Source organism: Nonomuraea sediminis, assembly GCF_018531495.1.
Lineage (GTDB): Bacteria > Actinomycetota > Actinomycetes > Streptosporangiales > Streptosporangiaceae > Nonomuraea > Nonomuraea sediminis.
Genome location: NZ_JAHDTI010000002.1, coordinates 956,824 through 1,012,140 on the forward strand (window position 1 = coordinate 956,824; position 55,317 = coordinate 1,012,140).

The 55,317-nt window shown below is 69.9% G+C and carries 55 protein-coding genes, 2 tRNA genes and 1 pseudogene (1 of these 58 only partly in view); 30 read left to right on the forward strand and 28 right to left on the reverse strand.

What is annotated here, in order from left to right:
- Positions 1-18: 18 nt before the first annotated feature.
- The 3 genes from KIK09_RS12610 (at position 19) to KIK09_RS12620 (ending at position 3,622) form a co-directional block, all read left to right on the forward strand.
- On the forward strand, positions 19-1,911 hold the full coding sequence (locus KIK09_RS12610) for a S9 family peptidase (protein ID WP_214319163.1): 1,893 nt from the start codon (positions 19-21) through the stop codon (positions 1,909-1,911).
- A gap of 122 nt (positions 1,912-2,033) precedes the next feature.
- Positions 2,034-3,047 (forward strand): lysylphosphatidylglycerol synthase domain-containing protein, encoded by a 1,014-nt coding sequence (locus KIK09_RS12615; protein ID WP_214319165.1) that lies wholly within the window; start codon positions 2,034-2,036, stop codon positions 3,045-3,047.
- Positions 3,044-3,622, forward strand: a complete 579-nt coding sequence (locus tag KIK09_RS12620) for a pentapeptide repeat-containing protein (RefSeq protein WP_214319170.1) — start codon at positions 3,044-3,046, stop codon at positions 3,620-3,622. Before KIK09_RS12615 ends, KIK09_RS12620 begins: the two co-directional genes overlap by 4 nt.
- 181 nt (positions 3,623-3,803) lie before the next feature.
- On the opposite strand, the gene KIK09_RS12625 is transcribed toward KIK09_RS12620, so the two are convergent.
- On the reverse strand, positions 3,804-5,207 hold the full coding sequence (locus KIK09_RS12625; RefSeq protein WP_214319172.1) for an MFS transporter: 1,404 nt from the start codon (positions 5,205-5,207) through the stop codon (positions 3,804-3,806).
- Positions 5,208-5,329: 122 nt separating this feature from the next.
- Between KIK09_RS12625 and KIK09_RS12630 the strand changes: the two genes are divergently transcribed.
- Complete coding sequence (locus tag KIK09_RS12630) at positions 5,330-6,028, forward strand: hypothetical protein (RefSeq protein ID WP_214319174.1); 699 nt, start codon at positions 5,330-5,332, stop codon at positions 6,026-6,028.
- On the opposite strand, the gene KIK09_RS12635 is transcribed toward KIK09_RS12630, so the two are convergent.
- Genes KIK09_RS12635 through KIK09_RS59985 form a run of 3 tightly spaced genes read right to left on the reverse strand, consistent with a single transcriptional unit; the run spans position 6,025 to position 12,066 of the window.
- Positions 6,025-8,619 carry a LuxR C-terminal-related transcriptional regulator gene (locus KIK09_RS12635; protein WP_214319176.1) on the reverse strand — a complete coding sequence of 865 codons (2,595 nt, stop codon included), beginning with the start codon at positions 8,617-8,619 and terminating at the stop codon, positions 6,025-6,027. The two genes, KIK09_RS12630 and KIK09_RS12635, sit on opposite strands and share 4 nt — an antisense overlap.
- Positions 8,620-8,668: 49 nt before the next feature.
- The gene (locus tag KIK09_RS12640) at positions 8,669-8,830 is read right to left on the reverse strand and encodes a hypothetical protein (RefSeq protein ID WP_214319179.1); all 162 of its coding nucleotides are present in this window, start codon (positions 8,828-8,830) and stop codon (positions 8,669-8,671) included.
- 35 nt (positions 8,831-8,865) lie between these two features.
- Positions 8,866-12,066 carry an AfsR/SARP family transcriptional regulator gene (locus KIK09_RS59985; RefSeq protein WP_214319186.1) on the reverse strand — a complete coding sequence of 1,067 codons (3,201 nt, stop codon included), beginning with the start codon at positions 12,064-12,066 and terminating at the stop codon, positions 8,866-8,868.
- A 112-nt stretch (positions 12,067-12,178) separates the two neighbouring features.
- Between KIK09_RS59985 and KIK09_RS12650 the strand changes: the two genes are divergently transcribed.
- Positions 12,179-12,688, forward strand: coding sequence for a universal stress protein (locus KIK09_RS12650; protein WP_214319188.1), 510 nt, complete (start codon positions 12,179-12,181; stop codon positions 12,686-12,688).
- On the opposite strand, the gene KIK09_RS59090 is transcribed toward KIK09_RS12650, so the two are convergent.
- Positions 12,689-12,811 (reverse strand): hypothetical protein, encoded by a 123-nt coding sequence (locus KIK09_RS59090; protein ID WP_275956086.1) that lies wholly within the window; start codon positions 12,809-12,811, stop codon positions 12,689-12,691.
- On the opposite strand from KIK09_RS59090, the gene KIK09_RS12655 reads away from it, so the two are divergent.
- From KIK09_RS12655 to KIK09_RS12665, 3 genes are all read left to right on the forward strand, one after another.
- On the forward strand, positions 12,812-13,609 hold the full coding sequence (locus KIK09_RS12655) for a hypothetical protein (protein WP_214319190.1): 798 nt from the start codon (positions 12,812-12,814) through the stop codon (positions 13,607-13,609). It abuts the gene before it with no gap.
- A complete protein-coding gene (locus tag KIK09_RS12660; RefSeq protein ID WP_214319192.1) occupies positions 13,599-14,852 on the forward strand; it encodes a tetratricopeptide repeat protein in 1,254 nt (417 codons plus the stop codon). Before KIK09_RS12655 ends, KIK09_RS12660 begins: the two co-directional genes overlap by 11 nt.
- Before the next feature lie 74 nt (positions 14,853-14,926).
- On the forward strand, positions 14,927-16,039 hold the full coding sequence (locus KIK09_RS12665) for a HEAT repeat domain-containing protein (protein ID WP_214319194.1): 1,113 nt from the start codon (positions 14,927-14,929) through the stop codon (positions 16,037-16,039).
- A gap of 114 nt (positions 16,040-16,153) precedes the next feature.
- Here the strand turns inward: KIK09_RS12665 and KIK09_RS12670 are convergent, their stop codons facing one another.
- The 3 genes from KIK09_RS12670 to KIK09_RS12680 all read right to left on the reverse strand — a co-directional run bounded on the left by KIK09_RS12670 (position 16,154) and on the right by KIK09_RS12680 (position 18,933).
- On the reverse strand, positions 16,154-17,098 hold the full coding sequence (locus KIK09_RS12670) for an alpha/beta hydrolase (RefSeq protein ID WP_214319196.1): 945 nt from the start codon (positions 17,096-17,098) through the stop codon (positions 16,154-16,156).
- Between the two features lie 95 nt (positions 17,099-17,193).
- Positions 17,194-17,862, reverse strand: coding sequence for a TetR/AcrR family transcriptional regulator (locus tag KIK09_RS12675; protein ID WP_214319198.1), 669 nt, complete (start codon positions 17,860-17,862; stop codon positions 17,194-17,196).
- A gap of 105 nt (positions 17,863-17,967) precedes the next feature.
- Positions 17,968-18,933, reverse strand: a complete 966-nt coding sequence (locus tag KIK09_RS12680; RefSeq protein WP_214319199.1) for an AraC family transcriptional regulator — start codon at positions 18,931-18,933, stop codon at positions 17,968-17,970.
- Between the two features lie 166 nt (positions 18,934-19,099).
- On the opposite strand from KIK09_RS12680, the gene KIK09_RS12685 reads away from it, so the two are divergent.
- Both KIK09_RS12685 and KIK09_RS12690 read left to right on the forward strand, forming a co-directional pair.
- The gene (locus tag KIK09_RS12685; RefSeq protein WP_214319201.1) at positions 19,100-19,933 is read left to right on the forward strand and encodes an SDR family oxidoreductase; all 834 of its coding nucleotides are present in this window, start codon (positions 19,100-19,102) and stop codon (positions 19,931-19,933) included.
- Positions 19,934-21,776: 1,843 nt separating this feature from the next.
- Positions 21,777-22,037: pseudogene (locus KIK09_RS12690) on the forward strand (tyrosine-type recombinase/integrase); the annotation flags it as partial.
- A 66-nt stretch (positions 22,038-22,103) separates the two neighbouring features.
- Here KIK09_RS12690 and KIK09_RS12695 read toward each other — a convergent pair.
- From KIK09_RS12695 to KIK09_RS12705, 3 genes are all read right to left on the reverse strand, one after another.
- Positions 22,104-22,176, reverse strand: a tRNA-Ala gene (locus KIK09_RS12695).
- A 17-nt stretch (positions 22,177-22,193) separates the two neighbouring features.
- The gene (locus tag KIK09_RS12700) at positions 22,194-22,925 is read right to left on the reverse strand and encodes an HAD family hydrolase (protein WP_214319203.1); all 732 of its coding nucleotides are present in this window, start codon (positions 22,923-22,925) and stop codon (positions 22,194-22,196) included.
- Positions 22,926-22,941: 16 nt separating this feature from the next.
- Entirely contained in the window at positions 22,942-23,061 is a 120-nt protein-coding gene (locus KIK09_RS12705; RefSeq protein ID WP_214319204.1) for a DLW-39 family protein, read from the reverse strand.
- A 218-nt stretch (positions 23,062-23,279) separates the two neighbouring features.
- Here KIK09_RS12705 and KIK09_RS12710 point away from each other — a divergent pair, with 218 nt between their 5' ends.
- From KIK09_RS12710 to KIK09_RS12725, 4 genes are all read left to right on the forward strand, one after another.
- Positions 23,280-24,617: an MFS transporter gene (locus KIK09_RS12710; protein ID WP_214319206.1), complete on the forward strand. Its 1,338-nt coding sequence runs from the start codon at positions 23,280-23,282 to the stop codon at positions 24,615-24,617.
- 65 nt (positions 24,618-24,682) lie between these two features.
- A complete protein-coding gene (locus KIK09_RS12715; RefSeq protein ID WP_214319208.1) occupies positions 24,683-24,895 on the forward strand; it encodes a heavy-metal-associated domain-containing protein in 213 nt (70 codons plus the stop codon).
- Entirely contained in the window at positions 24,892-25,794 is a 903-nt protein-coding gene (locus tag KIK09_RS12720; RefSeq protein WP_214319212.1) for a DUF8832 domain-containing protein, read from the forward strand. The genes KIK09_RS12715 and KIK09_RS12720 overlap by 4 nt, the downstream gene beginning before the upstream one ends.
- Positions 25,795-25,814: 20 nt before the next feature.
- Positions 25,815-28,013 carry a heavy metal translocating P-type ATPase gene (locus KIK09_RS12725; protein WP_214319213.1) on the forward strand — a complete coding sequence of 733 codons (2,199 nt, stop codon included), beginning with the start codon at positions 25,815-25,817 and terminating at the stop codon, positions 28,011-28,013.
- Here the strand turns inward: KIK09_RS12725 and KIK09_RS12730 are convergent.
- Positions 27,963-29,174, reverse strand: a complete 1,212-nt coding sequence (locus tag KIK09_RS12730) for an MFS transporter (RefSeq protein ID WP_214319214.1) — start codon at positions 29,172-29,174, stop codon at positions 27,963-27,965. The genes KIK09_RS12725 and KIK09_RS12730 overlap by 51 nt on opposite strands.
- Positions 29,171-29,617, reverse strand: coding sequence for a carboxymuconolactone decarboxylase family protein (locus KIK09_RS12735; protein ID WP_214319216.1), 447 nt, complete (start codon positions 29,615-29,617; stop codon positions 29,171-29,173). The genes KIK09_RS12730 and KIK09_RS12735 overlap by 4 nt, the downstream gene beginning before the upstream one ends.
- A gap of 67 nt (positions 29,618-29,684) precedes the next feature.
- Here KIK09_RS12735 and pdxR point away from each other — a divergent pair, with 67 nt between their 5' ends.
- A complete protein-coding gene (pdxR, locus tag KIK09_RS12740) occupies positions 29,685-31,055 on the forward strand; it encodes a MocR-like pyridoxine biosynthesis transcription factor PdxR (RefSeq protein WP_214319219.1) in 1,371 nt (456 codons plus the stop codon).
- Here pdxR and KIK09_RS12745 read toward each other — a convergent pair.
- Complete coding sequence (locus tag KIK09_RS12745) at positions 30,986-31,546, reverse strand: P-loop nucleotide/nucleoside kinase family protein (RefSeq protein WP_214319220.1); 561 nt, start codon at positions 31,544-31,546, stop codon at positions 30,986-30,988. The genes pdxR and KIK09_RS12745 overlap by 70 nt on opposite strands.
- Before the next feature lie 495 nt (positions 31,547-32,041).
- Here KIK09_RS12745 and KIK09_RS12750 point away from each other — a divergent pair, with 495 nt between their 5' ends.
- From KIK09_RS12750 to KIK09_RS12785, 8 genes are all read left to right on the forward strand, one after another.
- On the forward strand, positions 32,042-33,211 hold the full coding sequence (locus KIK09_RS12750) for an MFS transporter (protein WP_308164052.1): 1,170 nt from the start codon (positions 32,042-32,044) through the stop codon (positions 33,209-33,211).
- Positions 33,208-34,320, forward strand: coding sequence for a sensor histidine kinase (locus KIK09_RS12755; RefSeq protein ID WP_308164053.1), 1,113 nt, complete (start codon positions 33,208-33,210; stop codon positions 34,318-34,320). Before KIK09_RS12750 ends, KIK09_RS12755 begins: the two co-directional genes overlap by 4 nt.
- On the forward strand, positions 34,311-34,952 hold the full coding sequence (locus KIK09_RS12760; protein WP_214319224.1) for a response regulator transcription factor: 642 nt from the start codon (positions 34,311-34,313) through the stop codon (positions 34,950-34,952). Before KIK09_RS12755 ends, KIK09_RS12760 begins: the two co-directional genes overlap by 10 nt.
- Positions 34,953-34,959: 7 nt before the next feature.
- A complete protein-coding gene (locus tag KIK09_RS12765; RefSeq protein ID WP_214319225.1) occupies positions 34,960-35,739 on the forward strand; it encodes an MBL fold metallo-hydrolase in 780 nt (259 codons plus the stop codon).
- A gap of 38 nt (positions 35,740-35,777) precedes the next feature.
- Entirely contained in the window at positions 35,778-36,362 is a 585-nt protein-coding gene (locus tag KIK09_RS12770) for a PadR family transcriptional regulator (protein ID WP_214319226.1), read from the forward strand.
- Between the two features lie 114 nt (positions 36,363-36,476).
- Entirely contained in the window at positions 36,477-36,818 is a 342-nt protein-coding gene (locus KIK09_RS12775; protein ID WP_214319227.1) for an SgcJ/EcaC family oxidoreductase, read from the forward strand.
- Entirely contained in the window at positions 36,815-37,177 is a 363-nt protein-coding gene (locus KIK09_RS12780) for a hypothetical protein (RefSeq protein ID WP_214319228.1), read from the forward strand. Before KIK09_RS12775 ends, KIK09_RS12780 begins: the two co-directional genes overlap by 4 nt.
- An 11-nt stretch (positions 37,178-37,188) precedes the next feature.
- Positions 37,189-37,899, forward strand: coding sequence for a GNAT family N-acetyltransferase (locus KIK09_RS12785; RefSeq protein ID WP_214319229.1), 711 nt, complete (start codon positions 37,189-37,191; stop codon positions 37,897-37,899).
- Here KIK09_RS12785 and KIK09_RS12790 read toward each other — a convergent pair.
- Genes KIK09_RS12790 through KIK09_RS12800 form a run of 3 tightly spaced genes read right to left on the reverse strand, consistent with a single transcriptional unit; the run spans position 37,886 to position 40,219 of the window.
- On the reverse strand, positions 37,886-38,266 hold the full coding sequence (locus tag KIK09_RS12790; RefSeq protein WP_214319235.1) for a Rieske (2Fe-2S) protein: 381 nt from the start codon (positions 38,264-38,266) through the stop codon (positions 37,886-37,888). The genes KIK09_RS12785 and KIK09_RS12790 overlap by 14 nt on opposite strands.
- 46 nt (positions 38,267-38,312) lie before the next feature.
- Positions 38,313-39,551, reverse strand: coding sequence for an ATP-binding protein (locus KIK09_RS12795; protein WP_214319237.1), 1,239 nt, complete (start codon positions 39,549-39,551; stop codon positions 38,313-38,315).
- Positions 39,548-40,219, reverse strand: coding sequence for a response regulator transcription factor (locus KIK09_RS12800; protein WP_214319239.1), 672 nt, complete (start codon positions 40,217-40,219; stop codon positions 39,548-39,550). Before KIK09_RS12800 ends, KIK09_RS12795 begins: the two co-directional genes overlap by 4 nt.
- A gap of 121 nt (positions 40,220-40,340) precedes the next feature.
- On the opposite strand from KIK09_RS12800, the gene KIK09_RS12805 reads away from it, so the two are divergent.
- Positions 40,341-40,826, forward strand: a complete 486-nt coding sequence (locus KIK09_RS12805; RefSeq protein ID WP_214319241.1) for a hypothetical protein — start codon at positions 40,341-40,343, stop codon at positions 40,824-40,826.
- On the opposite strand, the gene KIK09_RS12810 is transcribed toward KIK09_RS12805, so the two are convergent.
- Both KIK09_RS12810 and KIK09_RS12815 read right to left on the reverse strand, forming a co-directional pair.
- Positions 40,813-41,883: an Rv3169 family protein gene (locus tag KIK09_RS12810; protein WP_214319243.1), complete on the reverse strand. Its 1,071-nt coding sequence runs from the start codon at positions 41,881-41,883 to the stop codon at positions 40,813-40,815. The two genes, KIK09_RS12805 and KIK09_RS12810, sit on opposite strands and share 14 nt — an antisense overlap.
- Positions 41,884-41,972: 89 nt before the next feature.
- A complete protein-coding gene (locus tag KIK09_RS12815; RefSeq protein ID WP_214319245.1) occupies positions 41,973-42,425 on the reverse strand; it encodes a hypothetical protein in 453 nt (150 codons plus the stop codon).
- A gap of 184 nt (positions 42,426-42,609) precedes the next feature.
- On the opposite strand from KIK09_RS12815, the gene KIK09_RS12820 reads away from it, so the two are divergent.
- Positions 42,610-43,149, forward strand: a complete 540-nt coding sequence (locus KIK09_RS12820; RefSeq protein ID WP_308164054.1) for a peptidylprolyl isomerase — start codon at positions 42,610-42,612, stop codon at positions 43,147-43,149.
- A gap of 59 nt (positions 43,150-43,208) precedes the next feature.
- Entirely contained in the window at positions 43,209-44,072 is an 864-nt protein-coding gene (locus KIK09_RS12825) for a rhomboid family intramembrane serine protease (RefSeq protein ID WP_214319247.1), read from the forward strand.
- A gap of 41 nt (positions 44,073-44,113) precedes the next feature.
- Here KIK09_RS12825 and KIK09_RS12830 read toward each other — a convergent pair whose 3' ends face one another.
- On the reverse strand, positions 44,114-44,359 hold the full coding sequence (locus tag KIK09_RS12830) for a cell division protein CrgA (RefSeq protein ID WP_214319637.1): 246 nt from the start codon (positions 44,357-44,359) through the stop codon (positions 44,114-44,116).
- A 94-nt stretch (positions 44,360-44,453) separates the two neighbouring features.
- Here KIK09_RS12830 and KIK09_RS12835 point away from each other — a divergent pair, with 94 nt between their 5' ends.
- Genes KIK09_RS12835 through KIK09_RS12845 form a run of 3 tightly spaced genes read left to right on the forward strand, consistent with a single transcriptional unit; the run spans position 44,454 to position 45,871 of the window.
- Positions 44,454-45,140 carry a class E sortase gene (locus KIK09_RS12835; protein WP_214319249.1) on the forward strand — a complete coding sequence of 229 codons (687 nt, stop codon included), beginning with the start codon at positions 44,454-44,456 and terminating at the stop codon, positions 45,138-45,140.
- A 3-nt stretch (positions 45,141-45,143) separates the two neighbouring features.
- On the forward strand, positions 45,144-45,302 hold the full coding sequence (locus KIK09_RS12840; RefSeq protein ID WP_214319251.1) for a hypothetical protein: 159 nt from the start codon (positions 45,144-45,146) through the stop codon (positions 45,300-45,302).
- On the forward strand, positions 45,299-45,871 hold the full coding sequence (locus KIK09_RS12845) for an anthranilate synthase component II (RefSeq protein ID WP_214319252.1): 573 nt from the start codon (positions 45,299-45,301) through the stop codon (positions 45,869-45,871). Before KIK09_RS12840 ends, KIK09_RS12845 begins: the two co-directional genes overlap by 4 nt.
- Positions 45,872-45,956: 85 nt before the next feature.
- Here the strand turns inward: KIK09_RS12845 and pknB are convergent, their stop codons facing one another.
- From pknB to KIK09_RS12880, 7 genes are all read right to left on the reverse strand, one after another.
- Complete coding sequence (pknB, locus tag KIK09_RS12850; RefSeq protein ID WP_214319260.1) at positions 45,957-47,789, reverse strand: Stk1 family PASTA domain-containing Ser/Thr kinase; 1,833 nt, start codon at positions 47,787-47,789, stop codon at positions 45,957-45,959.
- Positions 47,790-47,872: 83 nt separating this feature from the next.
- Positions 47,873-49,336: a protein kinase domain-containing protein gene (locus KIK09_RS12855; RefSeq protein ID WP_214319270.1), complete on the reverse strand. Its 1,464-nt coding sequence runs from the start codon at positions 49,334-49,336 to the stop codon at positions 47,873-47,875.
- A 9-nt stretch (positions 49,337-49,345) separates the two neighbouring features.
- The gene (locus tag KIK09_RS12860; RefSeq protein ID WP_214319272.1) at positions 49,346-50,806 is read right to left on the reverse strand and encodes a peptidoglycan D,D-transpeptidase FtsI family protein; all 1,461 of its coding nucleotides are present in this window, start codon (positions 50,804-50,806) and stop codon (positions 49,346-49,348) included.
- A complete protein-coding gene (locus KIK09_RS12865; protein ID WP_214319274.1) occupies positions 50,803-52,218 on the reverse strand; it encodes an FtsW/RodA/SpoVE family cell cycle protein in 1,416 nt (471 codons plus the stop codon). Before KIK09_RS12865 ends, KIK09_RS12860 begins: the two co-directional genes overlap by 4 nt.
- Positions 52,219-53,499, reverse strand: coding sequence for a Stp1/IreP family PP2C-type Ser/Thr phosphatase (locus KIK09_RS12870; RefSeq protein WP_214319276.1), 1,281 nt, complete (start codon positions 53,497-53,499; stop codon positions 52,219-52,221).
- Positions 53,496-53,966: an FHA domain-containing protein FhaB/FipA gene (locus KIK09_RS12875; protein ID WP_214319278.1), complete on the reverse strand. Its 471-nt coding sequence runs from the start codon at positions 53,964-53,966 to the stop codon at positions 53,496-53,498. The genes KIK09_RS12870 and KIK09_RS12875 overlap by 4 nt, the downstream gene beginning before the upstream one ends.
- Positions 53,967-53,983: 17 nt before the next feature.
- Positions 53,984-54,724, reverse strand: coding sequence for an FHA domain-containing protein (locus KIK09_RS12880; RefSeq protein ID WP_214319287.1), 741 nt, complete (start codon positions 54,722-54,724; stop codon positions 53,984-53,986).
- A gap of 160 nt (positions 54,725-54,884) precedes the next feature.
- Here KIK09_RS12880 and KIK09_RS12885 point away from each other — a divergent pair.
- A tRNA-Leu gene (locus KIK09_RS12885) sits at positions 54,885-54,967 on the forward strand.
- A 348-nt stretch (positions 54,968-55,315) separates the two neighbouring features.
- Here KIK09_RS12885 and KIK09_RS12890 read toward each other — a convergent pair.
- Positions 55,316-55,317, reverse strand: partial view of a hemolysin family protein gene (locus tag KIK09_RS12890; protein ID WP_214319289.1) — a 2-nt sliver only. Its footprint extends 1,015 nt past the window's final position; just 2 of its 1,017 coding nucleotides fall inside the window; the start codon falls outside the window, past its right edge; the stop codon is cut by the window's right edge — 2 of its three bases fall inside, at positions 55,316-55,317.

Below are 55,317 nucleotides of genomic sequence, written 5' to 3' on the forward strand. Positions count from 1 at the left end.
GCGGCCACGCTGCGTTTCATGACCATTCCCGCGCAGCTCGACAGGACGCGCCGCTTCACGCTCGGCGCCCCCAGCCAGATCACGATCTCCCCCGACGGCCGCACGCTCTTCTTCCTGCGATCCGGCCGCCTGTGGAGCATGACCGACGGCCGCGAACACCTCGTCGCCGACCGCGACGTCGACTCCTACGCCGCCGACGAGGCCTGCCAGGTGCTGGCCTGCACCGCCGGCGGCCGCCTGTGGACGGTCCGCCCCGCCGACGGCCTGGTCCGCGACATCCCCGCGGACGGCCCGGTGACCGACCCCCGGCCCGACCCCACCGGGCGGCGCATCGCCTACGTCCGTGACGGCGCGCTCCACGTCGACGGGCGACCGCTGGCCGTACCGGAAGGACCTGAGGTGACCTACGGGCTGCCGGAGGACGTGGCCGCGGGCTCCATCGGGCGCACGCGCGGCTACTGGTGGGCTCCCGACGGGCAGGCGCTGCTGGTCGCGCGGGTGGACAACACGCCCGTGCAGCGGTGGTACATCGCCGACCCCGCCGATCCCGCCCGCGAGCCGCGGGTCATCCGCTACCCGGTGGCCGGCACCCCCAACGCCGAGGTCAGCCTGTGGATAACCGATCTCGACGGCGGCCGCACACCTGTGGACATCCGCGGCATGGAGTACCTCACCGCCGCGGGCTGGGACGCGCACGGCCCCTACGCGGCCGTGCAGAGCCGCGACCAGCGCCACGTCCAGGTCCTGGCCGTCGATCCCGGCACCGGCGCCACCGAGGTACTCGCCGAGCAGCACGACGAGCACTGGGTGCGGCTGGTCCCCGGCCTGCCCGCCCGCAGTACGGCCGGCGTCCTGTACACCAGCGCCGACCTCGACGACACCCGCCGCCTGCTGGCCGACGGGAAGCCCGTCACCCCGCCAGGGCTCCAGCTCGGCGAGGTCGTAGCCGTCGACGGCGAGGCCGTGCTCTTCACCGCCTGCGACGACCCCACCGAAACCCACCTGTGGCTCTACGACGGCGAGCTGCGGCGGCTGAGCGACGAGCCGGGCGTGCACACCGGCACCCGGCGCGGCGGCACCACGGTCCTGGGCCGCCGCGTCCTCGGCACCGATGCGGAGATCGCCTCGCACGCCGAACTCCCGGCCCTCGACCTGCGCATGGAGCTGCGCTCGGTCGGCCCGCGCGAGCTGCGCACTGCGCTGTTCCTGCCCTCCTGGCACCGCCCGTCCGACGGCCCGCTGCCCGTCCTGATGGACCCGTACGGCGGGCCCGCGCTGCGCAAGGTCACCACCGAACCGGCGTGGTGGACCTACGTGTCGCAGTGGTTCGCCGAGCACGGCTTCGCGGTGCTGGCCGTGGACGGCAGGGGCACGCCGGGCCGCGGCCCCGCCTGGGAACGGGAGATCGTGGGCGACCTGGCGGGCCCCGTGCTGGCCGACCAGGTGGAGGCCCTGCACGCCTACGACCACCCTGCGCTCGACCTGACCAGGGTGGCCATCCGCGGCTGGTCGTTCGGCGGCTTCCTGGCCGCCATGGCGGTGCTGCGCAGGCCCGACGTCTTCCACGCCGCCATCGCCGGCGCGCCCGTCACCGACCAGCGCATGTACGACACCCACTTCCGCGAGCGGCACCTGGGCCACCCGGCGCGGAATCCGGAGGCCTACGACCGCAGCTCGCCCCTGCTGGAGGCCGCCGCGCTGACCAGGCCGCTGCTGCTGATCCACGGGCTCGCCGACGACAACGTGGTCGCCGCGCACACGCTGCGCTTCTCGGCCGCGCTGCTGGCCGCCGGACGGCCGCACGAGGTGCTCCCGCTGCCCGGGGCGGGGCACCGGGCCTCGCAGGAGCACCTGCTGGCGCACCAGCTCGACTTCCTGCGGCGCGCGCTGGGTCTCACTGGCCGACAATGAACCCATGGGTAAACACGACGGGACCATCGACCATCCCCGGGCATATGCCGCCCTCGGCCGCAGGAGGGACGGGGATGGGGTCCCGGACGTGGGATGCCTGACCCGGTCGGCCGGCTGACGGGATGGCCATCGAAGCCAAGGCAGGCCGCAAGATCGCCCTGTCGGTGATCTCGCTGGCGCTCGCGGCGTTATTGATCTCGTTCCTGCCGCGCATCGCCGGGATCACCTGGGGGCAACTGTACGGGCGGCTGGCCCAGGTGGGCTGGGGCACGATGACGGCGCTCGCCGCGCTGTGGGTGGCCGGGCTGGCGGCCTACACCTTCGTGCTGAGCGGGTCGCTGCCGGGGCTGAGCAAGCGGCGGGCGTTGCTGGTCAACTGCGTGGGCAGCGGGGTCAGCAACGTGCTGCCCTTCGGCGGGGCCGTGGGCGTGGCGATGACCTTCGCGATGACGACCTCCTGGGGTTTCAAGCGGCAGCCCGTCGTGGTCTCGACCGTGGTGACCGGCGTGTGGAACATGCTCACCCGGTTCCTGTTACCGGCGGTGGGGCTGGCCTGCCTGCTGGGCGCGGGACGCGTGCCCGACCACCGTCTCGCGGTGGCCGCGGGGACCGGGGGAACGCTGCTGGTCGCGATCGCGGCGGCGCTGTCGGCCGCGCTCTACAAGGAGTCCTTCGCCGACCTGCTCGGCCGCGGGCTGGACCGAGTCGCCGGGCTGCTGCCGCTCAAGCGCAGGCCGCAGCTGCGGCAGTCGCTGCTCGACCTGCGGCACTCCATCATCGACATCGCCCGCACCCGCTGGCCGCGGCTCACGCTCGGCATGCTGGCCTACATGGGGCTGCAGGGCGTGCTGTTCGTGGCGTGCCTGCACGCCACCGGCAGCCAGATCGCGATCCCGGAGGCGATCGCGGCCTTCGCCATCAACCGGGTCCTCACCACGGCGGTGATCACGCCCGGCGGTTCGGGCATCAGCGAGTCGGCCACCGTCCTCGCGCTGATCGGGTTCGGCGTGGCACCGGCCGCCGCCACCGCGTCCGTACTGCTGTTCTGGTTCTTCGCACACCTGATCGAAATCCCGGTAGGCTGGCTGGCCTGGACCACCTGGTCGCTCACCGCTCGCAGAACGGAGGCCGCATGACCGTCAGCTCCGCGGACTGGGACTCCCGCGACCTCACCGGCGAGCACCACGAGGGCGTGGTGTTCGTCGGCGTGGACATGACCGAGGCGCACGGCAGGGGCGCCGTGTTCACCGACTGCACCTTCCGCGACGTGCGCTTCAACGTCTCCGAGCACGTCGACGCCGCCTTCTCCAACTGCACGTTCGTCGGCTGCTCCTTCTTCGACGCCACGTTCACCAGCTGCAAGCTGGTCGGCAGCAGGTTCGACGGGTGTACCTACGACCTGATGAAGGTGGAGGGCGGCGACTGGTCCTTCACCGGGCTGGCGGGGGCCGACCTGCGCCGCGCCTCGTTCACCGGCGTCCGCATGCGCGAGGCCGACCTGGCGGGCGCGCGCTGCGCGGGGGCCACCATCCGCGACGTCGACCTGTCGGGCGCCGCGCTCGACCGGGCCGACCTGACGGGCTGCGACCTGCGCGGCAGCGACCTGTCGGCGCTCGACCCGCGCACCGCCGAGCTGAAGAACGCCGTCGTCGACCAGGCGCAGGCCGTCACCCTGGCCCGCGCGCTCGGTCTGGACGTGCGCGCCCGCTGACTCAGTGCAGGTAGGCCACGACGTCGGGCGCGCCGGGGCGCAGCAGCCTGATCTGCGCGATCCTGGCGATCGGCATCCGCACCGCGGTGCCCCATGAAGCCTGCCCGAAGGACCCCATGCACCTGGGCGGACGGCTGGACGCCATCGTCGCCTGGCGGCTGTGGCCGGGGCACAGCAGCGGTCAGGCCCTGCGCAGGACCAGCAACAGGAGCACCAGGGCGTAGCCGATCAGCACCGCCAGGCCCGCCCTGGCCGCACCGGCCCACCCCTCGCCCAGCGCGCCGAGGAACACCGTGCCGGCCAGCGTCCCGCCCAGCACCCCGCCCATCTCCTGCACCGTCCCCAGCACCCCGGCCGCCGCCCCGGCCAGCTCAGCCCGCACCCCCGACAGCGCCGCCGACACCAGCGGCGACATCAGCAACCCCATCCCCGCCCCCGTCACCAGCAGCGCCCCCACCAGCGGGTACGGCCCGGCCGCCGCGTCGACCGCCTGGTAGAGCAGCCCGAGCCCGCCGAGCAGCACCAGCGTCCCCGCCACCGGCAGCCACCGGCCGAGCCGGGCGGCCAGCCGCGCCGAGCGGGTGGAGGCGGCGAAGAAGCCCACGTTGAGAGCCACCGCCACCGCGCCCGCCCGCAGCGGCGACATGCCCAGCCCGTCCTGCAGATACAGCGCCAGCACGAACGACAACCCCGCCGACCCGCCGAACAGCAGGGCGATCGCCAGCAGCCCGCGCGCGAACCCCCGCTCGCCGAACACCCCGAGGTCCAGCAGCGGCGGCCGCCCCGCCGCCGCGAGCCGCCGCTGCCGCCGGGCGAAGGCCAGCAGCACCGGCCCGGCCAGACCGAGGCTCAGCCAGCTCCACCACGGCCACCCCTGCTCGCGCCCCAGCGCCAGCGGCAGCACCACCGCCACCAGCCCGCCCGCCACCATCAGCGCGCCACCGAAGTCCACCTCCCTCGCGGGAGCCTGGACGGTGGTGGCCACGCCCTTGCCCACGCCCTCGCCCACAAGGACCGGCTGCAGCCGCGGGACCAGCCGGGGGAGCAGCGCCAGCGCGGCCACGCCCACGGGCAGGTTGACCAGGAAGCAGGTACGCCAGCCGAGCCCCGCCGGGGACACCGCCACCAGGAACCCGCCGATCACCTGCCCGCTGACCCCGGCCAAGCCGACGGCCGTGCCGTACCAGCCGAAGGCCCTGGCCCGGTCGCGACCCGGGTACAGCTCGCCGATCAGGGTCAGCACCTGCGGCGCCAGCAGGGCCGCCGCCACCCCCTGCGCCACCCGGGCCAGCACCAGCGGACCCGGCGCGGGGGCCAGCCCGCAGGCGGCCGAGGCGGCGGTGAACAGCGCCAGCCCGGCGGCGAACACGCGGCGCGAGCCGTACAAGTCACCGAGCCTGCCCGAGATGATCAGGCCCGCGGCGTACGCGAGCCCGTAGCAGGCGATGACGAGCTGGCCCGTGGCGGCGCTCGTCCCCAGGTCGGCCCTGATCGACGGGATCGCCACGTTCGCCACGAAGAAGTCCAGCGTGGTCATGAAGACCGCGACCAGCACGATCGGCAGCGCCAGCCAACGCGATGACAAGGAAGCCTCCAGGGACGCGAGTGCACGAGCGGGTGAGAGAACACCGCCGCGCACCCAGAGGTTGACCCCGGGCGGTTATCGTTCACTGCGGATTCGCTGCGGATCGCGCATAATGACCCCCAATGCGGAAATATGCGGCAGAAATCGCCCCGGTGATCGACGCGGTCCACGTCAACGTGCACGCCGCGTCCCGCGCGGCGGGCGCCAAGCTCGCCAGGGCGCACGGCATCACCCCAGGACTCCTCGTCGACCTGCGCTTCGCGCTGCCCATGCGCCCGCTCACCCGCCAGACGCTGGCCGCCGTCTACCGCTACACCGAGCCCGCCGAGCTGGACGCCGAGCTCGCCGGCCACCTCGAGCAGGGCACGCTGGCCGAGGACGGCGGCGCGCTGCGGGCGACCGGCAGGACGATCGTGTTCATCGACGACCTCTACGACCTGCACGCCGCCGCCACCCAGCGGATCTGGGCAGGACAGGACGTGCGCCCGCTGGCCGACCTGGTGGACCGGGTGCTCGGCAGGTCACAGCGGCCCCGCGGCGGGGCGCTCGAGGCGATGGCCCCGCCGTACGAGCCGGACGGGGCGCCGCCGGGGCTGCTGCTGTTCAACCGGCTGGCGGCGCTGCGCTACCACCGGGCCGACGCTCACGCGCTGAGCTGGCAGGAGGCGGGGCTGACGGCGCGCGACATCGTCACGCTGCGCGGCGGCCCGCTGCGCGAGCGCGTCGAGGACGAGACCAACCGGCGCGCCGCCCAGCCCTACGAGACCTTCACGGAGCAGGAGCGCGAACTCCTGCTCGAGGGCCTGCTGAAGCTGGCCTAGAGGGAGGTCAGCAGGCGGCCCACCTCCGTGCGGTCGTTGACGCCGAGCTTGTCGTAGACCGCCTGCAGGTGGTTGGCGGCCGTCCTGGTGGAGACGGTGAGCCGGTCGGCGATCTGCCTGTTGGTCAGCCCGGCCGCCGCCAGCTGCACGATCTCCCGCTGGCGCGGCGTCAGCTCGGGCGTGGCCAGCTCGACCAGCGCGGGCGTGGTGACGCCCGGGCAGCTCCTGGCCAGCGCCCACGCCCTGGTCTGCGCCCCTCTGGCCAGCGCGCCCCGCCCGGTGGCCAGGTAGGCCGCCGCCTCCTGCGCGGTGGCCTCGGCCGCGTACAGCACCAGCCCGAGCCGCTCGAACTCCACCGCGGCCGCGCGCAGTCCCACCGGATCGGCCAGCTCCGCGGCGCGGGCGTGCGCGGCCATCGGCCGTACCAGCTGCCCGTCGAGCCGCCCGGCCAGCGCCTCCAGCCGGTCGGCCGCCAGCGGCGCCGAGCCCAGCCGCACCAGGTCGTGCAGCGCGAACATCGACCAGCCCAGGTGCTCGTGCTTCTCGGCCAGGTCGGCCGCGGCGATCGCCTCGCTGACCGCGGCGTCCAGGTCACCCAAGGCCGCCCGCAGCCACACCCTGGCCTGCAGCACCGGCTGGCAGGTGAACGACCACCTGGCCGCCAGCCGCTCGGCCTCCGCCAGCGTCGCCCGCGCCTCGTCGGTACGGCCGAGCAGCGCGCACGCGTGCGCCAGCTCGGCCAGGCACCTGCCCAGGTACGGCGTGCGGGCCGGCAGCCGCGCCGCGTCCTCCCTGGACCAGCGCCTCGCCTCGTCCGCCTGCCCGCGCAACCGGCTGACCATCGCCCGGTAGGCGCCGAACCCGGAGACCGACAGCTCGCCGGTGGCCAGCTCCATGCCCTCCTCGGCGGTGCGCGCCGCGTCCTCCAGCCTGCCCGCGAACACCTGCGCCGCGCACTGGGCGTCGAGCAGCGTGGGCAGCGCGTGCGGCGCCTCGTCGCGCCAGTCGTCCACGCCGGTCAGCACGTCCCTGGCGACCGCGAGGCTGCGGGCGGTCCTGCCCGCGTACGCGGCCATCCAGGCCTCGAGCCCGGCAGCGTGCGCCGCGCCCCTGGCAGTCATCGGGCCGCGGTCCCTGGCCCTGGCCAGCCAGCGCGCCGCACCGGTCAGCCGCCCGAAGAAGATGTCCACCACACCGCGGTAGATGAACACCTCCTGCTGCCAGGCAGGATCGGTCAGCGTCCCGGCCGCCAGCTCGAGCGCCCTGCACGCCTCGGCGTCCGACCCGGCCCAGGCCAGCGCCACGCCCACGCTCAGCGCGTGCTGGGCCACCTCGTCCTCGGTGACCGCGTTGCGCGCCGCCTGCCGTAACGCGGTGAGCGCCTCGTCGCCGTCGCCCAGCACCGTCAGCACCTCGCCGACCAGCGCCACCGCCGCCACGCCCGCCCCCGCCTCCTGCGCGGCCTTGCCCAGCCGCGCAGCCAGCCGCGGATCCTGCCTGGCCCAGGCCAGGTTCGCCGCCGACAGCAGCATCTCGGGCGCGGCCACCGAACCGCTGTCCAGCCGCCACACCGCCGCGCGCAGCACGTCCTCGCGCCTGCGCAGCCCGGTCGCCTCCAGCGCCTCGGCCAGCATCCGCAGCCGCCGCCGCGTGCGCAGCGTGCCGCACCCGTCCCGCACGACCTCCCCGTACAGCGGGTGCCCCAGCCGCACGTGCTCGCGCCCGTCGTCGGCCACGGTCACGATCAGCCCGCGATCCTCGACCCGCTCCACCGCGCCGCCCGAGGTGAGCGAGACCAGCAGGTCGGTGCCCACCGGCTCGCCGAAGGACACCAGCTCGAGCACCTCGCGCTCGTCCTGCTCCAGGTGGCCGATCCGGTCGCCGACCAGCTCGCGCAGGCGGGTGGTCACCGACAGCTCGCCCCGCCAGCACCAGCGCCCCTCCACCTGCCGCAGGCTCCCCGCGGTACGGCCGGCGTGCACGATCTCGCGCAGGTACAGCACGTTGCCCTCGCTGACCCTGGCCAGATGGCGGACGGTCTCGGCCGTCACCTCACCGCCCAGCGCCCCGGCCAGCACCAGCCCGACCTGGTCGCGGGTCAGCGGCGCCAGCTCGATCCGCTCGAGCAGCTCGTCCTTCCACAGCGCGGCGATCGGCGCCGGCAGCGGCTCGCCCGAGCGTACGGTCACCAGCACCTGAGCCGTGCCGCTGTCGGCCAGGTGATGCACCAGCGCCGCGGCGGCCGGGTCGAGCCGGTGCGCGTCGTCCACGCTGACCAGCAGCCTCCCGCGACCCGCCTGCCCCGCGATGCTGCGCGCCGCCCACCGCATCGGGTTCTCCCCGCTGTCCGGCGGGCCGGTCAGCACGTGCGCGAACGCGCCGAACGGGATCACCGCCGCGGTCTCCGTGCCGAGCGCCCGCACCAGCGTGCGGCCGCGCAGGCCCCTGACCGCCTCCGCCGCCAGCCTGCTCTTGCCGACCCCCGCCGCGCCCGCGATCATCACGCCTGGCCCGGACTCCAGCGCTCCCCTGACGGCCGCGAGCGGAACGTCACGGCCGGCGAACGGCCATCCACTCCCCTGATCGCTCATCGCGACCTCCCCTCGACACCGATGGTGCGGACGGAGGTTCGCGGGAGGTTCAGGTCGGTTCGCGCGTCAACCCGGCCGCCACGAGCAGCATGTCGAGCACCGCCTCGTTGCCGTTGAACGGCACAGGCTCGCCGCCGACCACTTCGAGCAGCCCGCGGAGCTGGCCGCCGGCCTGTTCCGGCTCGACCAGCCGAACGATGACGGTCCTCATGACCGCCACCTTCCCGCCGGCGGTTCAGGTCTGGTTCAGGTGGGGTACGGCGCGGGCTCGACGTCCAGCTCACGCATGCGCTCGGCGTACAGGTGGTAGCGCCTGCGCGCGTCGCCGCGCCGCCCCGCCAGGTCCAGCACCCGGATCAGCCCGAGATGGGCGCGCTCGTCGTACCGGTCACGCTCGAGCAGCCGCAGCCAGTACCGGGCCGCCTCGTCATGGCTCCCGCTCTCCTGCTGCGCCACCGCCAGCCGAGCGGTCGCCTGCACGTAGGCCAGCCTGGCCTGCTCGCGCAGCCCCACCGCCCAGTCCGCGTACGGGTCCTCCTCGCAGAACTCCCCGCCGTAGGAGGCCTCCGCCTCGGCCCACACCCGCAACGCCTCCACGGTACGGCCGGCCTGATCCGACCGGGTCGCCGCCCCCACCAGATCCAGGAAGCGCTCGACGTCGACGTCCACGTGGGACAGGTCCAGGCGCAGCGCGCCCTCGTCGGAGACCACGATGTCGTCGGCGGGACGCGTGTGCGCCGGATCGAGCACCGCGCGCAGCGTGGAGACCATCACGTTCAGCCGCTTGAGCCCGACCGGCTCGTCCTGCTGGTCCGGCCAGAGGATCTCGACCAGGCGCTCCCTGCTGACCGGCCTGCCCCTGCGGCTGACCAGGATCTTCAGCAGGTCGCGCGCCTTGCGCGACTGCCAGGCGGTGCGCGCCACCGGCGTCGAGCCCCGCAGGACGCGGAACGTCCCCATCGTCTCCACGCTCACCCTGACCGCCGAGGCCGGCACGGCCCTGCTGATCAGCAGGTCGATGCGGTCGTCCAGGGCGCGGCAGCCGATCGCGTGCATGCGCGCCCTGACGTCCTCGGCCACCGCCGCCCCGGCCGCGGGATCCGACAGCCCGGCCCTGACCAGCTCGGCCCTTGCCTGCCCGATCGGATCGCCGAGCGCCGTCCACCGGCGCACCGCCTCGTCGGCCCTGACCGGGTCGCCGTCCAGCTCGGCCCTGAGCTCGGCCACGGTCGCCAGGCCCGCGTGGTCGCGGCGCTGCTCGGCGATCGGCTCGACCTCGCCGAGCAGGGCGCCCGCCTCGTCGCGGCGGCCCGCGGCCAGCGCGAGCCTGGCGGCGACCAGGCGAGCGTTCACCCCGGCGATGCCCTCGGCGTGCTTGAGCGCCCGGGCCGCGACCCTGGACGCCTCGGCGGGATCCTCGGTCGCCAGCAGGCCCGCCAGCTCGTTGAGCGCGTTCGACAGCTCCTGGACCTCGCCGGACTCGGCCGCGTCCGCGATGATCCGCCGGTAGATCGCGATCGCCGCCAGCCGGTCGCCGCGCAGCGCGTGCACGTCGGCCAGCCGGATGAGGCCGTAGCCGACGAAGCGCGAACCCATCGCCTCCCACCTGGCCACCGCGTCGGCGGCGTCGATCGCCGCCTCCTCCAGCCTGCCGAGGCCGATCAGCGCCTTGGCCCTGTTGGACACCGTCAGCGCCGCGTACGGGGCGAAGGCCACCAGGTCGGCGAGCCGGTTGGCGATCTCCACCTCGGCCAGCGCCTCCTCGTAGGCGCCCTCGTCCAGGTGGCGTGAGGCCCGGTTGGCCCGGATCCTGATGAGCTGGACCACGTCACCGGCCCGCTCGGCGTACTCCAGCGCCCTGACGTAGTGGGCGTCGTTGGCGCGCCTGTCACCGTCAAGCGCGGCCAGCATCGCCAGCACGGTGTTGGCCGCCGCCAGCGCGCCCGGGTCGCCCAGGGCTCCGGCCCGCTCGAGTGCCCTGTCCGCCAGCTCCGCGCAGCCCGCCCGGTCACCTTTCAGCCAGAGCACGGAGGCCGCCGACGCCGCGCACGTGGCCGCGTCCGCGGGCGGCATGCCGTACTCCATGCCTCTGAGGTACAGGGACATGGCCGAGTCGAGGTCGCCGCGCAGGTGGTCGATGAGGGCCAGGCGGCGGGCGGCGAACGCGTCGAAGGCGGGGCCGTCGGCGACCTGGGCGAGCAGCTCGCGGGCGCGGTTCCAGTCGCCGCGGTTCTGCTCGGCGATGCCCTCGAGACGCAGCATCGCCGGCGACCGCCTGACCGCGTCCGGCAGCAGGTCCAGCGCGGCCACCAGGTCGTCGCCGCGCTCGGCCAGGCGCGGGCCGTGGCCCGCCAGCAGGGAGCCCACCAGGTCGGTGTGGGCGGTGGCGACCGCGGCCCGCAGCGCCAGCTCGGGCTGGTCGTGCTCGGCGTACCAGCGGGCGGCGACCGCGGCCACGTCGTGCGCCTCGTGCCGGTCCAGCGGGGCGTGCCTGGACAGCACGTGGCGGCTGGTGCTGGTGAGGCGGTGGCCGTCCTGGTCGGCCTCCAGGAACAGGCCGCGGGCGACCAGCGCGGACAGCGTGTCGGGCGGGGCGCCGAGCGTGGCGGCCAGCTCCTCGGTCAGGACGGGCAGCACCGTCGCGGCCCGCAGCAGGTCCCGCATCGCCGCGGGCAGGTCGCGGTAGGCCGACAGGGTCAGCTCCTCCAGCGTGGCGGAGGTGGCGGCCAGGCCTGCCGCCGTGGCGTTCCAGGCGGCGGGATCGGTCCTGCTGAGCGCGTCGACGGCGGCCTGGACCGCGGCGGGCCAGCCCGCGCAGGCCGTGTGCAGGGTGGCGGCGATCGCCGATCCTGCCTCGCCGAGCCGCTCGCGCGCCCAGGCGGCGGTCTCCTGCTCGGTCAGCGCCAGGTCCGTGGCGTCCAGGTCGAGGACCTCGTGATCCTGGCGCAGCCGCGCGGTGGGGAACGGCAGCGGCGCCCGCGAGGCGGTCACCAGGTGCAGGTGCCGCGGCGCGGCCCTGACCAGGGTCTCCACGTACCGCACCGACCCGGCCGCGCCGGTGATGGCGTCGATGCCGTCGAAGACCAGCACCAGCCCGCGCCGCAACCTCCCGGACAGCGCCTCGGCCAGCCCGCCCGCCAGCGCGGCCGCCCTGGCCAGCTCGTCGGTGTCGGGACCGAGCGGCGACTCGGCGGCCGCCACCAGCTCGTTCGGCAGCCCGGAGACCGCGTCCGACAGCGCGGCCGCCACCGCTCCCGCGAGCGTGGGCAGGTCGCGGTCAGCGGGTCCTAACCGGTGCAGCACGCCGCCGACGGCGCGGCTCCAGCCGTCCAGCGCTATCGACTTTCCGTAACCGGTCGTGGCGACGAGAGTAGTGAGCCTGTGCGTCAGTGCCCCGTCGAGCCGCCGGTCGAGGGCGGGACGGGGTTGCACCCACCCTCGTTCCACGCACGCATGCTACGCCGCGGTTCGCGGGCGACTCCAGAGTTCGCAAAGTGCCACCTCCCGGTAACCGAACCGTAGGAGCACTATGGTCGGGTACCTCTTCAAGGAGGGCGCCGTGGATGAAGACCTGCCCGGCGGAGCGAGGGTGGTCGTCGGTGTGGACGAGACCCCTGCCTCGCGCTGGGCCCTGGCTTGGGCCATCGGGACGGCGCGGCTGCGCCACATGCCCATCGTCGCCGTACACGTGAGCAGGGCGCCCATACATCCCTTCCCCGAGGCGCTGCCCGTGCAGCACGCCATCAGGCAGGGGGAGGAGGCGCGCTGCACCGAGGTGGTCACCGCGGCCTTCGAGGACGTGGCGGGCGGGGTGCCCTGGGACCTGACCACGGCCATCGTGGGCCGCGTGGGTGATCCCGGCTACCACCTGGTCGACCTGGCCAGGGAGGGCGATCTGCTGGTGCTGGGCAGGAGCCGGCGCGGCTTCCTCAGCCGGTTGCTGCTGCCCTCGACCAGCATGTACTGCGCCCGGTACGCCAAGACCACGGTCGTCATCGTCCAGCAGCCCTCCCCGCCGGACGACGCCCAGTTATCAGCCGAGTGGACCCGCCGGTTCTGGCATTTCTGATCATTCGAAGCCGGTGTGCGAGTGCCTGGCGACCTCGATGATCCGCGACCGGGTGTCGTCCCATGTAACGTGCTTGGATGCTCCATGGCTGCCGTTGACCTCCGGCGGGGAAGATCGTCCCATGTGAAGAGTCTCGTCATCGGCCTGGCGGCCACCGTCTTCTCCGCCACTCCCGCCTCCGACCCCACCGTGAACCTCCGTAAGCAGTTCGTGTCCGGGCAGGGTGTCTCCGTCAAGGAGTCCGCCCGTACCCGCGTCAAGGGCATCAAGGGCGACTTCTTCGTCAAAACCACCGGCGCCATCGGCTTCACCTCGAAGGGCGCCCCCAAGTACGACCTGGTCTCGAACTACACCTCGGCCTTCAAGAACGCCCAGACCGAACCCATCCACGCGATCAAGCTCGGCGGCGACACCTACGTGAACGGCTTCACGTGGCGCAAGCTGCACACCGACAAGCCCTGGATCCGGTTCCGCGCCCCGCGGTCATGGGGCGAGACCGGCCAGCGCGGCGAGCAGCTCATCGACGTACTGAACCCGAAGTTCCTGAGGATCGTGATCGATGAATCCACCAAGGTCGAACGGGGCGTCTACCGAGGTGTCCTGGACCGCCAGACCCTTCAGGAGGACCTGCAACTGAGCGCCTCCCCACCCAAGATCTCCGTCAAGCTCTACCTCGACAGCGGTCTGCCCACCCGCCTGATCACCGCCTACCGGGACCGTTCCAGCGGCCCGAACCGCAAAGGCAAAAGCGTCATCCGCACCAGCAGGATCAGAGTCGACACCCGCTACACCGACTGGGGCACCGACGTCACCGTCGACCCTCCACCCAAAGGCGACGTAGCCCACTTCAAGCTCCCGTCCAAGCCCAAGGAAACGTCGAAGAAACACCGCCGTGGGTTGCATGGCGGGCATGATTCTTGAGAACGATCTCGGCAGGCGCGCGTTCCTTCAGGCCGCGGCGGTACTTCCCGCGCTCGGTTACCTGAGTCCTGACTCCGGCGAGGATCCCGACCAGCTGTTCAAGGCGGGCAGGTTCACCGAGGCGGAGCGGGGCTATCGGCGCCTCCTGCACGAGGATCCGCAGCACGCGAACGCTCAGCTGGGCTACCTCGCGCTGCTGTCCAACCGGTTCGCCGAGGCCGAGAGATACCTGTCCAAAGCCGTCGCGCTGCAGCCGGGTGACGTCGTCTCGGCCCAGCGGCTCGCCGAGTGCTTCGTACGGCAGGACCGGCTCGACCGCGCGACACCCCTGCTCCGGAGCACGGACCGCCCTCGCGACAAGGCCTTCGCCGACCAGTATTCGCACATCAGCGGCACACCCTGGCAGGTGTACGGCGCGCAGAGCACCCGCGTGCCCTTCTTCACCCTCGACCCGGTACCCAGCGTCGAGGCCTCGGTGAACGGGGGAGAGGCAGGCAAGTTCCTACTCGACACCTACGCCACGCTCGACCTGTCGCAGGAGGTGGCGGATCAGGCCGGACTGCGCGCCGTGGCCACCCTGTCGGGCGTGGTCGACACGCACCCGGTCACGCTCTATCTGGGCGTCCTGGACTCCTTCAAGATCGGGAACATCGAGATCCGCAACCTCCCGGTGCAGTGGAACGACGCCCAGCGCCCGCCCCTCCCCGACGGCTCGCAACCGGCGGGCGCCTTCGGGACGACGCTCTTCTACCACTTCCTCACCACGATGGACTACGCCGGCAAGGCCCTCATCCTGCGGCGCAAGACCGCACCGCGCGCGCTCGCGAGATCCACCAGGCTCCCGCTGTGGCTGGCCGGAGACCACTTCCCGTGCACGATGGGCAGCCTCGGCGACTACGGCCCGCGAATGGTCACCGTCGACACCGGCGGCATAGGCAGCGCCCTGGACACCACCGTGGAGATCGCCGAACGGGTCGGCTTCACGGTGGACTACGACCATCCGAGCGAGCGCTTCGGAAACAAGATCTATCCGGTCACGGCCGACCGCATCAGCCTGGGCCGCGCGGTCAGACACAACCTGCTCGGCCACGCCGCAGAAAAGGTCTTCCCCGGCCTCCCGGGTCCCGGGCAGTCGGCACAGTTCGGCTTCGACCTGATCGCCAACTTCACCCACGAGTTCTTCAAGCCCTACGCCATCACCTTCGACTACACCACCATGCACCTCCACATCACCGGCGCCTAAGCACACTCCCGCGCACCGGAAGTGGGCTCGGCCGCCACCGCCCATCGCCAAAGCCCCTGACGTACTCTCGCTCCATGATCGACGCACGCTCCGTCATCGAAAGCACGGACTGGTCTGGCCTTCACCATGCGTACGGCGATGCTTCGGACGCGCCTGACGCGTTGCTGGCTCTCTTGAGCGAGGACCCGGAAAGCTGTGGTGAGGCTCTTGGCTATCTCGATGCGGCCGTGCTGCACCAAGGTTCGATCTACCCCGTCACCGCACCGGCGGCAAGGTTCATCGCCGGCATCCTCGGCGATGAGCGCACGCTGGTGCTCTGCGAGAGTGCCCTACCTTGGGACGACCGCGAACGACCGTTACGAGCCGCGCTGCTGGAGTGGCTGGGTTCCGTCGCCGAATCAGTCTCCTTTTGGGATGACGAAGACGACGAAGAGCCCGAAGAAGACGAGGACGAGGACGCGCACTCGGTCGCGGCGTGCAGGGCAATCCTGCGCGACCTATACTCCGCCGTCCTCCCTTTCCTGGACGACCAGGACAGCACCGTGCGCCAGGCAGCGGTCGGCGCGATGGGGCACCTCATGCTCGCGCCGGAACTCGCCGAGTTCCGAGGCGAACAAGCCGAACGGATGGAACGCCTGGCCCACCACTCCTCCGTCGCCGAGCGGGCCGCAGCTGCGCTGACCCTGGGAAATTGGGATCTTGCGCCCCAAGCATTTCTTAACGATCCGGACCCGTCGGTTCGTGCGGCGGCCGCACTCGCGCCCGCGCTGGATGAGGACCCGGCTGCGCTGGCTGAGATCCGCCATGCGTTGACCGATCCCGCCGCAGCGGACGACTGGTTTCATGAGCATGTTCCGCAGATGGAGGGGAAGTTCAGGTTCGCGCTGATCGCAGCGCTCTTGCGCCGTACCCGCGATATCGGCGAGATCCTGCCGGAGGCACTGGCCGTGGCTCGGATGACGAACGCGTACACGGTCGAGAGCGACTGGGGCCCGCTGTTGAAGCGCGCCTTCCCTGAGCCCTACATCTCGGGCACACCACTGACCACAGCACAGCGGCAGTTCCTGTCCGCGATCGTGGCCAACGACGAATGCTGGGGCAACATCGCAAACCCGATCCTCTGGTTCAGAGAAGCCGGTCTCCCCCACGAGCGTGCATCCTTGCGGGCACTGGTATCCAAGGCATAAGGGTGGAATCGCTGATGGTGTCGTCCCACAGTGGGGCGTCCATCATCAGCGAGGGAGGGGCTTGGCCGCCGGTGTCGAGGTAGTCGATGGTTCCGGCTGACAGTTCGATCTGCTTCATGCTCCGGTATCTCCGACCCGTCGGGAATCGGCCGGTGCAGGGTCGAGTAGATGCTTGCGCAGGAACGCCAGTTGAGCCTCGACGGCGTCCTGATGCCCGGCCAGGAACGGCTCGTAGTGCCCGCCGGGCAGCTGAACCAGCTCGCCGCGCGGTGCGCGACGGGCTGCGTCGATACCGGGCTGGGCCAGGACCGACTGGTCCTGCTCGCAGACCATCACCAGCAGCGGGCACGACACGCGCGAGGCATCGAGGCCGGGCCGGTAGAGCCCCATCCCGAACACGGAGCGAGCAGCGATCTCCTGCAGCCACTCCGGATAGGCGTTGCCCGGGTTGAGGGCGCTGTCACCCTGGAGCCCATCGGGCGTGGACAACAGCGCCACGGTGCCCGGCTCGCCGGCCAGCGGTATCAGAAGTGGCGGTCGGCCGAACAGACCTCCGACAGCGTCGGCGGCCGCCCGGCCGAACAGACGCATCAACGTGCCAGGCTTCTGATGGCTCATTGCTTTGGGCCCGGCCTGGCGCGCGTCGGCGTTCGGAGTTTGCGCGATCGCGGCCGCCACCTGCGAGTTACGTGCCGCGACCCGCAGCACGTGACCACCTGACAGAGAAAAACCCCAGATCGCCAGCCGCGCCGGATCCACATCCGGCAGCGTTTCGGCGTACGCGATCGCGGCCTGCCAGTCGGCAACCTGGTCCTTGATCCGTACAACCTGGCGCGGCAGTCCGCCGCTCTCCCCCAGCCGCCGGTAATCGAATGCCAAGACGGTGAACCCGGCGGCGTGGAACGGGGCCGCGAACGGGTCGGTGCCCGGCTCCTTGGTCACCCCGCCACCCCCGGCCATGATCACGCACGCGCCGTTGGTCCCCGGGTAGTGCCAGGCGGCACACTCGGCGTCGCCGCTGACGAAGCGGACCTTCTCCCGTGTCGCGGATACCTGCATGTCGGCCTCCTGGAGTTGAGGATCATTCCACTCCAAGAAGTGAACCACGTGGTTCGCAAATGTGTCCAGAGGGTCCTTCGCGCGACGGTGCACGCCTACCGGTCGGCGGCCTCTTCGCGCTCCACTGCCCGCACCAGCGCCTCCAGCCCGGCGGTGACGCCTGCGGCGTCCCCGGTGATCAGCCGCTCCAGCAGGAAACCGCGTAGTGTCGCCAGGATCATCTCGGCGACCTCGAGCCTGCGCCGCTGCGACCACTCCGGCGGGCACTGCGTCTGCAGGAAGGGCAGATACTGCTGCGACGCCTCGCGGCCGAGCCCGGCATAACGCTCCGGGTGATACATCGCCAATCCCATGGCCTGGTCCAGCGCCCGGGACAGACCCGACTCCTCCTCCACCAGAATGCGCCACATCACACGCACCCCGCCCGCCAGACCAGAACCCGCACTTCCCTCGGCGATCGCGGCCAACGCATGGCCGACGCGCCGTTCCCGCAGCTTGAACACCGCCTGCGTCAGCAGATCCTCAACACTCTCGAAGTGATAGAGCAGTACCTTGTGCGTGGTGCCGGCGGCCCGCGCGGCACGCCGCAGCGAGAAATCCGCCAACCCGTTGACCGCCAGATCCTCAGCGACCCGATCAAGCAGCTCCCGGCGCCTGACCTCACCACGCGGAGACCCAGCCGATCGCCGATACCCTGCCCGTTCCGAGGCTTCGGCGCTGTCAGCAGAGGCATTCACATCAACAACCCGCTTCTCGGTAGACACCCCCATAGTGAACCGAGCGGTTCGCAGAGTGTCCACTCATGACCCCATAGCCCCTCAGCGCGCTCCTTCAAGGTTCCCCGCGGGGGTCGAGCGGTTGGTGTGTGGTCAGGCCGGGCGCTGTTCTTCGTTTCGTGTTCTTGCTTGGCCGTGTCGGCGGTAGCGGCCGGGCGCGGTTCCATACTCCCGTTTGAAGGCGTTGGCGAAGGCGAACTCGGAGGTGTAGCCGGTCTGGGCGGCTACCTGGCCGAGTGGGGTGTCGGATGCGTGCAGCAGTCGTGCGGCGGTCGTCATACGCCACCAGGTCAGGTAGGTCAGGGGTGGTTGGCCGATCATGGTGGTGAAGCGTTTGGAGAATGCGGCGCGTGACAGCCCTGCTTCTGCGGCCAGGGTCGCGACGGTCCAGTGGTGAGCCGGGTCGCGATGGATGGCGTGAAGCGCGGCGCTGATCGCCGAATCGGCCAGCGCCGCCGCCCATCCGGTATCGATACTGCGCTTTGGGTGCTCGTCGAACCAGGCTCGCAGGATGTAGTGGACCAGCGTGTCGAGCAGGGCCGGCACGATCGTGTCGGTGCCGAGCCGAGGGTGGTCGAGCTCGCCGGCGAGCAGGTCAACGGCGGCACGCAGTTCGGCGCGGTTTCCGAGGCGGGCGGGCATGTGGACCATGTCGGGCAGGTCGTGAAGGAGCGGGTGGGCCCGGGTGGGGTCGAGTTGGTATCCGCCGCAGAGTGTCACCGTGGGGGTGCCGTGCAGGGGCTGGCCGATGGACGCTGAGGCGTGGAGGTCGGCGTCGTCGAGCGGGTCGCAGTCGGGTTCGGCCAGTGGGGTGGTCGGGCTATCGGCCAGGCCGTATCCGTGCCCGTGGGGGAAGAAGACCACGTCGCCGACGCCCAGCGCGATGGGCACGCCGCCGTCTGGCGGGGTCAGCCAGCACGAGCCCTGGAGGATCATCTGAAATCCCGCCGAGCCGAGGGCGGAGGGGAAGCGCTGGCCCCAGGGGGCATGCCATTGAACGCGCGCTGAACGGGGTCGGCCGGTACGCATGATGGCGATCACATCGCTGAGCACGTCCATGTTGAGAGTCTATCTACGGGGACGGATGAAGACGATTGCATATAAAACAACGACTTTGACGCATAGGAAATCTGTCCTCGCGTTCCTACGGTTCATCACAGGGACAAAATGATCGAACCGGTGGCCACGAAGTCAGGCCGCCGCATCTTGGGAAGAGGAACTGCTGATGAATAGGCGGGGCAGGATCTTGGTCACGGGCGCGACCGGCAGAGTGGGCCGGCAGGTCGTGGCTCAACTGATGGATGCGGGAGCCGAGGTTCGGGCATTGGCCCGTGATCCCCACGCGGCGAGGCTGCGGGCCGACATCGAGGTCATGCGCGGCGACCTCACCCAACCGCACACTCTGCACGCCCCTTTGGACGGGGTCGACGCGGTGTTCCTGGTATGGCCCTTCGCTACGGCCGAGGGGATGTCCGCTGTGCTGGACGTGGTCGCCGAACACGCTCGCCGAGTGGTCTACCTGTCCTCGGCGGCGGTACGCGACCATGAACAGCGAGCCGAGCAGTTGATCGAGCAGACCGGGGTTGAGTGGACGTTCCTGCGGCCACACGTCTTCGCGGCCAACGCTTTGCGGTGGGCGGCGCAGGTCCGCGCCGCAGGCGCGGTGCACGGCCCCTACGGAGCGGCCGCCATGGCCCCGATCCACCAGCACGACATCGCCGCCGTCGCGGTGCAGGCGCTCACCGGCAACGGACACGGTGGCGCGATCTATGAGCTGACCGGCCCCCAGACCTTGTCCCAGTCCGACCAGGTACGCATCATCGGTGAAGTGATCGACCGCCCGGTGCACTGGATCGAGACACCTGCGGAGGTCGAAAGACAGCAGATGCTCGAACTCGGCTGGCCAGGCGCTGCCGTGGACGGCATTCTCCACGCCCAGGCCGAGCTGGTGACCAAGCCCGGGCCAATCACCTCCACGGTAGAGCAGGCCACCGGGACGCCCGCCCGCACGTTCCGCGAGTGGGTGATCGACCACTCCAGCGCTTTCCGCGACACCTGAGAGCCGCACGCATCCACGAGTACGGCGGCACCGACGTCATCCGCTACGAAGAGGTACCGCTACCCGTGCCCTACCTGGACCAGACCGAAGCCTCGGACGCTCGTCGCCCTGGCCCTGGCTGCCCTTCGCGACCTCGGCGCGGGCGAGGGGCTAGTGTTCGCCACCAGCTCGGGTCGCCCGATCGAACCCCGGAACTTCAACCGGAGCTTCACCCGAGCCTGCCAAAGGGCGGAGGTCCGCCGCTCCACGCAACCCGAAGGACCTGCGCCTCGCTGCTGGTCGCCCTCGACGTCCATCCCCGCGTGGCTATGCAGATCCTCCGCCACAGCCAGATCGCCGTGACCATGAACGTCTACAGCGAGGTCACCACGGAGGAGACCCGTAAGGCGCTCAAGAAGCTCGGGTAAGGGGCGGTTGCTGTAAAAAGCAGCTGTACAAAGATCGAAAAGCCCACTTCCTGATCAAGGAAGTGGGCTTTTACCTGTGGTGGAGCCTAGGAGATTCGAACTCCTGACCCCCTGCATGCAAGAACCGCGGGAGGTGTCGGATCATGGCCATGGCCTGGCGAGGCGGCGATCGTTCGTCCGCTGCTGTCGTCTTGTGTCGGTCCCCATTGTGGTCAGGTCTGGTGGTCAACAGTCCGGCGCTTGGGACAACTGGAACCGGGAGCCTACGACCAGGGAATGATCTCTGACCCCATGATGGGCCCGAATCTTGGCCCCTTGCGTCTCCAGCGTTTACTGGCTTGGTCTATCGCCTGGGCTGAATGATCTAATAGTATCCAGCCATACTCGTCCTCTTGAGTTTCCTTTTGTCGCATCCGAAGGTGAGTAATTGAAGCGCATAAAAAACAAGTTACTCATCGGCTCGCTCATATTTTCGATTGCATCATTGGGCCTTGCCGCATTTGCGACATATCGAGTAGCGCACCCATTACTTCCGGCTGTCTATAGCGAGTGTGAGTCGCCGGTCGATCGAGGAAGTTGCGCCAAGGCGATGAGTGATTTCGAGAAATGCGAATCACGAACCTCGGGGCAGTGGGGAGAATTCAATTGCAAGGTCGCTGTAGATATTCGTGATTCCTGTAGATTTCGGCTCTCAACAGCTAATGAGTCCGCCTGTCGGATGGTTGCGGCTGATCACTTGCGTTGTCTAGGCGATGGTCACGGGGGGCTAGCATGCTACAAGATTGAGATCGGCTTCATTGAATGCTTAGCGAAGCCGGGTTCGGAGGTTTCTGCATGCAAGGCGCAAAGGATCGTTGCCTTCGATTGCCTCAAGCCCGGTAAATATGATCATCCTGAATGCAAGGAAGCCCTCAAGCCAGATTTTTGGGATGACGATGAGTGGCCCATGCATCTCCTGCGAAGTGGCGCGTGAGGTCAGTCCGTGGAGGGTGTACCGTTTTGACGAATCGTTGCGGTGGCGCAGGATCTGATGGGGAAGATCGGTCAGGGGAACAATAGACTTGATCATCGGTGAGGCCCGTGGGCCTCACCGCGCGTGGCGTGGCCGTGTCCCCCTGTGTGATCTTCGTGGGTCCCATCTGATCCGGCTCCGCAACGATTCGGTAAGGCGGTGCGCCCGGAGCGGGATGGCCTCCGACGTGCGGTGCTCGGCCACCGGCGGGCGTTACGACGCGCGTTCGTGCGGACCGATGCGCGGGTGCGGCCTTGCGCGGTGCCGGTGTGCGTCGCCCCCAAGGCGTAAGCGCGGCCGGCGACCGCGCCCACGCGGCCAGAACTGCCGCGCGCCCGGTCATCCGCGCGCCTCGCGTGCGCTTCGATGCCCTCGGCGGAGACTGGCCGGACCATGATCTGATCTTCACGACCAGGACGGGCGTCCGATCGAACCCCGAAACCTGCACCGCTCGTTCAAGCGGATCTGCCAGGACAACCACCTACGGACGATCACCGTCCATCACCTGCGGCACACGGTGGCCTCGCTGCTGAAGGAGCTCGGCGTCCCGGCCCGTGACACTCAAATGATCCTCGGCCACAGTCGGATCACGGTCCCTCAAGAGATCTACACGCACGTAGACGAAGAGGCACGACGTGAAGCGCTGGGCAAGATGAACGACCTGTTCAAACTGCCGGAAGACTGACTCGTTGTGGTCAACGTTGGTGGTCGAACGCCCCGAACCAAGATCGGTCCGGGGCGTTCATTGAGGTGGAGCCTAGGAGATTCGAACTCCTGACCCCCTGCATGCAAGGCAGGTGCTCTGCCAACTGAGCTAAGGCCCCAATCACCGCACCACAGCTTACCGGGCCGTGGCGGGTATCTGGTGCGTGCCCAGCTCCTCTCCCATGATCAGATCAGGGAACTCGGTGATCGAGTTGATGAGGTGGGTGGCACCGCCCTTCAGTAGGCGCTCGCGGCTGTGGGCGCCGGTGAGGACGCCGGCCACGATGGACGCGCCCGCCCGTCGGCCCGTGAGCATGTCGCTCTCGGCGTCGCCGATGACCGCGACCTGGCGCACGTCCTCGATCTGGAGCCGGAGCACCGAGTGGAGGACCATGTCGGGCCAGGGACGGCCACGTCCGGCGGCGTCTTCGGGGCACAGGGCGAGGTCGATCTTCTCGTCCCAGCCGAGCACGCTGAGCACCCGGCTCAAGGTCGCACGGCTGAAACCGGTGATCACCGAGAGCTTGATCCCCGAGCCGCGCAGTTTGTCGAGGACTTCCACGACCCCGGGCACGGGTACGAGACCCGCCCGCTCAAGCGCCCCCTCGTAAGCACGCTCGAACGTCAGGTTGGCCGCCTGGGCCTGGGCCTCGTTGCCGGGGAAGATCCCGCGGAAGACCTCGATCTTGGGGCAGCCCCGGGACCGGTGCACGTGAACCATGGCACGCGCATAGGCCCCGGTGCCCGGGACTATGCCCTGAGTGGCGATCGCCTCGGCGAACGCGCGTTCGACCGTGGCGATGTCACCGATCGTTGTGCCGGCGAGGTCCAGGCACGCCAGCTTGATGGGGACGACAACGTCACTCATCGCCTCGCCAGGTCGGCTAGTTCTCGCTGCCGGTGGCCTCGGTCCAGAGGTCGAGCTCGGCGCGGTCGGCCTGCACCTTACGCCAGATCAGCAGCCCCCCAAGGGCGATCAGCGCCAGAACGATCAGCTTCTTCATCGTGTGACCCCACTTCTTCGACGGTCTCACCCGCCGGGGTGAGACCCAACGGTTGACAAGCAGCCTAGCAAGGGTTGGCCGTGGTCCCCCTGTTGCGCGCTATCCGGATATGTCGAATCTGCGGATAAGGCACGCGTGAGACTCATGAGTTTGACAAACCCCCTAGGGGTATGACACGTTCTGCGCCGTCCGCAGATACCTCTAGGGGGTATAGAGAGATGGAAACGTCAAGAAGGTGGTGGGCACTGCTCGTGCTCGCCGCCGCGCAGTTCATGGTGATCATGGACACCTCGATCATCGGGGTGGCGCTCCCCGACATGCAGCGCGAGCTCGGGTTCACCCAGAGCGGCCTGCAGTGGGTCTTCAACGCCTACGTGATCGCTTTCGGCGGCCTGCTGCTGCTCGGCGGCCGGCTGTCCGACCTGATCGGCGCCCGCAAGGTGTTCACCTCGGGATGGGTGATCCTCATCGCGGGCTCGGTGGTGGCCGCCGCCGCGAGCACGGCCTGGGTCGAGGTGCTCGGCCGCGCCGTACAGGGCGTGGGCGGGGCGCTCATCGCGCCCGCGGCGATGACGCTGCTCATGATGCTCTTCGGCGACAAGCCGCAGGAACTGGGCAAGGCGATGTCGCTGTACGGCGCGGCCGCCCCGGCAGGCGGCACGGCGGGAGTCTTTCTCGGCGGCGTGATCACCGAATATCTGAGCTGGCCGTGGGTGTTCATCGTGTACATCCCCATCGGCGTGGCGACCTTGGCGGCCACCCGGCTGCTGCCCGCGGTGAAGGGCAGGCGCGGCTCGGTCGACGTGGTCGGCGCGATCTCCGTCACGGCGGGCCTGGCCCTTGCGGTGTACGCGATCGTGGCGGCGAACTGGATCGCCGGGATCGCCGGCGTGGCGCTGCTGGCGCTCTTCCTGATCGTGCAGCGCGTCGTCAAGCAGCCGCTGATGCCGCTGTCGATCTGGCGCACCCCGGGCCTGGCCACCGCGAACCTGGCGATGGGCCTGCTCGGCGCGGCCTGGATCCCCATGTGGTACTTCCTGAACCTTTACCTCCAGCAGTCGCTCGGCTTCGGCGCGTTCGCCAGTGGGGCGGCACTGCTACCGATGACGGTCGCCGTTATGGTGTTCATGGTCGGCATCACGGCACGGCTGCTGGCCAGGTTCGGGGCCAAGCCGCTCATCGTGATCGGGCTGGCCGTGCTGGCGGCGGGCGTGCTGGGGCTGTCGTTCGCCAGGCCGGACGGCGCGTTCGCCAGTGACGTGCTGCCCGCCAGCCTGGTGGCCGCGGTCGGGATGTCGCTGGCCTACATCCCGGCGATGATGTCGGCCATGTCCGGCGCAAAGCCGGAGGAGGCAGGACTGGCCTCCGGCATCGTCAACACGACCTATCAGGTGGGCTCCGCGCTCGGCCTGGCCGTGATGACGGCGCTCGCCGTGGCCCAGCAGCAGAGCGTGGCCTTCGTGGGCGCGGCGATCGTGGCCGCGGTGGGCGCGGTGGCGTCCCTGGCGCTGCTCAGGCGGCCCGCCGTACAGGAAAAAGAAGCACTGAACGTGTAGCACCGAAATACCCTAGGGGGGTACGGTGTTAGTATCGTCAGGTAGAGCGAACCGAGGAGATGGACATGAGCACCGCCACCTACACCGTCAAGGGCATGACCTGCGGACACTGCGTCAGCTCGGTGAAGGAAGAGGTCAGCGAGGTCGAGGGCGTCACCTCCGTCGAGGTGGACCTGGCCAGCGGCAAGCTGACGGTTGGCAGTGACAGCCCGATCGACCAGGCGGAGATCAGCGCCGCGGTCGAGGAGGCCGGATACGAACTGGTGGCCACGGCATGAACACCGCGGCCAGGCTCGGGCTCTACGTGGCAGGTCTGGCCGTGGTCTTCGGTGGAGCGTTGGGGGTCGGCAGCGCAGTCGGCGACGTCGCCCCCGCGCCCACCACGAGCATGGCCGACCACCAGTCGATGAACACGAACACAGCGAAGAGCGATACCCCCGGGGGGCTCCAAGTGTCGCAGAGCGGCTACACCCTCAACCCGCTGACCGCCATCGAGGCGGGTCAGCCCACAGATTTCAAGTTCACCGTGACGGGCCCCGACGGCAGGCCGGTGACCGCCTACGAGGTCGAACACGACAAGAAGCTCCACTTCATCGTGGCCTCGCGTGACCTGACCCTATTCCAGCACGTGCACCCCGAGATGACCCCCGACGGCGTCTGGTCGGTCAAGCTGACGCTGCCCGAGGCGGGCGCCTACCGCGCCTTCGCCGACTTCACCCCCACCGGCGGCAGCGGGCTGACGCTCGGCGCCGACCTGCAGGTCGCCGGCGACTTCCAGCCCAAGCCGCTGCCCCAGGCCGGCCGTACGGCAAGCGTCGACGGCTACACCGTCACCCTCGACGGGGACCTGGTTCCCGGCAAGGCCAGTAAGCTCACGCTGAGCGTCAGCAAGGACGGCAAGCCGGTCACGGACCTGCAGCCCTACCTGGGCGCCTACGGCCACCTGGTGGCGCTGCGCGCAGGCGACCTGGCCTACCTGCACGTCCACCCCGAGGAGAGCAAGACCGCCGGCCCCGGCATCACGTTCTACGCCGAGGTCCCCAGCCGCGGCGACTACCGGCTGTTCCTCGACTTCAAGCACGGCGACACGGTCCGCACCGCCGCCTTCACCGCACACGCCGACGGCACCGCCCCCGCGGCGCCCGAGACCGACAGCGCCGCCCCGCACGGCCACTGACCCGAGAAAGGAGAGGTGAGATGTCTTCCCTCACCGATGTCGAACTCTCGATCGGTGGCATGACGTGCGCATCCTGCGCCAACCGGATCGAGCGCAAGCTCAACAAGCTCGAGGGCGTGACGGCGACCGTCAACTACGCCACGGAGAAGGCGAAGGTCACCTTTCCCGAGGGCATCGACCCGCAGGAGCTGATCGCCACGGTGGAGTCGGCCGGATACACCGCCGCTCTGCCGCGGCCTCCGGCCGCGGACAACGCTCCCGCCGAGGAAGAGGACGAGCTCCGCCCGCTGCGCAACCGGCTGATCACCGCGGTGGTCCTGGCCGTGCCCGTGATCGCGATGGCGATGATCCCGCCGTTGCAGTTCACGAACTGGCAGTGGCTGTCGCTGACGCTGGCCGCCCCCGTGGTGGTCTACGCCGGCTGGCCGTTCCACCGGGCCGCCTGGACCAACCTGCGGCACGGCGCGGCGACCATGGACACGCTGATCTCCATCGGCACGCTGGCCGCCCTGGGCTGGTCGCTGTGGGCGCTGTTCTTCGGTACGGCAGGCACCCCCGGCATGACCCACCCCTTCGAGCTGTCGATCTCCCGCACCGACGGCTCGGGCAACATCTACCTGGAGGCCGCCGCGGGCGTGACGGCGTTCATCCTGGCCGGGCGGTACTTCGAGTCCCGCTCCAAGCGCCGGGCCGGCGCCGCCCTGCGGGCGCTGCTCGAGCTGGGCGCCAAGGACGTCGAGCTGGCCGACGGCCGCCGGGTCCCGACCGACCAGCTGAAGGTGGGCGACAGGTTCGTCGTCCGCCCTGGCGAGAAGATCGCCACGGACGGCGTGATCGAGGAGGGCACCTCGGCGGTTGACGCCTCGATGCTCACCGGCGAGTCCGTGCCCGTCGAGGTCGGACCGGGCGACGGCGTGACCGGCGCGACGGTCAACGCGGGCGGCCGGCTCATCATCCGGGCCACCCGGGTGGGCGCCGATACGCAGCTGGCCCAGATGGCCAAGCTGGTGGAGGAGGCCCAGACCGGCAAGGCGCAGGTGCAGCGGCTGGCCGACCGGATCTCCGGGGTGTTCGTGCCGATCGTGATCGCCCTGGCCGTGGGCACGCTGGGCTTCTGGCTCGGCACCGGCGGCGGCGCGGGGGCGGCCTTCACGGCGGCGGTAGCCGTACTGATCATCGCCTGCCCGTGCGCGCTGGGGCTGGCGACGCCGACGGCGCTGCTGGTGGGCACCGGCAGGGGCGCCCAGCTGGGCATCCTGATCAAGGGGCCCGAGGTGCTTGAGTCCACCCGCAAGGTCGACACGATCGTGCTGGACAAGACCGGCACGGTCACCGAGGGCAGGATGACGCTCATCGACGTGCACCTGGCCGAGGGGGAGTCCAAGGAGGAGGTCCTGCGGCTGGCGGGGGCGCTCGAGCACGCCTCCGAGCACCCGATCGCGCAGGCCGTCGCCAAGGCGGCGCGGTCCGAGGCCAAGGTCGAGGACTTCGCCAACGTCGAGGGACTGGGCGTGCAGGGCATCGTCGACGGCCACGCCGTCCTGGTCGGGCGGCCGCGGCTGCTGGAGGAGTGGTCGCAGCACCTGCCGGAAGACCTGCGGGATGCTCTCGAGAGCGAGCAGAACAAGGGCCGTACCGCGGTCGCGGTCGGCTGGGACGGCAAGGCCCGCGCGGTCCTCGTGGTCGCCGACGTGGTCAAGCCGACCAGCAAGGAGGCCATCCAGCAGCTGCGCGCCCTGGGCCTGACCCCGGTGCTGCTGACGGGCGACAACGAGGCCGTGGCCAGGACCGTGGCCGCCGAGGTCGGGATCGATGAGGTGATCGCCGAGGTGCTGCCCGCCGACAAGGTGGAGGCGGTCAAGAAGCTGCAGGCGGAGGGCAAGGTCGTCGCGATGGTCGGCGACGGCGTCAACGACGCGGCCGCGCTCGCCCAGGCCGACCTGGGGCTGGCCATGGGTACGGGCACCGACGCGGCCATCGAGGCCTCCGACCTCACGCTGGTCCGCGGCGACCTGCGGGTCGCGGCCGACGCGCTGCGGCTGTCGCGCAGGACGCTGAAGACGATCAAGGGCAACCTGTTCTGGGCCTTCGCCTACAACGTGGCCGCCCTGCCGCTGGCCGCGCTCGGCCTGCTCAACCCGATGATCGCGGGTGCGGCGATGGCGTTCTCAAGCGTTTTCGTGGTCAGCAACAGCCTGCGGCTGCGGGCCTTCAAGTAGCCGGGTCCGCTCCGCCCATCTGACGGCCGGCGCCATGACGGCGCCGGCCGTCACGAATATCACGCCCACGATCAGCCAGCCGGCCGCTCCCCAGCCGATGATCAGAGTGGTCAGTACGGCGGGGCCGAGCATCCTGGCCATGGCCGGTGCGATCCCGAAGAACCCCTGGTACTGGCCCTGCTTGTCGGCCGGGGCGAGCCCGAACCCGATCTCCCACGAGCCGGACGACAGCAGCATCTCGCCCGCCACCTGGAGCCCGCCCGCCACCAGCAGGAAGAGCCAGGCCCACGCGCCGAACCCGGACAGGGCGAACACCGCGCACGCGGCCAGCATGATCAATCCCGCCAGCCGTACGGACCTGGTCGCGTCGGCCAGCCCCTTCACCCGCCGCGCGACGCGCACCTGCAGGAGCAGGACACTGACGGTGTTGAGCACGAGCAGCGCGGAGACCAGCCAGGTCGGCGCGGTGGTGCGCTGCGCGATCCAGAGCGGCACGACCAGGCTCAGCAGCGGCATGTAGAGCAGCATCACGGTGTTGATCAGCGTCACCACCGCGTACGGCCTGTCCCTGAGTACGGCCAGCCGCGGGCCGTGGGTCCGCGTGACCGCCGCGACGGCCGGCAGCCGGGACAGGACCAGGGCGGCGGCCAGGAAGCTGACGGCGTCCACCGCGAACACCGCGAGGTAGGCCTCCCTGGTGCCCAGGTGCAGGGCGAGACCACCGAGGGCGGCGCCGATCGCCAGCCCGCCGTTGCGGGTGGACTGGAGCACCGCCCGGACGCCGGTGCGTTCCTCGGGTGCCACGAGTCCGGCCAGCAGTGCCTGGCGGGCCGCCGACTGGCCGGTCTGGGCCGTGCCGTACAGGCAGGCGGCCAGGACGAACAGTGCGAAGGACCTGACGAACAGGAACGAGGCAACGCCGACGGCGGTCGCGGCCGCCAGGGTGATCGCGACGCCGCGCGGGCCGCGACGGTCGGCCAGGTGGCCGAGCGGAACCCCCGCGACCGCTCCGACGGCCCAGCCGAGCGTCAGCCCGAACCCGATCTCGGGGGCCGACAGGCCCACGATCCTGGCGAAGTACAGCGCGGAGGTGACCAGGAAGGCACCGTCACCGATCGAGTTGGCCAGCTCCGCGGCCGTCAGGTTCCTTCGCGTGGTCATTTGTACGACTCGGGGGTCATCCGGGTGGGCACGGCGATCCTGTTCCAGGCGTTGATCGTGGCGATGGCCACGACCAGCGTGGCGAGCTCCTGCTCGGAGAAGTGTTCGGAGGCCTGGGCCCACACCTCGTCGGTCACGTCGTCGGTGGTCAGCTTGGTGGCCGCTTCCGTCAAAGCAAGCGCGGACCGCTCCTTGTCGGTGAAGAAGGGGGCCTCCTGCCACACCGTCAGCGCGTGCAGCCTGTTGTCGGCCTCACCGGCCTCCTTCAGGTCGGCGCTGTGCATGTCCACGCAGTACACGCAGCCGTTGAGCTGGCTGGCGCGCAGGCGGACCAGGTCGAGCAGGCCCTTGGGCAGGGTGCTCTGGGTGGCGAAGCGGTCCAGGGCGGCCATCGCGCGGTATGCCTCGGGGACGAGCTTTCCGATTTCCATTCGCTGAGTCATGACGCCAGGCTATGGGTGGATTTGTCATATTGTAAGCGCCAATTCCTGACAATATGATTGGGCCAAGATGGACGTCCACGTGAGCCTCGAAGGGCGCGGCGACCTGGCGGCGCAAATCTATCGGCAGCTGCTCGACGCGATCCTGGACGGGCGGCTGCGCTCCGGCGATCGGCTGCCGCCGACCAGGGAACTGGCCGCGCGGCTCGACGTCTCGCGCAACACCGTCGGGGTGGCCTACGACCGGCTGGTGGCCGACGGGTTCCTGGTCGGGCGGGCCGGGGCGGGGACCTTCGTGGCGGCCTCGGCGGTGCGGGGGCGCTCGGCGCCGCGGGGCGTGGTGGAGCCGCGGGCGGTCTGGCGGTCGATCCCGGAGATGACGGGGCCGGATTCCGCTGTCTACGACTTCCGGGTGGGGACGCCTGATCCCGCGCTGTTTCCTGTCGCCGCCTGGCGGCGGCTGGTGGCCCGGGAGCTGCGGGTGGGGACGGTCGGGTACGCGGATCCCTCCGGATTTTTGGCGCTACGAGAGGCTATTGCGCGACATATCGGGATCAGTCGGTCGGTGCGCGCGGGGGCCGATGACGTGATCATCACGCACGGGGCACAGCAGGCACTGGACCTGATCGGCCGGGTCCTGATCGAGCCCGGCGCCACCGTCGCGGTCGAGGAGCCCGGCTACCCGCCCGCCCGCCGCCTGTTCCAGTCGCTCGGCGCCCGCGTGGCCGGGGTACCCGTCGACGCCGAGGGCATCGACGTGTCGGCCATCCCGCGTTCCGCCCGGCTGGTCTACGTCACGCCGTCGCACCAGTTCCCGCTCGGCACGCCCATGTCGCTGGCCCGTCGCGCGGCGCTGCTGGCCTGGGCGGAGCGGCGGCGGGCGGCGGTGATCGAGGACGACTACGACTCCGAGTTCCGCTTCGCCGACCGGCCCCTGGAGCCCCTGCAGAGCCTCGACCGGGCCGGGCGCGTCATCTACGTGGGCTCCTTCTCCAAGACGCTGCTGCCCATGCTGCGGCTCGGCTTCCTGATCGCGCCCGCCTCCCTGCGCCCTGCCTTGCGCGTGGCCAAACAGGTCACCGACTGGCACGGCGACGTCCCCACGCAGGCCGCACTCGCGCGCTTCATCGACGAGGGCCTGCTAGCCCGCCACATCAGGAAGGCCGGCCGCGAGTACGCCGCCCGCCACGCCCTCATCGCCGACACCCTCGCCCGCGACCCCCGCTTCCAGCTCGTCCCCTCGGCCGCCGGCCTGCACCTCTGCGCCCGCCTGCCGTCCGGCTTCCAGGTACGGCCGGCCGCCGGCTTGGCCGTCGAGCGCCTCGAGTCCTACTCCAGCGAGCCCCCACCCCAACACGGCGTGGTCATCGGCTACGGCGCCATCCCCCTCTCCCACATCCCCGCCGGGCTCTCCCTCCTCGCGGAGTCCCTCGTCAGGTGATCCACGGCCCGCTGGACGTTCGCGTCGATCGGCGCCAGGGAATCGAGCATCAGCCGCTCCCCGTCCCACGCGTCGAAGTTCGCCCGCCTTGCTTCCACCGACGCCCACGTCGGCTCGGGGAACCCGTCGATACCCCGCTCCCGTGACTCGAGCCTGCGCCGATGCAGGCCGGGATCCGGGCACACCACCTGGACGAACCGCAACGCCACCCCGCGGCGACCGGCCAGGTCGTGCCACATCTCCCGCGCCTGCGCCACGTCGTTGACGGCGTCCACGATGACCGCCTGCCCGAGTGCCAGGATCTCGGCCGCCAGCGTCTCCACGACGACGTAGGCGGCCAGCCCGGTCGGCTGGTCGCGTGCCACGCCTGCCCGCCACATCGCCGCCTCGACGGGATCGACCGACAGAACGGGCGCGCCCAGCCGCCGCCCCAGCCCCGCGGCGATCGAGCTCTTCCCCACGCCGGGCAGCCCACTCATCACCACCAACATGACCCGAATCCTCACACGAGCCTGTGACATCCCCGTCCCCTGGTGGCTCACCTGGCTGCCCGCCTAGCCTTGGCCCCACAGCGTTCATGATCGCTCGACGAAGGAGGTCGGGGTCATCAAGAGACGGAGAAGTCCGCAGGAGAAGAAGCTGCTCAGCTACACCAAGGATCGGCGCAACTGTTACGGCGAGAACGACAAGAGCTCGCGCAAGAGCATCCGGCGCAACAAGAGGTTCCCCAACCGCGCCAACAGGCGGCAGGCCACGCAGATCCTCGAAGGGATCACTGGGCCGGTCGACCCCGTGGCGGAGGAGGCGGCCGAGCGGCGGCTCGGGCTCAAGCGCCCCAAGCGGTGGCAGAAGTGGCCCGACATCCCCCTGGGCGAGATGGTCCAGGGGGCTCTGGAGCGCAGAGCGAGCCCCGCAGAGCCGACGAAGGACGCGCGGCGGATGCGGCGAGTTCGGAGGAGGCTGCGGTTGCCTGGGATGCGAGGGCTGTGACCCGACTTGACCTGGCGGCACTGCGGAATCGGGGGTTCCGGGTGCTGGGGGTGAGTCAGATCGTGTCCGTCTTCGGGGATCAGGTGTTGACCGTCGCCGTGACGATCGCCGTGCTCGATTCCGGGGGCGACGCGACGGCGCTGGGGGTGGTGCTGGCCTGCCGGGGCGTGGGGCTGGTGCTGTTCCTGCTCGTCGGAGGCGTGTGGGGCGATCGGATGCCGCGGCGCCGGGTGCTGGTCGTCGCGTACCTGGTTCAGGCCGCGGCCGTGGGGGCGCTGGTGGTGGCGCCGCGGGTGTGGGTGCTGGGGGCCGTGATCTTCCTGGCTGGGGTGCTGGAGGCGTTCATCAGGCCCGCGTTCAACGCCGTGCTGGGGGCGGTGCTGCGCGAGGACGAGCGGGTTTCCGGGCGGGCCCTGGTCAGCATCGCGATCAGGACCGCGATCATCGCGGGGCCGGGGTTGTCGGTGGTGATCGCGTCCGTGGTGGGGACCAGGGTGGCGTTCTGCGTGGCCATCGCGGCGTTCGCGGGGACGGCCCTGCTGCTCCGCGGGCTGGACGAGCCGGAACTACCCAAGAGCGACGGGAGGCTGGGGCGTGACATCGTCGCGGGGCTTGCCGCCGTCCGCGAGCGGCGCTGGGTGCTGGTGATGATGGTCTTCACGGCGGTGGAGCTGATGTTCACGGTGGCGCCGTCACAGGTGCTGCTGCCGGTCATCAGCCGCCAGGTCACCGGCGGCGACGGGGTGTACGGCACGGCCCTGGTGTGCTTCGGCGTCGGCGGGCTCGCCGGAGGGCTGGCCACCATGCTCTGGCGGCCCAGGGTCCCGTTGCTGGCGTTGATGGCCTACGGGCTGATCCCGCTGTCGTTGCTGTTCTTCCCGGCTGATTGGGTGGTGTTCGGGGCTTTTCTGCTGGCGGGGGTGGGGATCGAGGTGTTCGCGATCCGGTGGGACGTGGCGTTGCAGCGGGCTGTTCCCGGAGAGTTGCTGGGGCGGGTGAGTTCGGTGGCGTGGCTGTGCAGCTTCGGCCTGATGCCGTTCGGGCTGGCGCTGACCGGCCCGCTGGTCGGGCTGGTGGGCACGTCGGCGGTGCTGGCGGTGGCGGCCGCGCTGGTGCTCGCCGTCCCGCCGATGCTGGTGCGGATCGAGGGGATGAAGCGGTGGTGAGCCAGGGGACGGCGCTTGAGGCGATCGCGCGGCGGCCCGCGGATTTCCTGCGGTCCGGTTGGCCGTGGCGGTCGTTGGTGTACCTGCTTGCCAGCGTGGTGCCGGGCGTGTGCGCCGTGGCGGCGGGGATGCTGGGGGCGGCGACCCTCGTGGTGGTCGGGGTCGTGGTGGCGGTGCTGGCCGTACCGCTGGCCGGGCGGTTCGAGCGGTGGCGGCTGCGGCTGGTGGACGACCGGGCGGTCGTCGCGTCCGGCGGCAGGGAGCTGGGGCTGGGAGCGCTGGCGCTGCTGGTGCTGTGGTGGATCGATCTGGTGGTGGTGGGCTTCACGATCGGCGGGCCCGTGGTGCTGGTGCTGTCGCCGGTCGTGCAGCCTGATCCCGGGCCGGGAGCGGCCGGGTCGGTGATAGGGATCCTGCTGCTGCCGGTGGCGGTGTACACGATCACGGCGTGGGCGGGCGCGCGCGGCGTGGTGACCAGGTCGATCCTGGCGCCGCGCGACTCGGAGCTGGAGGAGGTGCTGCGCTCGCGGGCGCGCCTGGTGGACGCCTACGAGCTGGAGCGGCGCAGGATCGAGCGGGACCTGCACGACGGGGCGCAGCAGCGGCTGGTCGCGCTGAGCATGAAGCTCGGCATGGCCAGGCTCGATCTGCCCGGCCAGGAGCTCGTCGCCGAGGCGCACGAGGAGGCCAAGCTGGCGCTCACCGAGCTGCGCGAGCTCATCAGGGGCGTCCACTCGCGGGTGCTGACCGACCGCGGGCTGCCGGCCGCGATCAGGGATCTGGCCGGACGCTCGCCGGTGCCGATCGACGTCGAGGTCGACATCCCCGACAGGCTCGGGCAGGACGTGGAGGTGGCCGCCTACTACGTGGTGAGCGAGGCGCTGACCAACGTGGCCAAACACAGCGGGGCAACAAAGGCCGAAATAATGGGACATGTTGAGAAGCGGCGGCTGGTGCTGGAGATCCGTGACGACGGCAACGGTGGGGCCACCCCGGCAGGGGGATTGACCGGGTTGGCCGATCGCGTGTCAGTGGTGGACGGCAGACTGTCACTGTCCAGCCCGACGGGCGGCCCGACCCTGGTGCGAGTGGAGATCCCGTGCGCGTAGTGATCGCCGAGGACGCGGTCCTGCTGAGAGAGGGCCTGGCGGGACTCCTGGAGCGCTTCGGTCACACCGTGGTCGCCGCGGTGGGTGACGCGCAGGACCTGGTCGCGGCCGTGGCCGAGCACCGGCCCGACGTGGTGGTGACCGACGTGCGGATGCCGCCCGCCTTCACCGACGAGGGCCTGCGGGCGGCCGTCGAGCTGCGCAAGGGCCGGCCGGAGCTGGCGGTGCTCGTGCTCAGCCAGTACGTCGAGCAGACCTACGCCGCCGAGCTCATCGAGTCAGGCACGGGCGCCGGAGTCGGATACCTGCTCAAGGACCGGGTCGGCGACGTCAAGGAGTTCGTGGACGCCCTCGAACGGGTGGCGGCGGGCGGCACGGTGGTCGACCCCGAGGTGGTCCGCCAGCTCCTGCGCCGCCGCCGCGCCCCGCTGCAGCGGCTCTCCCCGCGGGAGCTCGAGGTGCTCGGGCTCATCGCCGAAGGGCTGTCCAACGGCTCGATCGCCCGCCGGCTCGTCGTCACCGAGGCGGCCGTGGCCAAGCACATCGCGAGCATCTTCACCAAGCTCGACCTGCCCCCCACCGCCGGCGGCCACCGCAGGGTGCTCGCCGTGCTGACCTATCTCGAGGAGTGACACCCGGATGAACGAGCCCTGGCAGGAGATCGGCGACGGCGTCTACGTCAGGCGCCACGAGTCCCTGGACATGAACGTCGGCCTGGTCGTGGGGGAGGGGCACTGCCTGGTCCTCGACACACGCATGTCCCACAGGGAGGCCGAGGACCTGATCGCGGCGATCAGGCGGATCACCCAGAGTCCCTGGACGGTCGTCAACAGCCACTCCCACTTCGACCACTACTTCGGCAACGCGCTGTTCCGCGGCGCGGAGATCTGGGGCCACATCCGCTGCGCCGAGGACATCGAGGAGACCGGCGAGGAGCAGCGCGCCAAGCTGGTCGGCGAGTATCCCGAGGTGGCCGAGGTGGAGATCGTGCCGCCCGACCAGACCTTCGCCGACCGGGCCACGCTGGACATCGGCGGCCGCGCCGTACACCTGCGCCATCTGGGGCTCGGCCACAGCAGCAACGACATCGTGGTGGAGGTGCCCGACGCGGGCGTGCTGTTCGCCGGCGACCTGGTCGAGGAGGGGGCGCCGCCGGCCTTCGGCGACTCCTACCCGCTCGACTGGCCGGGCACGATCGCCACGATGCTCGCCGAGCACCCCGACCCGGTCATCGTGCCCGGGCACGGCGCCGTGGTCGACCGCGCCTTCGTGGCCGCGCAGCAGCAGGAGCTGGCCCTGGTGGCGGAGCTGGCCAGGCGCGCGCACGTCGAGGGCCTGCGCGACGTCATGGGTTCCTTCCCCTATCCGGAAGAGGTCGTACGGCAGGCCCTGGAGCGGGCCTTCCGCCAGCTCGACTGACGACGTATAGTGCATAATGCAATATGGGAGGTGGCAACATGGCACGACGCCACGACTTGGTCGGCCTGACGGTGCTGGCCCTGCTCACGGTGCGCGCCGGCCACCCCTACGAGCTGCACCGGTTCATCGTCGACACGCACAAGGACTACATCACCGGCCTGCCGCGCAGCCTGTACCACGCGGTCGAGCGGCTGGCCAGGGACGAGCTGATCGTCCCCGTCGAGACGCACCGGGAAGGCAGAAGGCCGGAACGGACCGTCTACGAGATCACCGAGGAGGGCCGAGCGCAGCTGGAGACCCAGCTGAGAAGGCTGCTCGAGGAGCCCGATCCCGACCGGCGTGCGTTCGTCGCGGCGGTCTCGCTGATCGGGTGCCTGCCTCCGTCCGAGGCGGCGCGCGCGCTGCGGGCCAGGGCGGCCACCCTCGAGGGCGCGCTGGTGGGCATCGACGCGCACATCCGCGCCGTGGTCGACAGCGGGCTCCCCGAGATCCTTATGCTCGAGATCGAGTACGAACGCCGCCTGCACCAGGCCGACCTGGACTGGGCGCGCGAGGTGATCGAGCGGATCGAGAAAGGTGAGCTCGACTGGTCCGGCACCGTCAAGGCCGACCTGCTCGGCTGAGCAAGGGCCGCCGGGGTGCGCCAACACCCCGGCGGCCGGAAATCCGAACAAGGCGCCTGCCCTGTCCAGGACTCGCAGTCTCAGGATAGGCGCCGCGACAACAGGAGCTGTGCCATGTCCGAAGAGATCGTCAAACTGCTCGTACGGCTGGGCGAGACGTGGAACGCGGGTGACGCCGCGGGCTACGCCGACCTGTTCACCGCCGACGCCGACTACGTCACCTGGTTCGGCCTGCACATGCGGGGCCGCCAGGCCATCGAGGACTCCCACAGGGAGCTGTTCGCGACCACCTCGATCAAGCTCCCCGAGGGGGCGCAGCCACAGATCCGCTTCCTGTCCGACGACGTCGCCCTGGTCATCTCCGACGGCGCCTCGGTCGTGTCGTTCACCGCGGTACGCACGCCGGAGGGCTGGCGCTTCGCCTCCTTCCAGAACACCAGGGTGACCACGCTGTGAAGAAGCTGCTGGCCGAGGTGTCGGGCGTGATCGAGGCACCCGTCGACAAGGTGTGGCCCGAAGTGCTGGCCGACCTGGGCAGGGCCTGGGCGGCGCACCCGTCGCCCAAGCGGGAGAACGGCGACCACGCCGTCGCCTTCCAGGGCGGCTGGTGGTACCGCGGCGAGTGGTCGGCGACCCCCCACCCGCGCGGCACGCTGGTCGTCCACCGGGTCTACAACGTCGCCGAGCACCTGCGCTGGGGAGTCCCGCTGGCCAACCGGTTCTTCGTGGGCCTGGAGGACAAGACCCGGGATGGGTTCATGGCGGGGATCACCCGCATCGGTGCGAAGTTGGGGTGTTCCGCGAGGCTCGCCTAGGCTGGCGAGCCGTGAGCCTGCAGTGGGGACCACTGACCAAGGACGATGCCGTACCGCTGGCCGAGCTCTGGGCCGCCATGGAGGCCGAGGACGACACAGGCGAGCGGTACGGCGTCGAGGACGTCGCGCAGCAACTCGCCAACCCGCTGCTCGACCTGCCTGGCGGCACGCTGGCCGCCAGGCGGGGCCGCAGCCTGGTGGCCTTCGCGATGCTGCCGGCCAGGCCCGCGTACCTGCGCATGTGGGGAGGCGTCCACCCCGCACACCGTGGTCAGGGGTACGGCACGCGCCTGCTGGACTGGGGCTACCGTACGGCCCGCGCGATGCGGGTGCGCAACGAGTCCTTCCAGGACCACTGGCGCAGCGTGCCGTACACCAGGGAGAGCTGGCTGCAGTACATGATCGGCAACCTGCACTTCCTGCCCGGCTCGTCCTTCCTGGCGCTGGCCGACGGCCGCCCGGTGAGTGCCGTGATCACCCACGAGCGCGAGGGCCAGGCCTGGATCCAGATCGTCGGCACGCTGGCCGGCTGGCGCGGCAGAGGCGTGGCGAGCGGCCTGCTCGCACACGCCCTGTCCGCCTTCAAGGCCCAGGGGTACGGCACAGCGGGGCTGGGCGTGGACACGCACAACCCCACCGGAGCCCTGAGCGTCTACCGCCGAGCCGGCTTCGAGGTCGTCAGGCGGTCCGCGACCTACGCGCGGGCACTCACGCCAGAGTGATCTTCCCCTTGGAGATCTTGATCCGCCGGGGAGCCAGCGCCCGAGGAGCAGGCCCACGGACCACATGACCCGTCAGCGCGCTGTACTGGCTGCCATGACACGGACAGGTGATCGTGTTGTGGCTGATGGTGGCGACGGTGCAGCCCTGATGGGTGCACTTGGAACTGAAGCACTTGAACACACCCTTCTTCGGGTGTGTGATCACGACGCTGCCGACGACCTTTCCGCCACCAACGCGGATGTCCTTGGTCCTGGCGAGCACCGGCTTGGCGGATTCCTCCTCCGCCTCGGCCGGCTTGGGCCACAGGAACACGGCTCCTGCGCCCAGTAATCCGCCTCGGGTGATCAGTGCACGGCGTGTGAGCATGGTTGCCTCCTTCAACCATCGAGACGGATCGCACACGTCCCTTGGTTCACGGAAATTTCGCGATAAATCCGCCGTCCTGGGCCACCAGAGTGCCGCCGTGGAGCACCGCGATGTCCCGCGCGATGGCCAACCCGAGCCCCGCGCCGCCTCCGTCCCTGGCCCGCGCCTCGTCGAGCCTGGTGAACCGGTCGAAGACCGCCTCCCTGTGCTCCGGCGGGATCCCCGGGCCGTCGTCCAGCACCTCCAGGATCGCCTCGCCGCCCTCGCGCGCGACGCGGACCACGACGGTCCCGGCGGCATGCCGTACGGCGTTGTCCACGAGGTTGATCACCAGCCTGGCCAGGTGGCCGCGCGAGCCCTGGATGACCACGTCCGGCTGGACGTCGAGCTCGAGCCGCACCTCGGAGGTGGTGTGGCGCAGCGACTCCTCGGCGGCCACCTGGCCCACGTCCAGCTCGCCGGTCAGCAGCGGCTCCCCGGCGTCCAGCCGGGCCAGCATCAGCAGATCGGCGGCCAGCGCCTGCAGGCGCTCGATGTCGCGCAGCGCCTCGCGCGTCAGCTCGCTCGGGTCGGCCAGCTCCAGCCTGGCCCGCAGCGTGGCGATCGGGGAGCGCAGCTCGTGGGCGGCGTCGGCGACGAAGCGCTTGTGCGTCTCGACGGCCGTCTCCAGCCGGTCCAGGGTGCCGTTGACGGTCCCCGCCAGCGCGGCGACCTCGTCCTGGGACTCCGGCACCGGCACGCGCTGGTGCAGGTCCCTGGCGGTGATGTGGGCGAGCTTGGCCCTGATCGAGGCCACCGGCGCCAGCGTGCGGCCCACCGAGAACCACGTCATCCCGGCCACCACCACCAGCAGGGCGGGGATGCCCGGCAGCAGGGCGCGGTTGAGCGTGTCGAGCGCCTCCTGGGCGGGCAGCAGCGAGGCACGCGCGAAGACCGTGGCAGGGCCTGTTTCGGTGCTGACGGTCATGCTGGCCACCGCGAAGTCGGCCGGCTGTGCCCAGGTGGTCACAGGGGCGCCCTCCGACACGGTGGTGGCGATAGCACCGTTGTCGTCCTTGCCCACGATCACGTCGGGGTCCGGCGCCCCCGCCGCGGGCTTGGTCTTGGCCGCGTAGCCCTGGATCACCAGCGGCGCCGCCAGCACCGCGCGCCTGGCCGCCTCGGCGTCGAAGCTGTCCCTCAGGTTGGCGCGCAGCGTCGCGACCAGCACGGCCGCCGCGATGCCCAGCGCCACGGCCACGACCAGGGTGGCCGCCAGCGTCGCGCGCACCCGCAGCGATCTCATTCCGCCTCCAGCCGGTATCCGGCCCCGCGCACGGTCACCAGGCTCGACCTGCCGAACGGCTGGTCGATCTTGCGGCGCAGCGCGCTGATGTAGACCTCGACGATGTTCGGGTCGCCGTCGTAGGAGAAGTCCCAGGCCTGGGCGAGCAGCTCGCTCTTGGACACCACCTGGCCGGCGCGCCGCGCCAGCCCGTGCAGCACGGCGAACTCCTTCGGCGTCAGCGCGATCTCCTTCTCGCCCCTGCGGCAGCGCAGCCCGGCCGGGTCGATCACCAGGTCGCCGACCGTGATGGAGACGGGCCGCTCCTGGCCGCCCCGCCGTACCAGGGCCCTGAGCCTGGCCAGCAGCACCACGTAGGAGAAGGGCTTGGCCAGGTAGTCGTCGGCGCCGGTGTCGAGGGCCTCGGCCTCGTCGTGGACGCCGTCCTTGGCGGTGAGCATCATGATCGGCGTCCAGTTGCCCTGCTCGCGCAGCCGCGAGCAGATCGCGTACCCGTTCAGCCTGGGCAGCATCACGTCCAGGACGATCACGTCGTAGGGGTTCTCGCTGGCCATCCACAGGCCGTCGCGCCCGTCGTAGGCCACGTCGACGGCGAACCCCTCGCCCGCCAGCCCGCCCTTGACCAGATCGGCCAGCCGCTGCTCGTCCTCCACCAATAGCACTCGCACGCCACCCAGAGTCCTACACGGCACCTAAAGCCAACCTGAAGATCATTTAGGCCGCCTTCAGGATCACTTCAGGTACGGCGGGCCAGTCTGTGGGCGTTCCACCGACGAGACAGGAGAATCCATGTTCAAGCGACGCATCGTGATCCTCGGGGCTGCCGGTTTCCTGGCCCTGGCGGGCCTGGGCGGATCGGCGCTGGCCGCCGCCAACAACAGCGCCGACGACCCGGGCGCGGTCGACGGCACGGTCACCTGCACGACCAGCGACGGCCAGACCCTCCACCTGCAGGCCGCCGTCCCGGTCACGATCGACAAGGACGGCAAGATCAAGCAGGGCGACCCCTCCGACCTGCCGCCCCCCGGCGCGGTCATGGCCTCTCCCGCCACTCCCGCCACCACCCTTCCCTCCGGTGCTCCCACGCCGACCGCCGGTGCCGCGGAGATCCAGTCGTTCGCCGCGACCGAGACGCAGCCTGGCGAGAAGGCCGAGGGTGGCTTCATGATGAAGCAGGAGGACGGCAAGGTCACGCAGAGGCTCGACGCCGCCGGCGTCCCGCCGAAGGACGGCGTGGGCAAGGCCTTCACCGTGAAGTGCGTCAAGGACCAGTAGCCCCGTCGAAGGAGGGGTGCGGCCCGAGGGCCCAGTACTCGAACAGCCCGTGTCCCACCTGCCCGTCGTACTCGAAGCGGCCGACGGCGTCGACCATGCCCCACATCCGGGCGGCGTCGTCTGGCAGCCGGTAAGTGACGCCCTGCACCACCGGTCCCACGCCCTGGTACATCCCGTGCTTCCAGTCGGGCTCCAGGCCGTAGCCCGTGCCCACCATCAGGTGCACGGGCAGGAGCGGGGTGCAGGTCACCTCGAGCTTGCCGAAGGTGATGGTCGCCTCGACGACGTCGCGGGTGCCGGGGGCGTACACGGGATGGTATTCGGGGCGGCCCAGGTACTCCTCGCGGCCGTCGGCCCACACTCTGGTGGCCTCCTCCAGGACCCTGCGGCCCTGCTCGTCCTCCTGGACGATGCACAGGATCGCGTGGTCGTCGAACTGCATGGGTGCGTACAGCCAGTAGAACGTGCCCGGGTTCTTGACCTGGATGCCGGGCGGCTCAGGCTCGCCGACCGGTCTGATGCCCCAGGACCGGTCGCGGGTTCCCTGCCAGCGGTCCGGAGTGACCTGGATGTCCTCCGTGCCGAGCCTGATATTTCCGGACCAGCGGCCGGTCTGCGCCAGCCGTACCGAGTCGAAGACGACTCTCTCCTGCCAGCGGATGAAGTGCCGTGGCTCCAGTGTCGCGGGGATCGTCCCCTCCCAGGTGAGGTCGAAGGACAGGCCATGCTCGCCGGGCTCCAGGACCACCCGGAGCCGCTTGAGCCCTTCGAGGACCTCCACCCGGAAGGGGCCGACCCCGGTGTCCATCCGGTCGGCGCCCAGCTCGCGGGAGGCGCGCACGACGCGGTGCAGGTCGGGCGTGCGGACGCAGGCGAAGGCGTCGGTGACGCCGAGGTTGGGGTACTGGCCGACCCCCACGATCAGCATGAGCCGGTCGTCACCGGCGTGGCAATTGAAGTAGTACCGGTCGTAGAAGTTGCGGTCGGACGTGGCCACGTGTCGCATGACCTGAGGGGCCTGATGGATGGGGTAGTCGTCGAGCGGTGACAGGGTCATGCCGCTCGTTGTAGCAAGCGCTTGGTTTCAGGTCAACGAAAAAGTGCGCCCCATCCTCTGAGGGAGGGGGCGCACTTTCTCGCGAAAAATCACGACATCTTGTCGTCGATCTTGCTCGCGACCTTCTCCGCCGATCCGGCGGTCTTCTCCGCTCTGTCGTCGACCCACTGAGAGGCATCTGAGGCGGAGTCCTTCATGTGCTCGGTCCACTGCTGAGCATTGCGGCGGTAGAACAGGTATCCCATTCCGCCGACCGCCACGCCGGTCATCAGCACGATCACCGGCCAGCGCCGCGATTTGGGCGGCGTCGGGTCGATCTTCTTCGCGGCCTTGGTCATCATGCGACTGACCTTGGGCGCGATCTCGTCCTCGACCCGGTGCGCGGCCTCCTCCAGCCTCGGCGCTGCCCAGTAGCGGGCTTCCTCGAAGCGGTGGGCGGTGACCAGCTTGGCCTGATCCGCCATCGGCCGGATGCGTTTGCCGGATCTCATTGCCTGGGCCTTCATCCGGCCCATCCACGTGGCGGGAATCTCCTTGGCCACGCGGCGTCTTCTTAGTGTCAGGGACACGACAACCTCCCCTGTCGTTGGGGCCCCGGAGCGTGACCTTCCCGGTACAAGGCGGCTCAATCATGGCAGCGCGTGGGAGGATGGCCGGAAGGCCCAACGGCCGTAGTCATCAAAACATCACAAACCAACCCTGTACCTAGAGGGGGGCAGCTGTCTCGTGGCTGAGAAGCTGATCGCAAATCTGCAGACAAACCACGGTCTCATCCGGATCAAGCTCTTTCCCGAGCTCGCCCCGGAGACCGTCGCGAACTTCGTGGAACTCGCCGAAGGCACCCGCGACTGGACCCACCCGGAGTCGGGTGAGAAGCAGTCGGGCACGTCGCTGTACAACGGCACGATCTTCCATCGCGTCATCCAGGGCTTCATGATCCAGGGCGGCGACCCGCTCGGCCAGGGCATCGGCGGCCCCGGCTACGACTTCGACGACGAGATCCACGCCCAGAACAACTTCAACCGCCCCTACCTGCTTGCCATGGCCAACGCGGGCAAGCGGATGGGCCGGGGCACCAACGGCTCGCAGTTCTTCATCACCGTGAGCGCCCAGTCCCATCTCAACCAGGGCCACACCATCTTCGGTGAGGTCATCGAGGGCAAGAACGTGGTCGACGAGATCTCCAAGGTCCGCACCGGCCGCAACGACCGTCCCGCCCAGGACGTGGTCCTCGAGTCGGTGACCATCGACCGGTCCCAGGCCTGAGCCGGCCGCCTGTGGCCTGGCGGAACGCGGTAGGCTCCGCCAGGCCATAGGCTGCGGTCATGACCAGCCAGCCGCCGAGCCCCACCCCGCAGCCGTCGGAGCAGGTGCCGACGTGCTACCGGCACCCGGACAAGGAAACCTGGGTCCGCTGCCAGCGCTGCGACCGCCCCATCTGCCCTGACTGCATGAACGACGCCTCGGTCGGCTTCCAGTGCCCCGAATGCGTCGCGGAAGGCAACAGGGGAGTACGGCAGGCCAGGTCCGCCCTGGGCGGCAAGGTGGTCGGCACGCCGTACGTGACCTGGGCGATCCTGGCGATCAACGTGATCGTGTTCGCCGCGCAGTACCTGATGGGCGAGACAGTCACGGCGCGGCTGCAGATGTGGCCCCTCGCGGTCGCGGTTCGCGAGGACTACTACCGCCTGATCACCGCCGCGTTCGTGCACGGCGGAGTTTTCCACATCCTGTTCAACAGCTGGGCGCTGTACGTCGTCGGCCCCTACCTGGAGCGCGCCTTCGGCCACACCCGCTACCTGGCCATCTACCTGCTCAGCGCGCTGGGCGGCTCGGTCCTCGGCTACTGGGTCGACCCGGTGGCCGCGATCACCGTGGGCGCGTCAGGGGCCATCTTCGGCCTGTTCGGCGCCATCTTCGTGGTCGGGCGCAGGCTGAACCTCGACGTGCGCGGCATCGCCGTGCTCATCGTGATCAACCTGGTGATCACGTTCCTGCCCGGGCTCAACATCAGCTGGACGGGCCACGTCGGCGGCCTGATCACCGGAACGGTGCTGGCCGCCGCGCTGGCCTACGCCCCGAAGCCGAACAGGACGTTCTGGCAGGTGCTGGCGCTGGTGGGGATGTTCGCCATCCTGGCGGGACTGGCGGTCCTGCGAACCTCGATGATCCTCAGCAGCCTGGGCTAGCCGCGTCCTTCCCCAGGGTGTGGAAAAGACTGTGGAAAGAACTAACGCCAGCGGGTGGAAAGCACCACACCGAAGATGATGAATACGAACCCGATCAGCAGATTCCACTGCTGGAGGTCGCCGATGAAGGGGGTCTGCGGAGCCACGTAGTACACGGCGATCCACAGGATGCCGATGATCCATGCAGCCACCATGGTCGGTGCCAGCCATCGCGGGCTGACCTTGACCTGCTGGGACTTCTGCGGCGGGGTGTATACCGCCTTCTTGCGGGCCTTGGACTTGGGCACTGGGTAACTCCTGCTGAGGGCCTGGGCTTCCGGATCGTCCACAGGCTCTTCGTTAAGCGTAGTTGAAGCGGTCCCCAGGATAGTCGCCACGCGCATGAGATGGCGATCCCGGACGATCCGATCAAGCCGCCATACTCTTGACAGCGTGAGGGTACTGCTACGGAGCGTAGGGGAGCTGGCTATCACGGGGGGCGTGGTCATGCTCCTCTTCTGCGCTTACCTGCTGTGGGGAACCGGCGCCTACACCGCACGCATGCAGCTGGTCCTGCAGCAACAGCTGGCGGAGGACCGGCAGGACGATCCGGCCAAACCCGATGACGGCAAGCTGAACAAGATCAAGCTCGGCGGCGCGGTGGCCATGCTCCGCATCCCCAGACTCGGCAACGACTACAAGTACGCCGTGGTCGAGGGTGTGGACACGGAGAACCTCAAGCAGGGGCCAGGCCACAAACCAGGCTCGGCGATGCCCGGCAAGGTGGGCAACTTCGTGGTCTCAGGACACCGGACCACCTACGGCGCGCCCTTCAACCGGATCAACGAGCTGAAGCGCGACGACGAGATCATCGTCGATACCCGCCGGGCCCGCTACATCTACCGGGTCACCTCCCAGGACATCGTCGACCCAGGGGACCTGGACGTGACCGCCCCCGTCCCCGGCAAACCCGACATCCGACCGATCCGGGCCTACATCACGCTCACCACGTGCCATCCCGAGTACTCCGCCGCCCAGCGCCTGATCGTGTACGGCGTGCTGAAGAAGACCGAGCCCAGGGAGGAATGAGCGATGTACGCGTGGCTGTGGCGGAAACTGCCGGGAAAGCTCGCCGTCAAGCTGCTGCTGACCGCGGTGCTCCTCGCCGTGGTGGTGGCCGTACTCTGGTATGCGGTCTTCCCGCTGCTGGAGCCAGCGGTGCCGCTCGATGAGGTGACCGTCAAGAAATGACCCGCGTCCTGGTCGTGGACAACCACGACAGCTTCGTCCACACGATCGTGCAGTACCTGCGTGCGCTGGGCGCCGCGTGCGACGTCCGGCCCCGCGACGACGTCCAGGTGGACGACGCCGACGGATTCGACGGCGTGCTGGTGAGCCCGGGCCCCGGCACGCCCGAGGCGGCGGGGGTGAGCGTGCCGCTGGTCCACTACTGCGCCGAGCGCGACCTGCCGCTGCTCGGGGTCTGCCTGGGCCACCAGGCCATCGCGGTCGCCTACGGCGGCGTCGTGGCCCGCGCGCCCGAACTCGTCCACGGGCGCACCAGCCAGGTCGAGCACGACGGCCGCGGCGTCTTCGAGCAACTGCCGTCGCCGGTGCGGATGACCCGTTACCACTCGCTGGCCGTGCTGCCCGACAGCGTGCCCGATGAGCTCGAGGTGACCGCGAAGACCGCCGACGGCGTCATCATGGGCCTGCGCCACCGTACGGCGCCCGTGGAGGGCATCCAGTTCCATCCCGAGTCCGTGCTGTCGGAGCACGGCCACCGGCTGCTGGGCAACTGGCTGAACGCCCTCGTGTAACACGAAAGCGGCGGAGAACGACTCATCTAGTGAGCGTCCCCCGCCGTCGCCCCCGAGCGGCGGGGGCGCTTTCGTCTTTTGCGCGTCAGCCCAGCGGGTTGCCGTCCCCGCCGTCGTCCTGCGTGGGCTCGTCCGTGGGCAGCGTTGGCTGGTCCGTCGGCTGGTCCGTGGGCTGATCGGTCGGCTGGTCCGTCGGCTGCGCCTCAGGACCGGTCGAGACCACGATCGTGATGGTCGTGCCGGGCGGCAGCTTGGTGCCCTCCGGCGGGTTCTGCTGGATGACCGTGCCCTTGGGCTGGTCGTTCGCCTGCGGGACCGCCTTGACCTTGAACCCGGCGGACTTGAGCATGTTGGTCGCGTCCTGCTGGGTCAGGTTCGTCACGGCCGGAACCGCGGTCAGCTGCTTGGGCACGTAGAGCGTGACCGTGCCGCCCTTGTCCAGGCTCTCGCCCGCCTTCGGGTCGGTTTCTATGACCTTGCCCTGCGGCTTGCCCGACAGCTTGTACTTGACCACGCCGGTGAGGTTGGCAGCCTCCAGCGCCGTCTTGGCATCATCGACCGACTGGCCGATCAGCCCGTCGGGCACCTTGACCTTCTCCACGCCCTTGGAGACCTTCAGCGTGACCGTCTGGCCCTCGGCCACCGCGGTGTTCGCGGGCGGGTCCGTGCTGATCACGGTGCCCTTGGCGGCCTCGTCGTTGTACTCCTCGACCACCACGGGCTTGAGCTTCATGTTGGTCAGCTGCTGCTGAGCGTACTTGACGTCCTGCTGGGCCAACTCGGGCACCTTGAGCGTCGTCTCCGGCGTGCCCTTGGAACCGAGGAAGGCGTAGCCGATGCCGATGAACGCGCCGATGACCAGCAGTGGGATGATGATCCACAGCGCGGTCTTGAGCGCCTTGTTGCCGCTGGAGGCGGCGCGTCTGCGACCGCCGCGCCCACCTCCCTCGCCGTACTCGTACGGCGGGACCGAGGTCGTGCGCTGGGTGGCGGGCCCCGAGGCCGACTGGGTGGCCGTCATCATCCGGGTGCCGGCGCCGTGCTGGTTGGTCAGCGCCATCGTCGCGGCGTCGGTCGGCATGCCGGACATCGCCCGCTGGATGTCGGCGCGCATCTCGCCCGCGCTCTGGTAGCGGTGCGCCGGGTCCTTGGCCATCGCCTTGAGCACGATCGCGTCGGCCCACGGCGGGATCTCCGGGTCGATCTGCGACGGCGGGATCGGCTCCTCGCGCACGTGCTGGTAGGCGATCGCGACGGGGGAGTCGCCGGTGAACGGCGGCTGGCCGGTCAGCAGCTCGTAGAGCACGCAACCGGTGGAGTAGATGTCGCTGCGCGCGTCGACCCGCTCACCGCGCGCCTGCTCGGGCGACAGGTACTGCGCTGTCCCTATCACCTGCGCGGTCTGCGTCATCGTGGCGGCCGAGTCGGCCATCGCCCTGGCGATGCCGAAGTCCATCACCTTCACGTCGCCGGCGCGGGTGATCATCACGTTGGCCGGCTTGATGTCGCGGTGCACGATGCCACCGCGGTGGCTGTAGTCCAGCGCCCGCAGGATGCCGTCGACCAGCTCGACCGCGCGCTCGGGCAGCAGCCGCCGATCCTGGCGCAGCAGGTCGCGCAGCGTCCGCCCGTCGACGTACTCCATCACGATGTAGGGCACGGGGGCGCCGTCGGTGGTGTCCTCGCCGGTGTCGTAGACCGCGACCACGGCCGGGTGGTTCAGCGACGCCGCGGATTGGGCTTCACGGCGGAAACGGGCCTGGAAGGTGTGGTCTCGCGCCAGGTCCGACCGGAGGGTCTTGATCGCGACAATTCGGTCCAGCCGGATGTCTCGGGCACGATACACCTCGGCCATGCCGCCGCGCCCGACGACACCGTCGAGCTCGTAGCGACCTCCGAGTAGCCGAGGCTGAGTCATTTCCTGCACTGTCCCTTACCGTTCATCTGGGGTACCGGCCTGCTCGGGGGGCCGCCGGTGTCCATCATCGACCCCGAGGCGCATCACGTCTTCTCCTTTGGCGGGTTTGTGTCACCCGGGCCCGGCGTGGCCGTCGGTGTCGGAGTTGTCGGTGTCGTGGTGGGCGTGGGGGTTGGTGTCGGAGTCGGGGTCCTGGTTGTCTTGGTCGGTGTAGGCGTCGGCTTGTGGGTCGGAGTTGCCGACTTGCTTACCGTAGCCGACCGTGAGGCTACCGGCCGCGTCGACTTGGCCGGAACCACACTGGGTCGCCGAGTTGGTGGTTTGATCCTCGACGGCTTCTGCAGCGGGCTCTGGACCGCCGAATCGGACGGATCGGCGACCTCGGGCGTCTGCTGCGAGCTCTGCTGCGACATCGAGATCACGCTCAGCCCCACCGCGGCCACCGCTCCCGCCGTCGCGACCAGCGCGAACGCTCGCCTGCCCCGCCTGCGCGGGGCCACGCTCCCGGCCGCGGGCGCGGTCTCGACGTGCGTCGGAGCGTGGGCTGCGCCGTACACCCCCGACTCGGTCGGCGCGGACGGCATGCCGTACGGGCCGGGGTCGGTCCTGGCGGACGGCCCGCTGTACGGCCGCAGCTCGGGGTCGCGGTAGGCCTGCGTGTCCGCCTCGTCGGAGTACGGCGGGCGGGCCCGGAACCCGGAGGGGTCGGTCAGCATGCTGAGCTCGGTACTTGCTTGCGCGGCCGAGAGCGAGTCGCGCAGCACGAAGGCCCTGTCGGCCACCTCGCGGGCCGAGCCCGGCCGGCGCGCGGGGTCCTTCGACAGCAGCGCCATCACCAGCTCGCGCACCGGCGGCGGCACGTCCACGCCCAGCGGGGGCGGCGGCTCGTTCAGGTGCTGCAGCGCGATCGCGACCTGGCTGTCGGCGCGGAACGGCGTGCGTCCCGCCAGGCACTCGTAGGCCACCACGCCCAGCGAGTACAGGTCCGTGGCGGGCGTGAGCTGGATGCCCTGGGCCTGCTCGGGGCTGACGTACTGGGCGGTGCCGAGCACGGTGCCGGTCTGCGTGACCGGGGCGGCCTCCAGCGCCCTGGCGATGCCGAAGTCGGTGACCTTGATGACGCCGTCGCGGGTGACCAGCAGGTTGCCCGGCTTGACGTCGCGGTGGATGATCCCCGAGGCGTGCGCGGTGTGCAGCGCCTTGGCCGTCTGGTGGACCACGTCCAGCGCCACGTCGGGGCCGAGCGAGCCGTTGCGCGCCAGGATCGCCGACAGCGGCTCGCCCTGCACCAGCTCCATCACCAGGTAGGCCAGGTCGTGCTGCTCGCCGTAGTCGAAGACCTGGGCGATGCCGGGGTCGGACAGCCCCGCGGTGATCCGCGCCTCGTTGCGGAAACGGCCGAGGAAGCTGGGGTCGGCGGAGATGTGACTACGCAGCACCTTGACGGCGACCTCGCGGCCGAGCAGCTCGTCGCGGGCACGCCAGACCTCCCCCATACCGCCGACGGCGATGCGGGAGACCAGGAGGTAGCGGTTACCCAGCCGCATGCGGCTCCGTCACTTGAGTACCGCCTCCATTACCGCCTTGGCGATCGGCGCGGCCGTGTGGCCGCCCGTGGCTTCGGCGCCGACGTTCGCCGCGCCGGACTCGACGAGGATCGCCAGCGCGATCTTCGGGTCGTCGGCGGGGGCGAAGGAGATGAACCAGGCGTGCGGGGGCTTGCCGTCGGACGTCTCCGCGGTGCCGGTCTTACCCGCTACTTGGACGCCCGGGATCTGCGCCAGGTTGGCCGTGCCGTTGTTGACGACGCTGACCATCATCTCCTTGAGCTTGGCCGCGGTGTCGGAGCTGATCGCCTCCGACAGCTCCTCGGGCTTGGCCTCGTCGACCGTGTCACCCTTGCCGTCGGTGATCTTGTTGACCAGGAACGGCTTCATGACCTTGCCGTCGTTGGCGATCCCGGCGGCGATCATGGCCATCTGCAGCGGCGTCATCTGGTTGCTGCGCTGGCCGATGGAGGTCATGGCCACGGCGGCCTTGTCCTCCTGGGGGCCCACGTCGCTCTTGGCCACCGACATCGGGATGGCGATCTGCTCCCCCATGCCGAACTTGGTCGCCTGCTCGCGGATCTTGTCGTACCCGAGGTCCATGCCGATCTTGGCGAACGGCGTGTTGCAGGACTTCTCCAGCGCGTAGATCAGCGGCACCTGGCCCTGACCGCAGGCGGCGCCGCCGTAGTTGGGCAGGCTGATGTTGGTGTTGGGCAGCGGCAGCCGCTGCGGCGCGTCCAGGACGGTCTGCGGGGTGCGGCTGGAGTCGTCCTCCAGGAACGCCGCCGCCGTCACCACCTTGAACGTCGAGCCGGGCGGGTAGGTGCGGTCGATGTTCCTGTTGAGCAGCGGCTGGCCCTTGTCGGCCGCGAGCTGGTCGTAGCGCTTGAAGACCTTGCCCTTGTCGGTGCCCGACAGCTCGGCCGGGTCGTAGGTGGGCAGCGACACCATCGCCAGGATCGCGCCGCTCTTCGGGTCGAGCGCCACCACGGCGCCGCGCTTGCCGCTCTGGCGCAGCGCGTCGTAGGCCGCCTTCTGCGCCTTCGGGTTGATCGTGACGTCCACGTTGGCGCCGCGGCTGGGCTCGCCCGTGAACAGGTTGATGCCGCGCTGCAGCAGCAGGTCGGGGCTGGAGCCGTCGAGCAGCTTGTTCTCCGACCGCTCGATCTGCGAGGCGCTCTCCGGCGAGAAGAAGCCGGTGATGTGGGCGTAGAGCGGGCCCTCCGGGTACTCCCTGACGAACCTGAAGTCGTTGCTCTTGGTGTCTCTCGACTGGGCAAGGATGACCTTGCCGCCGGCCGTGATCCGGCCGCGCTGCACGGCGTAGCGATCGAAGTAGTTGCGAGTGTTGCGCGTGTCCTCGCGCAGCCCGTCGGCCTTGACCGCCTGCAGGTAGTTCACATTGATCATGAGCAGCGCGAACATGGCCAGGCACGCCACGGCCACGCGCTTGAGAGTGCCGTTCATCGCTGGAACACCTGTGTGAGTCCTTCGTTCTGGATCGCCTGGGGCGGAGGACGCCGCGCCGAGTCCGACATGCGTACCAAGAGGGCGATAAGGATCCAGTTAGCCAGCAGGGCGGAACCACCCTGTGACATGAAGGGCGTGACCAGGCCGGTCAGCGGGATGAGGTTGGTCACACCGCCGACGATGATGAACACCTGCCAGGCCAGGATGAACGACAGACCTCCAGCCAGAAGCTTGGAATAGGGATCGCGCGCGGCCAGCGAGGTGCGCAGCCCGCGCTGCACGATCAGCGCGTAGATCATCAGGATCGCCATCAGGCCGGTCAGGCCCAGCTCCTCACCGGTGGCGGCGAAGATGAAGTCGGAGAAGGCCAGCGGGATCAGCTTGGGATGCCCCTGGCCGAGCCCGGTGCCGAGGATCCCGCCCGCGCCGAAGCCGAACAGGCCCTGCATGGTCTGGAAGCTCTTGCTGCACATGGGGTCGGCCGGCGGATTCTGCAGGCAGACCGCGGCATTGCCGTAGTAGATCTCGTTGGTGGGGTCGAGCCAGACGTCGAAGCGGGCGCCCACGTGGGAGAAGATCTGGCCGGCGATGTAGGCGCCGCCGACGAAGAGCAGGATGCCGATGAGCACCCACGAGGTGCGCTGCGTGGCGACGTACAGCATGATCACGAACGCGCCGAACAGCAGCAGCGAGGAGCCCAGGTCCTTCTGCATGACCAGTACGCCGATGCTGACGCCCCAGGTGATGAGCACCGGGCCGAGGTCACGTGCCCTGGGCAGGTCGATGAACAGCAGCCGCCGCCCGGCCAGCGCCAGCACGTCCCGCTTGGCGACCAGGTATCCGGCGAAGAAGATGACCAGCGCGATCTTGGCGAACTCGGCCGGCTGGATGGAGAATCCGCCGACGCTGATCCAGATCCGCGCGCCGTTGATCTCCTTGCCCAGCACGGGGGTCATCGGCGAGATGAGCAGCAGCAGCCCGATCAGGCCGGCGGTGTAGGTGAGGCGCTGCAGCACGCGATGGTCGCGCAGCACGATCAGCGTCACGGAGAACAGGATCACACCGACGGCGGTCATGATCAGCTGGTTGGTGGCGGAGGCGCCCGCCTGCCCGCCCTGCTCCAGGCGGTAGATCATCACCAGCCCCAGCCCGTTGACCAGCGTCACGAGCGGGAGAAGCAAGGGATCGGCCCACGGGGCGAACTTGGCGAGCACCAGGTAGGCGGCCAGCATCAGGCCACCCAGGCTCAAGCCGTAGGTCAGCATGCCCGAGGGGATCTTGTCGTCGAGCGCCAGCCCCACGTTCGCGTAGGCCACCATCACGATCACCACGGCGAAGGCGAGCATGATCAGCTGGGCCCCGCGCCGCTTGGCGGGCATCAGGACGGGGGAATCGGAGACTTCGCTCATCTATCGCGACTTCGTCCTCGTCGCGGCGGGCGTTGGGGTCTCGCTCGGCGTCGTCTGGGGCTTCTGTTCGCTGGCGAACTTCAAGTCGTTGACCTTCGTGATGCCGTCGGCGAGGCTGGTGGCCTCGATGCCGTCCTTTATCCGGGCCTGGTCCGGGGCGGAGAGCTTGGAGACGGACTTGCCCGTGCTCTGCGCCACCGAGAACAGCTGGAACGGCCCGACCTCCTGCGGGATGCCGCGATACACGACCACCTCGTCGCCCCTGGCTCCGACGAAGTACTGGTCCTGGGTCCAGTTCCAGCCGAAGTAGCCGCCGATGCCCACGGCGACGACCACGACTGCGAGCACGGTGACCAGCACGGGCCACGCCCGACGACGCCTGACAGGACGGCGGGAGGCTCGCGCCTCCGGCTCGTCGAAGTCGTCATCGGAGATCACCGGCTGGGGTGCGGTCACCGCGCCTGATCGCCCCGGCGAGGTGTCCTGGGGGTTCGATCGCAGGCGGTTCATGCCCGCCGCGCCCACCACGGCCACCTCCGCGGGCACCTGTTGACCGTCGCTGACCTCCAGCACGTCCGCCAGCACGCAGGTGATGTTGTCCGGCCCGCCGCCCCTGTTCGCCAGGTCGATGAGCTGGCGGACGACCTCTTCAGGGTCGTCGATGTTGGTCAGCGTGGCGTGCAGCGTCTCGGCGCTCACCACGCCCGACAGGCCGTCGGAGCACAGCAGGTACCGGTCGCCCACCTGCGCCTCGCGCAGCGTCAGATCGGGATCGACCTCGCCGCTGCCGTCCAGCGCCCGCAGCAGGATCGAACGCTGCGGATGGGTGGCCGCCTCCTCCGGGGTGATGCGCCCGTCGTCGACCAGCTGCTGCACCAGCGTGTGGTCGTGGGTGATCTGGTAGAGCTCCCCGCGCCTGAGCAGGTAGGCGCGCGAGTCGCCGACGTGCACCAGGGCGACCTGGGTGCCGTGCCAGAGCATGGCGGTGAGGGTGGTGCCCATCCCCTTGAGGCTGGGGTCGCGGCCGACCATCTCGTGCAGCTTGCGGTTGGCGTCGCGCACCGCGGCCTCGATGGCGTTGAGCAGGTCACCCCCCTGCTGGGCCTCCTCGAGTGAGGCCATTGCGGCGATGGCGACTGAGCTCGCCACCTCGCCGTGTGCGTGCCCGCCCATGCCGTCGGCGACGGCGAGCAGGCGGCCGCTAGCGTACGCCGAGTCCTCGTTCCCTTCGCGGAGGAGGCCGACGTCCGAGCGGGCGGCGTAGCGGAGTGCGATGGTCATTTGCGCAATTCAATGACTGTTTTGCCGACGCGGATCGGAACACCGAGCGGCACCGGGGTCGGGCGGGTGACTTTTGAGCGGTCGAGATACGTGCCGTTGGTCGAACCGAGATCTTCCACGATCCACTGACCGTCCTGAGGGAAGAGCCGGGCATGCCGGCTGGATGCGTAGTCGTCACTCACCACCAGCGTGGCGTCGTTCGCCCTGCCGATGGTGATGGGCGTCTCCGTGAGGTTAATGGTGGTGCCCTGCAACGGGCCACCTGTCACGATGAGCTGGCGTGGCTCACCCTTCTTGCTCTTGGGCTTGGCCACCGGTTTGGCGGGTTTCGCGCCTTTCCGCGGACCGGCGGGAGCCGTACGTGATCCGAACAAGTCTGTCCGGATCACGCCGACTGCGGCAATGACGAAGAACCACAGCACCGCCAGGAAGGCGAGCCGGATCAGCAGCAGCGTGAGCTCGGACATGGACCGCTTGTCTACCCCTAATCGCGCCGGAACACCAGGGTCGTGCGTCCCAACGTCACTCGCGTGCCGTTCTGGAGCTCGATCCTGCGTACCGGCTGGCCGTTGACGAATGTGCCGTTCGTCGATCCGAGATCGACGAGGAACACCTGCGGACCTTCGACGCGCAGCTCCGCGTGATGGCGCGACACGCCGGGGTCGACGAGTCGAAGATCGCAGTCGGTGCCCCTGCCGAGCAGGGTCACCGGCGTGGTCAGTTCGTAGGAGCGGTCGCCCTGCGGGTCGTCCTGGGTGGAGACCAGCAGCCTGGGCCGCCCGTTGAACGCGTTCGGCCGCGCGGGAGGCAGGTCGCTCGCCGGCTGGCGAATCTCGTCCTGCTCGACCGTGGCGCCGCGAATGACTCCCGACCGGATACGGAACAGGCCGACAGCCAGGTCGGCAGCGGTCTCGAAACGAACCCGGACCGGTCCCACGAAGGAGTAGCCCTGCTCCTTGGCGTACTCCCTGGCGAGGTTGGCCAGCTCGTGGCTGATGCTGTCGGCGTAGACCTCAAGCCGTTCGCTGTCGGTTGTGGACAGCTCGACCACGAAATCGTTCGGTACGAGCGTCCGACCCTGAGCAACGATCGCCGCACGCTCGTCCATCTCACGCTGAACCGCGCTGGCGACCTCGACCGGCTGAAGGTCAGATTTGAACGCTCGCGCAAAGGCCCCCTCAACCAAGCCTTCGAGCCTTCGCTCGAAGCGCTGAAGGACTCCCACCGGGTACCTCCCTTCCTCCGTGCATATGACCCACGTGACGGTGTTTCCCGGCGCTCTTCAGCTGTCGCGCCCAGCTCCTCCGCTCCCGTGTCTTATGCGATCGTATCCGGGTTCAGTACCACCGGCTGTTCCGTGCTACTGTTTCTCCGCACCCAACAAAGGGCGGGTGGCGGAACGGCAGACGCGCACGGTTCAGGTCCGTGTGTCCGAAAGGACGTGAGGGTTCAAATCCCTCCTCGCCCACGCGACGACGGCGATCCTTGGTCGCGATTCCCTCGGGGGATCGCTCCCTCGGGTCGCCGCTCTATTTCTGCCCGGGGGGTAACCCCCGGACCCCCAGCGTCTAGACCCGATGGTGGCTTGTCGCCGTCATCAGGGGTTAGCGCTGTTGCCGCTGGTTTTGCTTCTGGCTCGTCTTTTGCGTGGTGGCTCGTCGCCGTCATCGGGTTGGTGCTGTGCTTGGTGCAACTACCTTGGCGAACTGAGCCCCGACCCGCAAGGGCCGGGGCTTCTTTGTTTTCCTGTACGGCTCGCGGAGCTTAAGCCTTGGTGGTTGCAGCTTGCTTTCGGATGGCTTTCGCTCTGAGCGGATT

Bases quoted from the DNA above. Each gene is read 5' to 3' on its own strand.
- KIK09_RS12720 (WP_214319212.1), top strand. From the start codon at position 24,892: ATGAACACCGCGGCCAGGCTCGGGCTCTACGTGGCAGGTCTGGCCGTG.
- KIK09_RS12765 (WP_214319225.1), top strand. From the start codon at position 34,960: ATGAACGAGCCCTGGCAGGAGATCGGCGACGGCGTCTACGTCAGGCGC.
- KIK09_RS12810 (WP_214319243.1), bottom strand. From the start codon at position 41,883: ATGACCCTGTCACCGCTCGACGACTACCCCATCCATCAGGCCCCTCAG.
- KIK09_RS12845 (WP_214319252.1), top strand. From the start codon at position 45,299: ATGACCCGCGTCCTGGTCGTGGACAACCACGACAGCTTCGTCCACACG.
- KIK09_RS12840 (WP_214319251.1), top strand. From the start codon at position 45,144: ATGTACGCGTGGCTGTGGCGGAAACTGCCGGGAAAGCTCGCCGTCAAG.
- KIK09_RS12875 (WP_214319278.1), bottom strand. From the start codon at position 53,966: ATGTCCGAGCTCACGCTGCTGCTGATCCGGCTCGCCTTCCTGGCGGTG.
- KIK09_RS12860 (WP_214319272.1), bottom strand. From the start codon at position 50,806: ATGAACGGCACTCTCAAGCGCGTGGCCGTGGCGTGCCTGGCCATGTTC.
- KIK09_RS12630 (WP_214319174.1), top strand. From the start codon at position 5,330: ATGCGGAAATATGCGGCAGAAATCGCCCCGGTGATCGACGCGGTCCAC.
- KIK09_RS12685 (WP_214319201.1), top strand. From the start codon at position 19,100: ATGAATAGGCGGGGCAGGATCTTGGTCACGGGCGCGACCGGCAGAGTG.
- KIK09_RS12735 (WP_214319216.1), bottom strand. From the start codon at position 29,617: ATGACTCAGCGAATGGAAATCGGAAAGCTCGTCCCCGAGGCATACCGC.
- KIK09_RS12635 (WP_214319176.1), bottom strand. From the start codon at position 8,619: ATGAGCGATCAGGGGAGTGGATGGCCGTTCGCCGGCCGTGACGTTCCG.
- KIK09_RS12680 (WP_214319199.1), bottom strand. From the start codon at position 18,933: ATGGACGTGCTCAGCGATGTGATCGCCATCATGCGTACCGGCCGACCC.
- KIK09_RS12615 (WP_214319165.1), top strand. From the start codon at position 2,034: ATGGCCATCGAAGCCAAGGCAGGCCGCAAGATCGCCCTGTCGGTGATC.
- KIK09_RS12870 (WP_214319276.1), bottom strand. From the start codon at position 53,499: ATGACCATCGCACTCCGCTACGCCGCCCGCTCGGACGTCGGCCTCCTC.
- KIK09_RS12715 (WP_214319208.1), top strand. From the start codon at position 24,683: ATGAGCACCGCCACCTACACCGTCAAGGGCATGACCTGCGGACACTGC.
- pdxR (WP_214319219.1), top strand. From the start codon at position 29,685: ATGGACGTCCACGTGAGCCTCGAAGGGCGCGGCGACCTGGCGGCGCAA.
- KIK09_RS12770 (WP_214319226.1), top strand. From the start codon at position 35,778: ATGGCACGACGCCACGACTTGGTCGGCCTGACGGTGCTGGCCCTGCTC.
- KIK09_RS12790 (WP_214319235.1), bottom strand. From the start codon at position 38,266: ATGCTCACACGCCGTGCACTGATCACCCGAGGCGGATTACTGGGCGCA.
- KIK09_RS12795 (WP_214319237.1), bottom strand. From the start codon at position 39,551: ATGAGATCGCTGCGGGTGCGCGCGACGCTGGCGGCCACCCTGGTCGTG.
- KIK09_RS12745 (WP_214319220.1), bottom strand. From the start codon at position 31,546: ATGTTGGTGGTGATGAGTGGGCTGCCCGGCGTGGGGAAGAGCTCGATC.
- KIK09_RS12710 (WP_214319206.1), top strand. From the start codon at position 23,280: ATGGAAACGTCAAGAAGGTGGTGGGCACTGCTCGTGCTCGCCGCCGCG.
- KIK09_RS12835 (WP_214319249.1), top strand. From the start codon at position 44,454: ATGAGATGGCGATCCCGGACGATCCGATCAAGCCGCCATACTCTTGAC.
- KIK09_RS12700 (WP_214319203.1), bottom strand. From the start codon at position 22,925: ATGAGTGACGTTGTCGTCCCCATCAAGCTGGCGTGCCTGGACCTCGCC.
- KIK09_RS12775 (WP_214319227.1), top strand. From the start codon at position 36,477: ATGTCCGAAGAGATCGTCAAACTGCTCGTACGGCTGGGCGAGACGTGG.
- KIK09_RS59090 (WP_275956086.1), bottom strand. From the start codon at position 12,811: ATGGGACGATCTTCCCCGCCGGAGGTCAACGGCAGCCATGGAGCATCC.
- KIK09_RS12660 (WP_214319192.1), top strand. From the start codon at position 13,599: ATGATTCTTGAGAACGATCTCGGCAGGCGCGCGTTCCTTCAGGCCGCG.
- KIK09_RS12705 (WP_214319204.1), bottom strand. From the start codon at position 23,061: ATGAAGAAGCTGATCGTTCTGGCGCTGATCGCCCTTGGGGGGCTGCTG.
- KIK09_RS12640 (WP_214319179.1), bottom strand. From the start codon at position 8,830: ATGAGGACCGTCATCGTTCGGCTGGTCGAGCCGGAACAGGCCGGCGGC.
- KIK09_RS12665 (WP_214319194.1), top strand. From the start codon at position 14,927: ATGATCGACGCACGCTCCGTCATCGAAAGCACGGACTGGTCTGGCCTT.
- KIK09_RS12805 (WP_214319241.1), top strand. From the start codon at position 40,341: ATGTTCAAGCGACGCATCGTGATCCTCGGGGCTGCCGGTTTCCTGGCC.
- KIK09_RS12725 (WP_214319213.1), top strand. From the start codon at position 25,815: ATGTCTTCCCTCACCGATGTCGAACTCTCGATCGGTGGCATGACGTGC.
- KIK09_RS12610 (WP_214319163.1), top strand. From the start codon at position 19: ATGACCATTCCCGCGCAGCTCGACAGGACGCGCCGCTTCACGCTCGGC.
- KIK09_RS12670 (WP_214319196.1), bottom strand. From the start codon at position 17,098: ATGCAGGTATCCGCGACACGGGAGAAGGTCCGCTTCGTCAGCGGCGAC.
- KIK09_RS12825 (WP_214319247.1), top strand. From the start codon at position 43,209: ATGACCAGCCAGCCGCCGAGCCCCACCCCGCAGCCGTCGGAGCAGGTG.
- KIK09_RS12730 (WP_214319214.1), bottom strand. From the start codon at position 29,174: ATGACCACGCGAAGGAACCTGACGGCCGCGGAGCTGGCCAACTCGATC.
- KIK09_RS12620 (WP_214319170.1), top strand. From the start codon at position 3,044: ATGACCGTCAGCTCCGCGGACTGGGACTCCCGCGACCTCACCGGCGAG.
- KIK09_RS12865 (WP_214319274.1), bottom strand. From the start codon at position 52,218: ATGAGCGAAGTCTCCGATTCCCCCGTCCTGATGCCCGCCAAGCGGCGC.
- pknB (WP_214319260.1), bottom strand. From the start codon at position 47,789: ATGACTCAGCCTCGGCTACTCGGAGGTCGCTACGAGCTCGACGGTGTC.
- KIK09_RS12855 (WP_214319270.1), bottom strand. From the start codon at position 49,336: ATGCGGCTGGGTAACCGCTACCTCCTGGTCTCCCGCATCGCCGTCGGC.